This window comes from Mesorhizobium sp. M0968, assembly GCF_040319065.1.
GTDB lineage: Bacteria > Pseudomonadota > Alphaproteobacteria > Rhizobiales > Rhizobiaceae > Mesorhizobium.
In genome coordinates, this window is record NZ_JAMYNL010000034.1 from 1 (window position 1) to 42,280 (window position 42,280).

The following is a 42,280-nucleotide window of genomic DNA, read 5'->3' on the forward strand; positions in this document are numbered from 1 at the left end:
GCGGGATCTGCGCGTAAAGGAGACCGCCGAGCAGGCCCAGCAACGCATAGAGCACGAACATCGCCTTGATGCCGGTGAGTTGGTCGAGGCCGGCTGGAGCCAGAAGATCAGGGGTTGCCGAAGCGAGCGCGCCAACCGCGGCTGCGAGCGCACCCACAAGGCTGTAGCGCGCGAACATCTTGGTCCGCGCGGCGTCGGTGACTTCGCGTGTGAGGACGGCATGCTCCAAGGGCACGAACACGCTGACGCTGCCGGCCGACGGGTTGATGGTGCCTGCGAAGGCGATCACCAAAAGCAGCGCGTAGTCGTGGACCACAGCAAAGGCCACACCCGTGGCCACCATCAGACTGGCGGCGGCAAGCAGGAGTTGGCGGTGATCGTGTCGGGCACCAAGGAGTCCGACGGCGATGGTCAAGAGCGCTGAACCGAGCAGCGATCCGGTTGCAATGATGCCGACCTGCAGAGGCGCGAAGCCTAATGCGAGGAGATAGACCGGCAACAGAACGGCCACGAAGCCATCGCCCATGTCGCGCAGGGCTCGGGCCGCAAAAAGAAAAGTCGCCGGGCGGATCTGCTGCACTGGTCTAGCCTGCCCTCATCACCTGCGTTGGCGTCAACGGCTTTGGCAGCGTCGCTCGACAGGGCTGGGACATCATGACGGAGTCGCGTTAGACATTCCAGCGAGACGAAGGCCATGAAGTTCGGGACGTGGGTCAGAATTCCCCGTGGTCTTGCTTTGGTAATGTCCAGGAAGGGGCGCATTGCCGCCCGCCAGCCTTGGGGCCGCTGACGACCCGCGACGAGACCTGGCATAAGCAGCGCCTGCCCATGGTCGAGGATCGCATCCGTGGCCGGCTCGGCGAACTTTCCGATCGCCTGGGCAATGCCGACTGGCTCGATGGTGCGTTCAGGGCCGGTGACCTTCTGATGGTGGCGGTGCTGCGCAGGTTGAACGGATCGGGTATACTGGACGAATATCCGAACCTCTCCGCTTATGTAGCCCGCGGCGAAGTGCGGCCAGCCGTCAAGCGTGCTTTCGATGCTTAATTGGCGGTTTTCACGCCGAATCGACCGGCTGATGACATTCTGGTTACTTGACCCTCTAGCTTTGGTTGCGGTCTACTTTCTCTTCATTGGCCAGATACTGGTGGACGAAGGCGATGGCCATGCTGCCCTCGCCGACCGCCGAGGCAACGCGTTTGACCGGGCTCAGGCGTACGTCGCCGCAGGCGAAGATGCCGGGCGCGCTGGTCTCGAGCAGGTAGGGGTCGCGGCCATGCGACCAGAGCCCGGCCTTCTTCACGTCGTCGCCGGTCAGCACATAACCGCGTGCATCGCGCGCTACGTCGGCCGGCAGCCACTCGGTCTCGGCGTTGGCGCCGATGAACACGAACAGCCCGCCGCATTGGTGCCGGCTCACCTCGTTGCCGGTCTTGTCGAGAATGTCGATCGCCGTCAGGTGCGTCTCGCCGTGCACCGCCTGGACTTCGGAGTGAAGCTGGACCTTTACGTTGCATTTCGCCCTGAGCTGCTCGATCAGATAGTGAGACATGCTGTCGGCAAGCGAGGGGCCGCGCACCAGCAGCGTCACGCTGCGCGCATGGCCGGAAAAATGCATCGCCGCCTAGCCGGCCGAATTGCCGGCGCCGATCAGGTAGACATCCTGCCCATGCGTGCTGCTCGCCTCGCTGCGCGCGGCGCCATAATAAACGCCTTTGCCGATCAACCGGTCGAACCCGTCGATGGCAAGACGGCGCCAGGCGACGCCGGTTGCCAGGATGAGGCTGCGGGCGCGCACGACATCGGTGCCGTCGAGCACCACCTCGTGCGTCGTCGGGTCGATGCCGGCGACCGAACGGGTGACCAGGATTTCGGCGCCGAGCCGCTTTGCCTGCTGCAGCGCGCGGCTGGCAAGCTCGTCGCCGGAAATGCCGCTTGGAAAGCCGAGATAGTTCTCGATGCGCGAGGATGTTCCCGCCTGCCCGCCGGGCGCCTCGCGTTCGACGACGATGGTGCGCAGCCCCTCGGAGGCGCCATAGACCGCAGCCGCAAGACCGGCCGGTCCGCCGCCGATGATCGCGACGTCGTACTCGGCGCCGCGCGGGCGCGTCTGCAGCCCGAGGCGGATGGCAAGATCGCGCACGGCGGGTGCTTCGATAATCTCCCCGTCCGCCAGCCGGGCAACGGGACCATCGAGAGCCGGCCTGCTGAGGGCAGACCAGAAAGCCTCGGCATCCGACGTGTCGGGCAACAGCCAGGTGAACGAAATCTGGTTGCGGGCCAGAAACCGGCGCAGTTCGCCGCACGCCGTGTCCCAGCGATGGCCGACCAATGTGACGCGCGGCCTCTGCGGCTCGGCAGTGACGCTTTGCAGCCCGCCCATCCGCTCGCGGGCAAGCGCGCTGACCTTTTGGGCCACGTCCTTTGACACCGCGGCGATGGAATAATACTGCTGAACGTCGATGCGCATGACGCGGGAAAATTCGGCGGCGCGATAGCCACCGGGAAAACCCGAGCCAAGCGCAATCGGCACCTCGCCGAAGATCGTTCCCGGCAGACGCCAACCCAGCGTTCGCTCGATGCCGTCGAAGGTCTTTACGACTTCGATCTTGCCGGCGAGAACCGCAAACAGCGCGGCCTCTCCACCCTCGTGAATCGCGAACTCTCCGGGGCTGAGGTGAAGATCGGCCGCTGTCCGCGCCAGCCGCTCCAGCTCTGCCGCCGGCAAACCCGAAAACAACGGGATTGCTCCCACTTCATCACTTGTCAGCATGGCCCCTCGCGGGAGCCAGTTAGCGTTGTTTTTTTGCCGTGATCAATAAAAAAGCGAGGCGGAGCCGCGTTTTGGGAGAGAGCGCAACTTCCCCGTTGTTGTACCGTTGTTGTGGGGGAGATCGGCAGCCTCGACGCCATGTCACGCATGCTCGTAGCTCGCTCAATCCGGACGGCAGGTGGATGATCGTCGAGCCGTTCGCGCACGATCATCTGGCTGTCAACCCCGTCGGGCGCGCCTATTATGCCGCCTCCGCCTCCCCGGCCATAGCGCCAATGCCAAGCATGCACTAACATTCCAGCTTGCCCCTTTGGGGCTGGCGAGTGATCTGTTCAAAGGGAAGTACCCATGACCAATCATTGCTGTGGACCGGGCTATGCTTCTCCAGCCGAGGCGATGACGGCACCTCGCGAAAAGCTGCTCTATACGATTGCCATCTACACCGGCACGGGCATTCAGAAGCCGGACTATCTGTGCACGATTGATGTCGACCCGGAGAGTTCGACCTACAGCCAGGTGATTTCGCGTTTGCAAATGCCGGGTATTGGCGATGAGCTTCATCACTCGGGCTGGAATGCCTGTTCGTCGTGCCATGGCGATGCGAGCATGGAGCGGAAATATCTGATCGTGCCGGGTGTGCGCTCGTCAAATCTGCATATTGTCGATTGCGGTACCGATCCGCGCAGCCCGACACTGTTCAAGGTGATAGACGGCGCTGAAATCAAAGCCAGGACTAACCTGTCGGCGCCACACACGGTGCATTGCCTGGGCTCGGACATCATCGTTTCCATGCTTGGTGACGCCCAGGGCAATGCCCCCGGCGGCTATTTGCAACTCAGCAAGGAGTTCGAGATTGTCGGCCGCTGGGAAAATTCCATGGGCAGGATCAAGTTTGGTTATGATTTCTGGTACCAGCCGCGACACAACGTAATGGTCAGCTCGGAATGGGCCGCGCCCAATACCTTCATGCCTGGCTTTGACCTGGAAGAGGTTGGTCATCTGAAATATGGCCGAGAGATCCATTTCTGGGATTTTGAAAAGAAGGAGCCAAAGCAAACATTCTATCTCGGTGAAGATGGCTTGATCCCACTGGAAGTGCGATTCCATCATAACCCCGACAGCAGTCACGGCTTTGTTGGCGCGGCCCTTTCTGCAAATATCATCCATTGGTGGAAGAACGCGGCGGGTGACTGGCAATGGGAAAAAATTGTCGATGTCGGCAATGAGCCGCATCCCGCATGGCCGATACCAATACCGGGCGTGATCTCGGTCATTCTGCTCAGCATGGACGATAGATACCTCTATCTTTGCAACTGGTTGCATGGCGACATTCGTCAGTACGACATCTCGGACCCTCACAACGCCAAGCTTACCGGACAAGTGTGGATGGGCGGACTTCTCGGCCGTGCGCCTGAGGTCAATGGCGTGAAAGTGACTGGCGGGCCTCAGATGATACAGCTCAGCCTCGACGGCAAGCGCCTTTATGTGACGACCTCACTCTTCTCGACGTGGGATAATCAGTTCTATCCGGAAATCCGCACCAATGGCGGATGCATGCTGATGGTCAATTGCGATACGGAAAACGGCGGCATGGAAATCGATCCGCTATTCGTTGTTGATTTTGGTAAGGAACCAAATGGACCAAGCCGCTGCCACGAAACCCGTTATCCCGGGGGTGATTGCACGAGTGACATCTGGGTATGACCTGCTTCACCATCATTCTCGCCAATCAAGGCGGTGCGGCCTTTGACGTCGATCACCGCAAGCCCCTCTTGCAAAGCTTGCGCGAGCAGGGCGTGGATCTGCCGTATGGGTGCAAGTATGGCGGCTGCATAACCTGTGCGGCCAAAATAATCAGCGGCAAAGTCGATCAAAAAGCGCAGCGGGCGCTGAACAACCGCCAGATCAACAATGGCTATATAATCCTCTGCGTCGCCCGCCCTTTGAGCGACTGCACGCTGGAGGTCGGCGTTGAGAGCCACGACAAGCTCTATCGCAACCCCTTCCTTGACCCGCTGGCCGCTCATGAATTGAAAGCCGATATTGCGACCCCGTTGGAAGCAAAGAAATGACCCATATGAATCATGATGAGCCCTATTCGGAGGCTTATCTGCAAGACATTCTGAATTCGGTCAAAACCATCGCGATGGTTGGGGCCAGCCCCGATAAAACTAAATTTTCCTATGGGGTACTCAGGGTGCTGCACGAAATCGGCTACGACATGATCCCGGTCAACCCCAGTCCCGGTCTGGATGAGATTCGAGGGCTTAAGGTGTACGCGTCACTAGCGGCCATCGACCGGCCTGTGGATATGGTTGAGGTTTTTCGCCGCTCCGAAGATCTGTTGGAAGTTGCACAGGAGGCCATCGCAATTAATGCCAAGGTTCTGTGGGGTCAGATTGGGGTGCGCGATGACGCTGCCGCCCAGTTGGCGGAGGAAGCGGGCTTGAAAGTGGTGATGAACCGCTGTCCAAAGATTGAGTTGTTCCGCCCCTTCTGGAAGCCAAAGCTGCATTTGGGAATATGACTGCAGGGGCGCAGAATTCGGGGGTGTCGCGGCAACCAACCTGTTCCCTCTGGAGTCTCAGACGTTGATTCTGCTATCAGATTGAATTTTGCCCGAGGTACGATGCCAGATGATCGCTGAGATCCCGCGCGTCGTCGCCAGCGCCGTCGATCAGAGCAGACTTGCGGCGGCGCAGAAACTGCGTCCCCATCAGGTACAGGCCCGGATGTTCCGCTACACCGCCGTCGTGACGGACGTGGCCCTTGCGGTCGAGGACCGGCAGTTCCAGCCAGGAGTAGTCCGGCCGGTAGCCGGTGGCCCAGATGATCGTCCTGATAGCGTCTCCGGCAAGATCGAGACCGAGCGGCGGGTTGTCCTCGACACGGGTCGGCGGCGGGCGATCCGGCGGCCCGACCGTAGCGTCCAGGCCGTTGGCGCGCGCCCATTCGTCGATGAGGTCGAGCAGCCGGGCCATCTTGAGATCGGAAAGCGCGCACATGTTGCGCAACGACCCCGCAAACTGGGCCTTGCCGTCTTCGGTGATGCCGGCAAGACGACCGATGAGCCGGACGCCGAGGTCGTCGAGCGCATTGAGGTCGAGGGTGATGCGGTCGGGCGTGCCGGCAAGCTGTAGCGAAGGAACCCGTCGCGCCCGCCTGATGTCGTCCACCTCGTCGTAACGCTCGTCGAGCACGCCGGCGGCGTCCATCCACCATTCCAGGTCCTTGCCGCGATAGACGCGGGGCGCCCGGATGTGCTCGCCCACCGACAGGGTCACTTGACGCCCCGAACGCTGCAGCTCCTGTGCGATCTGGGTGCCGCTCGACGACGCACCCACCACCATCACGCCACCGTCGGCGACCTGACCCGGATTGCGGTAGGACTGTGCCGTCAGCATGGCGACCGACGGCGGCACGCGGCTGGCGACGTCGGGCAGGCGCGCGATGTTGCACGCGCCCGACGCCAGCACGACGGTCCGACACCGCCACTCGCCGCGGTCCGTGCGCACAAGATATCCCGCCCCGTCGCTGCGAACCGAGGTAACGGTCGTGTGGGTTCTGACCGGAGCCGAGATCGCCTTGGCATAGTTCCCGAGGAAGTCGATCACCTCAGGCATCGTCCGGTAGCCGTCGGGATCGTCGCCGTCATAGCGAAAGCCCGGCAGCCGGCTCTGCCAGTTCGGGGTGAGCAGCCGCAGTGAATCCCATCGCTCGGTGCGCCAGGTATGGGCGATCTCGCCGCGCTCCAGCAGCACATGGTCGATAGAGCGCTCCGCGAGGCAGCGGCTCATCGCGAGCCCCGCGTGCCCCGCGCCGACGATCGCTGTGGTGACGGAACTAATCGCACCCTCTCATCAGGAGAGTCTACGGTTCGAAGCGCCTTTCAATTCACCACGACCGTGACGTTCGTCGGATTGGTGACAATGTCATAGACCGCCGACCGCTTCTGCGACTGAGCGACGATAGCCTCGATGTCCTCGCGCTTGGCGTCGGCGTCGATGTTGTATTTCACCGTGATGCCGCTGAAGCCGTTGCGCACGTCGCTGTCGATGCCGAGAATTCCGGCGAGATCCATGTCGCCTTCGATGGTCGCCTTCACCGACTTCAACTGGATGTTCCGGTTCTGGGCAACCGCGGCGATGCCGGCGGTCAGGCAACTCGCCAGTCCGACCAGCACGTATTCGACGGGCGTGGCGCCCTTGTCCTGGGAAGCGAAGACCTCCGGATGGTCTGCGTCGAATGTGAAGGTGGTCTTGCGATGCTGATCCTCGCCGAGACCGTAGAAGCTCTCGACCGACGAGTGGCTGTGGGTGCCATCCTTCCATTCGCAGGCCGCGCGCCACTTGAACTGCGCTGCCTCCGGGGCGTTGGTGAGCGCTTCGCGTGCGCCGAGCAGCGCCTCTACGTTAACACCGTTGTTTGCCTGTACTTCGGAAGCCATAATTATTATCCTCCCTACCTTGCACTGGCTCAAAAACCCGACCGATCTCACTGACCTCAGATTTCACCATGGCGCGGCATGCTATGGGTCGCGAAGCGTTTCTTCAAGTTGTTTCCGCAGCGGAATGTTCGCCCTCGTGTGCCGAGTTGTGCCTTTGCAGGCTCTGGCGCGATCACGACCTTCAGCGCGGTCAATTGCAGTGTCTGCTTCCGGGGGAGGCAAAGTTCGCCTCTATGGCCGACATTGCGGCGCAAAGCAGCCATACCGCCGTCGCGTGCGAGACTCTGCTTCGGGTCACAAGCAGAACAGCAGCCCCCTACGGCTCGTCCCTCTCATCGCGCAAATTAGACACAACGCGGCGGTTCTGCGACCTGCAGGCGGTGTCGGGGCACTCGCGGACGAGCCTGTCCTTGCCGTAGCCCTTGGCCCACATGCGGTTGCGGTCTATGCCGCCGGCGGCGAGGTAGTCCATCACCGCATCGGCGCGCTGCTGCGATAGCGCCATTTCCTTTGCGCCGGGATCGTCGGCGAAACCCTGCAGCTTGAGCAGCCAGCGCGGATGCTTTGCCAACCAGGCGATCTGGGTGTCGAGGGTGGCCTTGGCGACGGAATCGAGCGCGGCCGAACCTTGCGTGAAATAGGTGCGGCGGCCGACATTGAGGATAAAATCCTCCTCGCTGCCCGGCTGCACGTTCTGGAAGCCGGCAACCTCGGTGTTGGTGACGTCGGGCGTGGAAGGGGCCAGCGTGTTGCTGGTCGAGCAGGATACGGCCAGCACCAGCAGGCCGGCGGCGAGCAGCCGGCGCGTGTTTTCAATCATGCGGTTCATGAGCGCCAATCATTCGACAGTGGTGGAAGCGGGCGCCTGGTCGGCGATGTGCGGCAGGACCTGCACCGCGGTGCCGATCGGGCAGCGCTGGTAGAGGTCGATGATGTCTTCCGGGAACATGCGGATGCAGCCGCTGGAAGCGTCGGTGCCGATGCTCCATGGCTCCAGCGTGCCATGCAGGCGGTAGCCGGTGTCGGCGCCGTCGCGGTGCAGATAGAGCGCGCGCGGCCCGAGCGGATTGTTGGACGCGCCGCCTGCGACCATGTCCGGTAGCTCCGGCCTGCGCTTGCGCATTTCGGGAGGCGGGACCCAGTCCGGCCACAGCGCGCGGCGGTCGATCGTCGCGCGGCCGTACCATTTGAAGCCGTCCTTGCCCACGCCGACGCCGTAGCGGATGGCGGTCTTGTTTTCCATGATGACGTAGAGGAAATGGTGGCGGGTATCGACCACGACGGTGCCGACCGGCTCGCTACTGAAATACTTGACGATCTGGCGATGCCATCTCTTGTCGATCTTGGCGAAGTTGGTCTTGCGATAGACAAAATTGTTGTCGCTGGCGGTACCGGCGAAAAAGGATTTTGCAGTCGCGGCTTGAACAATATTGCTGGTTGCACCCACCGCGACCAGCGCCAGGCCGCCGCGCACGACACCCCTGCGTGATAAAACCATCGGCAATCCCCCGTGCCTTAAGCCTGGCGGACCATAGTTGAGAATTACTTCGCCTCAAAGTGGAAAATGCTGCGTTGCTTCAGTCCGCCGTGTCCGGGCATTCGTCATTGCCGGGTTCGGGCGGGTAGACCGGGTGATCGGCAGATTGCTCGACGAGCGTGGATACAGGTGGGTTGCAGTCGACCTCGACGCAAAAAAATGTAGAGCGGTCCCGGAAAGAACGTCTACCGGTCCTTTTCGGCAACGCTTCGCAGGAGGAGATGGTGGCCGCCGCGAAAATGGACAGCGCAAAGGCCCTGGTGATCACTCTGGACGACCCCGAGGCAGCCAGATCGGGCCTTGCGGCGCTGAGACGCAAACTGCCCGACCTCCCGTCAGATGCGATGGCGGAGCGCCTCAACGATCACCGCCATCGCAGGCGAGAGCTGTCGCCTGCTCGGGTAGTAGAGGTGATAGCCCGCAAACGGCGGACTCCAGTCGTCAAGCACGAGCCTAAGGCATCCCTTGGCGATGTGGTGGCTGACGAGGTTTTCCGGGATATAGGCGATCCCGAAACCGCTTATCGCAGCCTCGATCATGGGAATGGACGAATTGAAGGTGAGTTGGCCTTCCACCCGCACACGAAGGTCGCGGCCATCCCTGGCGAATTCCCAGGCATATAATCCGCCGAACGTCGCCTGCCGCATATTAATGCAGTCATGATCGACCAGATCCTGGGGTGCGGTCGGAACCGGATGGCGGGAAAAGTACTCGGGCGAAGCCACGGCGACGAGCCGCCAATCCGGCCCGATGCGCACTGCGATCATATCCCTGTCGATGCTCTCACCAAGCCGCACGCCTGCGTCGAAGCGCTCCTCCACAATGTTCTTCATGCCGTTGTCGCTGTAGAGCTCGACGCACACGTCAGGATAGTCGCCGAGCAAGGGCTGCAGCTTCGGCCAGACGGTCGTCTGGAGCGCATGGTCGGACAGCGTGATACGGACCGTTCCGGAGGGTTTGTCGCGAAAGGCCACCAGGCTTGCGAGGTCGGCTTCGATTTCCTCGAAGCGGGGAACAAGAGATTGGAAAAGTCGCTCGCCGGCCTCGGTCGGTGCGACGCTCCGCGTCGTACGTGTCAGCAGGCGGACGCCAAGACGAGCTTCAAGCTCCTTGATTGTCGAACTCAGGGTCGACTGCGAGGTTCCGAGCTTGGCCGCCGCCTTGGTGAAGCTGCGCTCCCGCGCGACCGCCACGAACCAGAGCAGATCCTTCATGCCATCGCGCTGCATAGGGCACCTCCGATCGGACATTTATATCATGAGCAGATAAGTCCATGCGAATTACTCAGTCTAATAGAATGGGTTCCTCTGCAATATCTTCCGGCATGGCGACGGGACGGGCGGCTGATCCGCCCCAGTCGCCTTGCAAGGATGCCAATCATGGAAACGACCTACGACACAAGGCTTGTCGAAGACCGCGCCGCATGGGGCGCGGTGTTGTCGATGGCGCTGTGTGTTTTCGTGCTCATCGCGTCGGAATTCATGCCGGTCAGCCTGCTGTCGCCGCTAGCGGCCGATCTCGGCATCACCGAGGGCCGCACGGGACAGGCGATCTCGATTTCGGGCGCTTTCGCCGTCGTGACCAGCCTGCTGGCCGCGGGCCTCACGCGCCGGATCGACCGCCGACTGGTCGTGACCGGCTTCACCCTTCTCCTGATCGTGTCCGGGCTCGCTGTCACCTTCGCGCCGAACTACGCGTTCCTCATGGTCGGCCGGGCGCTGCTCGGAATCGCGATCGGCGGGTTCTGGTCGATGTCGACCGCGATCGTCATGCGCCTCGTGCCGCAAGACATGGTTCCGAAGGGTCTCGCCATGCTAAACGCTGGCAATGCCATTGCGGCCACCATCGCCGCGCCGCTGGGCAGTTTTCTTGGCGCCTATGTCGGCTGGCGCGGCGCTTTCTTCCTCGTCGTGCCGCTTGGGGTCCTGGCGCTGGTCTGGCAGTGGACAAGCCTGCCGGCGCTGCTCCCGCGCCGGAGGAAGCGTCCAGGCAATCCGCTGGCGCTCCTCGGCCGTCTTCCTGTCGCCACCGGCATGGCGTCGATCATGATGCTGTTCATGGGTCAGTTCGCGCTCTTCACCTATCTGCGGCCCTTCCTCGAGAGCGTCACCCGGCTCGACATCGCCGAGCTTTCGGCGATCCTGCTGGCGATGGGGCTGGCCGGGGTGCTCGGCACCCTCTGCATAGGCCGGCTTTTGCGCACGCGCCTGTTCAGCGTCCTCATCGTCATCCCGCTGGTCATGGCAGGGCTGGCCGCTGCGCTCATCGCCCTCGGTGCCTTCCCGGTTCCCACGGCGCTGCTGCTCGTTGCCTGGGGCTTCTTCGGCACGGCCGCGCCCGTTGGCTGGGGCACGTGGCTCAGCCGAACGTTGCCGGACGACGCAGAGGCCGGCGGCGGGTTGCAGGTAGCCGTCATCCAGCTCGCCATTACAGGCGGTGCCGCGATCGGCGGCACGCTCTTCGATACGGTCGGCTGGTGGGGAGCGTTCACTCTAGGCGCGGTGCTGCTCTGCGGATCGGCGCTCGCCGCCTTTGCCGCATCGCATATGGCCCGGAGGTCTTTGCCATGACCATCGAGCGTGCGCCGCTCAGCCGCCGGACATTGCTCGGCGCCGCGCTCGCGGTGGCGGCCCTGCCTCGCGCAGCCGCCGGCCAAGAACGCGAAGCCTCAGTCAGCCAGGAGCCCACCGACATGAAGATCAGGATGGTTTTCAACGGCCGCACCATGACCGCCACGCTCTACGACAATCCGTCGGCGTGGGATTTCTTTTCCATGCTGCCGCTCGATCTCAAGATCGAGGACTACGCGCATAACGAGAAGATCGCCTATTTGCCGCGCAAGCTGACGGAGAAGGGAAGTGGTCCGTTCGCCAACGAGCAGCCCTATGACCTCTGCTATTTCATGCCCTGGGGCAACCTGGCCATGTTCTACGCGGAGTATCGCCATACCGGGCTGATCAGGCTCGGCCGCTTCGACGAGGGCGAGCAGGCCCTGCACATTCGCGGCGCGTTCCCGCTTCGCGTCGAACGTAGTTGAGGACCCAACGGAGATCACCATGGACATTCTTCGCGCTGGCACGAGGCCTTCCGGCAAGGGGCCACCTGACTGGTTCACCGGCACGGTTCGGATCGATCCGCTCTTCAATCCCTTCGATGCCGGGCGGGTCCAAGGCGCACAGGTGACCTTCGAGCCCGGCGCCCGCACCGCCTGGCACACGCATCCGCTCGGCCAGACGCTGATCGTCGTCTCTGGCCTTGGCCGCGTGCAGCGCGAGGGTGGCCCGGTCGAAGAAATCCGTCCGGGGGACGTCGTCTGGTTCGCGCCCGGCGAAAAGCACTGGCACGGCGCGTCGCCTCAGACCGCCATGACCCACATTGCCCTCCAGGAGGTCAAAGACGGCGAGGTCGTGGACTGGCTGGAACATGTCAGCGACGCCGACTACGGCGCCTGATCTTCTCCACTCGAAAGGAACCAAAATGCTCGCAACTGTTCTTCACAAACCGGGCGACATCCGCTGCGAGGAAATCGCCGATCCGAAAATCATGCGGCCAACGGACGCCATCATCAAGCTTTCGGCAAGCTGCATCTGCGGCTCGGACCTGTGGCCCTATCGCGGGCTGCAGCCGGTCGACGGCCCAATGCATATGGGCCACGAATATTGTGGCATCGTCATCGAGGTCGGCGCAGAGGTGCGCACGGTCCGTCCCGGCCAGTTCGTCGTCGGCTCGTTCTGTCTCTCCGACAATACCTGCCCGCACTGCCGCTTCGGCTTCCAGTCGTCCTGCGTGCAACGCGAATTCATGTCGGGCGCGCAGGCACCTTATGCCCGCGTGCCGTTGGCGGATGGCACACTGGTCGCCACCGCCGAGGTGCCGCCGGACGAACTCATCCCCGACCTGCTGGCTGTGTCCGATGTGCTCGGCACCGGCTGGTATGCGGCCGACGCAGCCGAGGTCCGAGAAGGATCGACGGTGGTGGTGGTCGGCGACGGTGCGGTCGGCCTGATGGGCGTGCTTGCGGCCAAGGAGATGGGCGCCGAGCGCATCGTCGCCATGAGCCGGCACGTCAGCCGCCAAAAACTCGCCCGCGAGTTTGGCGCCACCGACATTGTGGCCGAGCGTGGCGAGGAAGGCGTCGCGCGCGTCCAGGAGCTCACTAAGGACGTCGGCGCGGACTCCGTGCTGGAATGCGTCGGCACGGCGGAATCCTTCGACCAGGCGCTGGCCTGCTCTCGCCCCGGCGGCACTATCGGCTATGTCGGCGTGCCGCATGGCGTGAGCTTCGATGGCCCGAATCTCTTCTTCGGCCAGAAGCGCATGCTGGGCGGCCCCGCGCCGGTGCGCCGCTTCCTGCCCGACCTTATGGACCGTGTGCTCAAGGGCAGGATCAAGCCCGGCAAGGTCTTCGACCTCAAGATGCCGTTGGTCGAGGTCGCTGAAGGCTACCGCGCCATGGACGAGCGGCGCGCCATCAAGGTCATGCTTTCGGTGTGAGCGAAGATTGGGCGGACGGCCTGTCCGCACCCGCAAATCAGAAAAGGAACAACGACATATGACGATGAGATTGAAGATCGCCGCCCTTGCGCTTTCAGTTATCACGCCGGCTTTCTCGCAAGAGTCCCCGATCATCGGCGCATGGCGCATGAGGTCGCTCGAGGCCGGTGCCGATGGAAACCTCAAGCCCGTGCCATATTCCGGCCAGGTCATCTTCACCGAGGCCGGCACCCTCTCGGTGCAGGCCCAGAACCCCGACGCCAAGGCGCCGGACACGCCTTATACGGCAAGTGGCTACGAAGCCTATTACGGGCCGGTCGCCATCAACGACCAGGACAAGACCTTCGTCATCACGATCGAGTCCTCCCTGGTCCGCAACCTTGTCGGGAAGAGCATGAAACGCAAATTCGAAGTCTTGGGCAACAAACTGGTCCTCACCCCGGACAATCCGGCCGAAGGCTGGCGCGTAACCTACGAACGTTACTGATCGGAACAGCCCGACTGTCAACCTGTCATCGATGGCCACAATGGCGCGGACTTCAGACCGAAATGGCGCGACAGCGGAACTGGCGCCAATCATGGCGGCTGTCTTCGCCGGCTTCCTCCTGATCGGCTTGGCGCTACCCGTCCTGCCGCTGCATCTTCACCAGCAGCTCGGCTTCGGCCCCTTCGCAGTCGGGCTGGTGACGGGCAGCCAGTTCGTCGCCTCGATGCTGTCGCGCATTGGGGCTGGAAACTATGCCGATGGGCGCGGCGGCAAGCGGGCCGTCGTCGTCGGCCTCATTGCCGCTGCCCTGGCGGGGTTCATTTACGTCGGCTCGCTGGCATTGCTCGACCGGCCCGTAGCGTCCGCATCGGCGCTCTTCGCCGGCCGGGCGGTACTGGGCGCGTCTGAGAGCTTCATCATCACCGGCGGCGTCGCCTGGGGCCTTTCCCTTGCGGGCGGACAGAACTCCGGAAAGGTCATAGCCCGGGTGGGCACGGCGATGTTCGCGGCGCTCGCGCTAGGCGCGCCGATCGGATCTGCGCTTTATGCGGCGAGCGGCTTCGCCGCGATCGCACTCGCGACGGTCGGCCTGCCGCTTGCGACGCTGCTTGCCATCCTGCCTATGCGTGGCACCAGCCTCGCCGCGAGCGCCGCGCGACAGTCATGGACGAGCGTGGCGCAAGCGGTCTGGCTTCCCGGCGTCGGAGCTGCTTTCAGCAGCCTTGGCTATGGCGCGATCCTGTCCTTTGGCGCGCTGCTCTTTGCCGAACGCGGCTGGCAGCCGGTCTGGCTTCCCTTCACCGCTTATGCCGCGTCGCTGATCGCGGCAAGGCTGTGCTTCGGCCACCTGCCTGACAGGTTGGGGGGCGCGCGCGTCGCTGTGATCTTCGTGGCGGTCGAGGCGGCAGGGCTGATGCTGACCTGGCTTGCGCCCGGGCCTGTTCTCGCCGCCATCGGAGCGGGCCTGACTGGCCTTGGCTACTCGCTGGTGTATCCCGGTTTCGGTGCCGAGGCCGTAGGCCGTCTTCCGCAACGCAGCCGCGGCCTGGCCATGGGACTCTACACCGTCTTCCTCGACGTGGCGCTCGGCTTCGGCAGCCCGGCGCTCGGCTTGGTCGCCGCGTCGGCCGGCCTGCAATTCGTCTTCCTCGTCGTCGCGACGGCGACGCTTCCGGCGTTGGGCATCGCTCTGCTGCTGGGTCGCCGTAACGCTCCACTATAGCTAGTCTGTGCTCGAGATGTCGCGCAACCACGATCGCTCCCGCTTTGGGCGACGTCTGCTTCCGGGCAATGACAAGACCGACGTCTACGGCCGACATTGGCGCAGAGCAAACGGTCGGGTTTCCAACGCGGAGCGACAAGAGCTGACCGTTGGTCGGCGCAAGTGTCGTCCTGACGTGACCCAATGCGGTCTTCCGTTGCGAGCGTCGGTTGCTGGAGCTGCGTTAAGTCGGTCGGAGGCCAATGGTATTTTCAATGGAACGCTAATATACATGGAAGCCCCAACGAGCAGCGCCTGCCAGATACTTGAGGAATGCCATGCGAAGGCTCATCTTCACGGCGATGTGTATCGCCGCCGCAACAGCCGCTAACGCCCATGATTGGTACGAAGACAAGATTGACCCCCAGACCAAATTCAAGTGCTGCGGCGGTTCAGATTGCCGCGCCATACCCCGGTCTTCGGTGCGGTCCAGGGTGGACGGCGGGTACACTTATTTGCCGCATAATTTCACCATCCCACGGGACCGGGTACAGGAATCCCCGGACGGGCAATACCATATCTGCGAAAATAAATATGTTGTAACCAACCAGCTGTATTGGCGTTGCTTCTTCGCACCTCGTGTCGATGTGTCTATACTTCTAAAGCATTAACCGCGCGTCACTTCCGCAACTTACATAAGCAAGGTGCTAGTCCATTAATTCTGTTGGACTTTCTTCAAAATTGCCGAAGCTTAAGCGGTGCGCGACTGCCCCAGGGATTTCATTGGATACATCGCGGCTATCGAGAGCCTACGCCCCTGGGCGTAACTCCATGGGGCGCTGCCGCGGGTGACTTCTGGGCGCGCTCCGCAATTCGGTGACAGATCGTGTCGGCGCGGCCGTGGTTGTGTAGATTGGCTGCGTGGCCCGCCTTGCCCGCATTGCCGTTCCAAGTCCACTCGCCACATAACGCAAACGCGGTAACGGCTGGCGATTTCGACCACGATGGACAGCCAAGCGATAGGGGATAACTGGCGCGGGATCATCAGCACGGTTCATGCGGGAGCGGCATTCGCCGGATGAGGCAGCTACGGCTGCAGTCTCGAATTTGACGCATCAGCACTTGCAAATCGTCAGCCGAGGTCTTTTGCTCGCGCGATAGTTGCCCTTGACCGTTGAATGGTTGGCGAACAGATGAACAAAATCGATCGACGGCGGCCAGAATCAGAAACGGACGCCACCGTAAATGCCGCAAGACTTGGAACTCGGCTGCGCCTCGCCCGCCAGACACGCGGCATGACGCTGAAGACGCTGGCCGCGGCTGCGAATTGCTCGGAAAGCCTGCTGTCCAAGATCGAGAACGGCAAGGCTTCGCCGTCCCTGCCCATGCTTCACCGTCTGGTCGAGGTTCTCGACACCAACATCGGCTGGATGTTCGAGCAAGTCGACGACGACGAGGCGATCGTATTCCGGGCGGGCGCAAGGCCTTTGATCGCGCTCGACGCGCTACGGCGTGGGGAAGGAATTTCGCTCGAACGTATCATCCCGTATTCGCCTGGCCACCTCTTGCAATGCAACATCCATCACATCGAGGCAGAGGGCTCGAGCGAAGGTCCGATCCAGCATGCCGGCGAGGAAGTCGGCTACGTGCTCGCCGGGCGGGTCGAACTGATCGTCGACGGCAAGCGCCATGCTCTCGCCACGGGTGATGCCTTCGTGTTCAGGTCGGAGCTGCCGCATCATTACCGCAACATCGGCGAGGAACGCGCTAGCATTTTCTGGGTCAACACGCCGGCGACTTTCTGAGCAACGCTGTGCGTTCATTTGGATTGACAAATATTCAAGTCTCTTGAATGCTTGCCTCGTGCCTGTAGCACCAACGGGACCAGCCGAGGTCTGGTCCGCAAGCAAGGGGAACCGAAATGCGTCTGTTCAAACTTCTCGCCGGCTGTGCCGCCGCCATTGCCATGGGCTCGGCAGCCATGGGATCGGCGCTTGCCGATACGTTCGCTCTCGTCAACATCAACCAGCAGGCCCTGTTCTTCAACCAGATCAACGAGGGCGCGCAAAAGGCTGCCGACGCCGCTGGCGCCAAGCTGGTCATTTTCAACGCCAACAATGTGCCGAGCGCGCAGAACGACGCGATCGAGAACTACATCACGCAGAAAGTCGACGGCATCATTCTGGTCGCCATCGACGTCAACGGCGTCAAGCCTGCGATTACTGCAGCCAAGGCGGCCGGCATTCCCGTCATAGCCATCGACGCGCAGATCCCCGACGGCGACAATATTTCGTTCATCGGCGTCGACAACACCAAAGCCGGCGAGGACATCGGCAAATTCTACGCCGACTATGTGAAGACCGATATGGCCGGCAAGGCCAAGATCGGCATCGTCGGCGCACTCAATTCATTCATCCAGAACCAGCGCCTCGACGGCTTCAAGAAGGCGGTGACCGAAAGCGGCCAAGCCGTCACCTTCCTCGACACAGTCGACGGCCAGAACGTTCAGGAGACCGCGTTGAGCGCTTCGGAAAACCTGATGACGGCCAATCCGGACATGAACTCGCTCTATGCGACCGGAGAGCCGGCCTTGCTCGGCGCCGTTTCGGCGGTGACCAGCCAGGGCCGCACCGGCGACGTCAAGGTGTTCGGCTGGGACCTGACCAAGCAGGCCGTTCAGGGCATCGATGACGGCTGGGTGGTGGCGGTCGTGCAGCAGGATCCGGCCGGCGAAGGCAAGGCCGCGGTCGAAGCGCTGGGCAAGATCAAGAAGGGCGAGAAAATCGACCCGATCATCAATATCCCGGTGACGATCGTGACCAAGAAGAATGTCGACCAATATCGCGCGATGTTCAAGTAAACTGCGTCGGCGACCGAGCCGCGGCGCCGCCCGAGGCTGCGCCGCGGATCCCTTGCAATCGCGTGGAATTCCAGATGAGCAGTGGCCAGACCTATCGGGTGCGGATGAGCGGCATCTCAAAGCGCTACAACGCCATCCAGACGCTCGATGACGTGTCGCTGACGCTGAAGCCGGGCGAGGTGCTGGGGCTGGTCGGCGACAATGGCGCCGGCAAGTCGACATTGAGCAAGGTGCTGTCGGGGGCAGTGGTTCCCGACGCCGGCACCATCGAGATCGACGGCAAGCCGATGATCTTCAGCTCCCCGGCGGACGCACGTGCGGCGCGCGTCGAGATGGTCTACCAGGACCTGTCGCTGTGCGACACGGTCGATGTTGCCGGCAATCTGTTTCTTGGCCGCGAGCCGCGGCGCCGCATCGCAGGCATTTCCTTTCTCGACAAGAAGCGCATGCATGACGAGACGCGCCAGATGCTCGATCGGCTTGGCATCGTCATTGCCGACACGCGGCTCAAGGTCGAAAACCTCTCCGGCGGGCAGCGCCAGTCGATCGCGATCGGCCGCGCCGCCTCGTTCGAGCCGGCCGTGCTGATCATGGACGAGCCGACGGCAGCGCTTGCCGTGGCCGAAGTCGAGGCGGTGCTCGAACTGATCCGCGCGGTCAGTGCGCGCGGTGTCAGCGTCATCCTGATCACCCACCGGCTGCAGGATCTGTTCCTCGTCTGCGATCGCATCCAGGTCATGTATGAAGGGCGCAATGTCGCCGAGCGGCTGATCGGCGAGACCAATATCGAAGACGTGGTCAATCTGATCGTCGGCCGCAAGTTCAGTGCGCGTTCCGCCACCAATGGCTATCGCGGTGGAGCGCCGGCATGAGCGACGCGATCCACACCGCCCAGCCCTCACGAGTACGCAGGGGCACCTGGCGCGATGCGCTGCTCGCCAATGGCAGCGTCGTCTCAATCGCGCTGTTCTTTCTGGTCGTCTGCATCATCTTCTCGGTTGCGACCGACGCGTTTCTGACATCGCCCAATCTGTTGAACATCCTTCGGCAGTCGGCGCCGCTGCTGATCGTCGCCGCGGCAATGACTTTCGTCATCACCACTGGCGGCATCGATCTTTCGGTCGGCTCCGTGCTGGCGCTGGTGGCGACGCTGTCGGCGACGGTTTTGCAGTTTGGCCTGCCGTGGCCAGTCGTTATCCTCGCCATGTTAGCGCTCGGCGCCCTACTTGGGGCGGTACAGGGCTATTTCATTGCCTATGAGGGCATCCCGTCCTTCATCGTCACGCTTGCCGGGCTTTCGGTGATCCGTGGCGTGGCGCTGCTGATCACCGGCGGCTATTCCATCCCCATCGAGCCCGGAAGCGCTTTCACCGTGCTGGGCCGCGCCTGGTTTCTTGGCGTGCCGGTGCCGGCGCTGATCGCGCTGGCGATCCTGGCCATCGCCTATCTCGCCTTCAACGAGACGCCATTCGGCCGCTATGTCACCGGCATTGGCGCCAACGCCGAGGCGGTGCGGCGCGCCGGCGTCAACACGCGGCAGACGACGCTCTTCGTCTATGTGATTTCCGCCACCGCGGCAGCCCTTGCCGGGATCATCATTGCTGCCCGGCTTGGATCGGGATCTTCGAATGCCGGCCAGGGTTTCGAGCTGGAAGTCATCGCCGCCGTCGTGCTCGGCGGCACCAGCCTGTTCGGCGGCCGCGGAACGATCATCGGCACGGTGCTCGGCGCGCTGACCGTGGCCGTCATCGGCAACGGCCTGATCCTGGCGCATCTGTCGCCTTTCCTGACGCCGATAGTCACCGGAACGATCATCCTGATCGCCATCTGGCTGAACTTCCGCCTGTTTCGCGGCGCCGTGCGGAGCCGTTGAGCCGATGAGCGGTCTGTTCGATGACGCAGTGCCGGGCCAGCGGCTGGCGATCGGGGTCGAAACAGGCCATGTGATGACCGTGCTCGGCCCAGTTCCGGTCGACGACATGGGCATCACGCTGATGCACGAGCACATCTTGCTCGATGGCGCGCGCAGCTGGAAATGCCCCTGCCATCCCGACGACATGGCGATCGCCGAGCAGCCGGTGAACATCGAGATCATCGGCGAGTTGCGCATGAACCCATACGTCAACCGCGACAACGTCTCGCTCGACGACGCCGACCTGGCGCTGTCTGAGCTGCAGCGCTATCGCGCGCTGGGCGGCCACACCGTCGTCGATGCCACCAATATCGGCATCGGCCGCGCCCCCGAAAAGCTCGCTCGCATCAGCCGCATGTCCGGCCTGAAGATCGTCATGGGCACCGGCTTCTATCTCGAGCACACCCATCCCGAATGGCTGAAGGCGATGGATGTGGACGCCGTGACCGAGTTCATCGTCAACGATGTCGGCGGCGGCGAGACGCAGCCGCCGATCATGGCCGGGCTGATCGGCGAGGTCGGCGTCAGCAAGGATTTCACCGCCGAGGAACGAAAGTCGCTGCGAGCTTCGGCACGCGCCTCGCGCATAACCGGCGTGCCGCTGTCGATCCATCTGCCCGGCTGGGAGCGGCTTGCGCACGAGGTGCTCGATATCGTCGAGGCCGAAGGCGCCGATCTTCGCCACACCGTGCTCTGCCACATGAACCCGAGCCACGACGATCCCGACTACCAGAAAAGCCTCGCCCGGCGCGGCGCGTTCCTCGAATACGACATGATCGGCATGGACTATTATTATGCCGACCAGGACGCGCAATCGCCCTCCGACGAAGAGAACGCACGCGCCGTCGCCGCCCTTGTCGAGGCGGGCTTCGGCGACCGCCTGCTGTTGTCGCAGGATGTGTTCCTCAAGATCATGCTGACGCGCTTCGGCGGCTTCGGCTATGGCTACATCCTGAAGCATTTCATACCGCGCCTGAAACGCCATGGCGTCGAGCAGCCGGCCATCGACCGCATGCTGATCGCCAATCCGAAAAGCGTATTCGCGCGGCTCTAAGCGGCCTGGAATTACACTGGAGTTCAAATGTCGAAGAAGAAGATCCTGCTTGCCGGCGAATCCTGGGTGTCGACCGCGACCCATATCAAGGGTTTCGACCAGTTTCCGACCGTTACCTACCACACCGGCGCAGACGAGTTGCTGGGCGCGCTGAAGGCGACCGACTTCGACGTCACGTTCATGCCGGCGCATGAGGCGCAGCGCGGCTTTCCACAGACCATGGAGGCGCTGTCGGCCTATGACGCGGTCGTGCTCTCCGACATCGGCGCCAACACGCTGCTGCTGCATCCCGACACCTGGGTCCACTCCAAACCGACGCCGAACCGCCTGCGCCTGCTCCGCGATTACGTCAGCGGCGGCGGCGGTCTATTGATGTTCGGCGGTTACTACAGCTTCCAGGGCATCAATGGCGGCGCGCGCTACCACAAGACCCCGGTCGAGGACGTGCTGCCGGTGAACTGCCTGGCCTACGACGACCGCGTCGAGGTTCCCGAAGGTTTTGCGCCGGTGCCAAAACCAGGGTCGAGCCATCCCATCCTCAGGGGCCTCGGCTCGGACTGGCCGATCCTGCTCGGTTTTAACGAGGTGACGCTGAAGGACGGGGCCGAGGTCCTGGCCAGCGTGTCGTCGGATTATGGCTCGCTGCCGCTGCTTGTCACCGGCCGTTACGGCAAGGGCCGCACCGTGGCCTGGACATCCGATGTCGGGCCGCATTGGCTGCCGCCGCAATTCATCGCCTGGCCAGGCTACAAGACCCTGTTCGAACAGATGCTGGGCTGGGCGACCGGTGAGAGCTGAGCCATGCATGTCCACGTCGTCGGCAATGCCTGCGTCGATACCGTGTTTCGCGTCGGCCGCTTCCCTGCCGCGGGCGAGACTTTGAATGCCGTGAGCTATGCCGACGGGCTCGGCGGCAAGGGCGCCAACCAGGCGGTCGCGGCGGCGCGCACGGGTGCAGAGGTGACGTTCTGGACGGCGCTCGGCAAGGACCCCGCTGGCGCGTGGATCAGGAGCCGCCTCGACGGCGAGTTGTCAGACCTTGAGGTGATCGAATTCGAGCTGCCGAGCGACCGCTCGACCATCGTCGTCGATAAAGGCGGAGAGAATTTCATTGTCAGCGGCGTCGCTTGCAGCGAAGCCTTCGATCCGGTGACGCAAACAGCACTTGTCCGCTGGATCGCTCCCGGCGACATCCTCGTCTGCCAGGGAAATTTGCGGACTGCCGTGACCAATGCCTGCCTCAGAGCAGCAAAGAAAAACGGTGCGCGCACAGTTCTCAACGCCAGCCCGATCGACACGGCCTCGCTGCCCGATCTCGGCCTGGCGGAGGTTCTGGTGGTCAACCAATCTGAGGCGAAAACCCTGACCGGCCGGGATGACATCGCGGCGGCGGCCGATGCGCTGGTGGCCAAAAGCGCAGGCACCGTCGTCATCACTCTCGGCGCCGCAGGCTGTCTCCTGCTTGGCCCGGGCCATGAAGAGCCGCTTCGTTTGCCGGCGCCGCAGGTCGAAGCGCTCGACACCAGCGGCGCGGGCGATGTGTTCTGCGGCTGTCTGGCCGGTGGGCTTGCCCGGGGCATGCCGGTCATCTCGGCGCTGAAGCTGGCGCTCGCCGCCGCCGCAATCGCCGTGACACGGCCGGGCACGCTGGCATCCTGTCCTTCCGCCTCCGAGATGGCGGCGCTCATCGATCAAATGGAGCTCTCATGACCCAGCTCGGCCAATCCGGCGGCGACGCGCTCGTGGACCTTTTCGGCCGCACAAAGGTGGTGATTGGCGTCGTTCATCTGGCGCCGCTGCCCGGCGCGCCGCGCTATGACGGCGAGGCTATCGAGGCGATCTACCAGCGCGGGCTTGACGACGCCAAGGCCTATCTCGACGGCGGCTGCGACGGCGTCATCGTCGAGAACCATGGCGACATCCCGTTCGCCAAGCCTGATGATATCGGCCCGGAGACGGCGGCCTACATGGCGGTGGTTTCCGACCGCATCCGCCGCGAACTCGGCAGGCCGATCGGCATCAATGTGCTGGCCAATGCCGCGATCCCGGCCCTGGCGATCGCCAGCGCGGCCGGCGCCGGCTTCGTCCGCGTCAATCAATGGGCAAATGCCTACGTCGCCAATGAGGGTTTTGTCGAAGGCGAGTCCGGCCGCGCGGCGCGCTACCGCGCCAGGCTGCGCGCCAACGGCATCCGCATTTTCGCCGATGCGCATGTCAAGCACGGCGCACACGCCATCGTCGCCGACCGCCCGGTGGAGGAACTGGTCAAGGACTTGGTCTTCTTCGACGCCGACGCCATCATCGCCACTGGCCAGCGCACCGGCCACGCCGCAGATTTGGGCTACATAAGCATGATCAAGCAGGCCGCCGGCCTGCCGACGCTCGTCGGCAGCGGTGTCACGCCGGACAATGCCAAGGATATCCTCGCCATTGTCGACGGGGTCATCATCGCCAGCGCGCTGAAGCACGACGGCGTCTGGTGGAACCAAGTCGACTCTGCTCGAGTAAAGGCTTTCATGGGTGGTCTGAAGCGATAACTGGACTACCCTACCGCTTGGGGTCCGCTTGATCAGAGACGACGGACGGGCGCAGGATACTGCGCGACCAGATCGTCGACGGTCAGCAAAGTAATGCCTTCCACAATCGATTGAGCAATCAGGATCCGATCGAAGGGGTCTTGTGGATGGGTGGAAGCCCCTCCACCGCAACGGCATGCTCGCCGGTGATTGGCAGCTCATGATAGCCATTGTCGATCAGGCCCCGACGAAAAGACGCGCATCGACCCTGAAGTCAGGGCGGCCCAGACCGCGTTTAATGGCAATCTCCCAGGGAGTTGCGGCGCTGAACGTCAAGTGGTTATCGGCATTCTCGATCTCAGCGAGGGCTGGCGGGAGCTTTTCGGGCTCGCCCGCCGCCCAGAGCAGAAGGTGGGTATCGAGAAGAAGTTTCATGCATCGCCGCCAAACAGCTTCTCGATTTCGTCATCGGCCATGCGATCAAAATCGTCCGGAACTGAAAACCGCCCGGCGATAAACCCCACCCGACGCATTTCGCCGGCCGCAGGTGCGTCTATGGCAACGACCTTGACCATCGGCTTGCCGGATTTGGCGATAATGAAGGATTCGCCTTTGGCCGCCCTGTCGACAAGACGAGACAGATGCGTCTTGGCCTCGTGGACATTGACGGTGCGCATTGCGGGCCTCATGACTTAGTCCATGCAACTTAGTCTACATGGGGCCCCGATTTTCAAGCGTATTTCAGTCAGTGAAGGATGCTGGAGGTGGCCGACCCTCTCGGATCGGCCGCATGGCACGACTTCAACAAAGACGCGTAATCGATTGTCTGAACTGCATGTTTGTTGGGACTACGTCTCACCTGATGTTGGCCGAACCTGTTGGTCCGCCATACGAGGTCGGAGTTCACAGGAGCGATTTTTGCCGAGCAGATGCTCTACGTTGCGCTAGGGGCCGAAAGCGAAACGTCCGCTTTTAGGCGCTGCACCACGGCGGCGACGAGCCCGACCGAAGGCGATCGACGCGACGGGCGCCAAGGGCCTTACCGGACTCTATGTTCCCTTCACGATTCTCGGTTTAGTCGGTCGGCGGGATTGAGCCGCGCTCTCGAGGGCCAGGGCCAACCGCTTCTCGTCTTCGATGGCGCGATCGACTGCCTCAATTTCCTCTTGGAGCACCTTCAGCTCGGCTCCGTAGCTGGATCCGTCGCTGTCCCCGATCTGAAAGCCACTTGCCCGCATTGCGTCGCGAGTATGGTGCACGTTACGGACTCCTTCGCGCCGCGTCGCGACCAAGATTTCCCTAAACTCTCCAAGACGTTCAACGTGATTGCGAGCCATTGCGTTCTCCTATTTCGTCGTCATCATCGCCGACGGCGATTCAGAACGGCTAAAACTTACGGAGATACTCTCGACAAAGCATGAGTGCGGAAGCTCAAATTTGAATGTCTTGCAATAGCGTGAAGCGCAGCAGGCGGAAATTGGCTTCGACCCGATCGATCTCAGACCAAATGCCAGACACCTTCGGCCGAGCGCGTCTGCGGCTCCCCCAACGGGGCCATCCGCTCATGTAATCAGTAAAAAGTCGAGTGCGAGAATGACCCGGGCCATGGACGTCCCGCCATTCCTGGTCGAGTTTGACCGGCGGCGGAGGCAAGGCAGGCTTCGGCGCGTTAGTTGTGTAAAGCATCTCAAGCAACCGCTCTCCGTCGATCAGCTCCAGGTGCAGCTTTAACTTCGTCTCTCGGGCCTTCCTCGGTAGCGCTCGCGCTACTTTCGAGAACGAGAGGCGGTGGTGACAAATATCCCCTGCCCGGCACTCGCGAAGACCTTGCTCCTACGAAGTTTCGCACCTCTTTGACGGATTCCGCATCGGTCGTGATGTGGCGCTTTACTTGCACTGCCCGCTGGATGACGCAGTTGTCACGCAAAGGCAGGAAGCGGCGTAACGAAGCGAACGCGAAATTTCAAACTGAGACACACTACCGGGATAGAACCGGGTAGACAGCATGCCGAAACGGAACGCAAGAACGGGTGCATAAGATGACGCGTCAGCACCTTTTTGTTAGCTAATGCTAATAACAGGCGTATAGTTGCATTAACATGTGGCCGAAGCGGCAATCGGAAAAGGGAATGGCGCGGCGCCAAGCCCCTGCCGCGGTCGTCCTTGCGGCCCTTTCGTTGTCAGGATTCTTGGTTCCCTCGAGCGCACATGATGCCCGTCCGGATGGAGCTATCCGCCGGCCTGCTGTCACGGCGACGCCGAACATGGCGAGTGTCAGCGAATCCCAAACGGCGCGGTTCATGTTCGTCCCGGTGGCTGGGTTGTGATCCTGAGGCCCGGGGGTCATCGGAAGATCACGCGGCAACAGCGATATTTCATCCCATATAGTGACGAGATTCCGTCGCAGGACGGCGACTATCATATATGCCTCCATCCGACCCAAGAGCATGAGAACTGTTTTCTTGTCCCGCCGGACTCGATATGATCCGGGAGCCAGCGCGAGCTGCGGCTGAGATGCGGATAGCGCCGCGCCCAGTGCCGCCCGACGGCTTCGATGATGCGTGTAAGCGAAAATCCAAATTTCCCGAATCTTGCGGATCTTCGCTGGGGTGCCGCCTCAGTTCGTACCAAACATGCGCGCCACCCCGCGAAACGTCGCCTCAATCGACGCTGGCCGGCGACGAGAACGGCCGATTGGCGTCCACCACGAAGATGGCCAGCTCATCAAGAGCGGTTGTGCCGGCGCTGAACACCTCCATCGGCCGTGTCCGACCATGGTCGTGCCGGCTTCGGCATAGCTCACTCCGGGGGGCGTTCTTTGGCCGAGCTTGCCGCCCAGCACATAGAAGGCCTCCGGTCCCGGATGTGTATGGATCGGCATCTTGGCACCGGGCGCTCCACCGGCACGGTTGACGCGCAGCAAATATTCGCTCGCACAGATCGGCGGAACAGGCCCGATCTCGACACCTTGGTCCCGGCAGGAGTGGTGCCATCCTTCGGCCGAGCGTGAACAGCCAGGCCTTGCAAAATCATGGTTCTGATGCGTTGTCGCAGTAATGGAAGGTGGCGAGATAGCCGGGGAGTACACGCATGAACTCCTGTTGATGGGTCCAAGCTCTGCACTCCGCCATGGAGGTCATGGGTTTCACGTCGGGGAGCCTGATTAGCTCCCCCTGGTTGGTCAGAAGGATTGTGACAGCGATGGCGGTGAACATGGCCCGGTTATCCATCGACTTAAGGCTGGCGACACAATAACCGCCGGGGTTGGGACGGACGTCGTCTGAGGCAACCTTGTTGACATGGTCAGGACCACAGAATCTCGCGATGCGGGGATCCGGTTTTGCAGCCGTTTGCGTTGCCAAAAGAAGAGCTAGAGCGATGATGAGCTTGGTGCGATTCAATGTCGTCCTCCGTTTCATCCGGTGCTGCTGGGATCGCTTGGAGGCGAAGGCCGAATGGGCTAAACTAGGAAGCGCGCCAGGAAGGTGAAATGTCCCGAACGGCCCCTGAAATTGACCTGAAATCTGCTGAAACGATCACGTTTCGCGGTTTTGCCTTCCTGACGAAAAGCAAAGAACTCCGAACCGTCGAAGGCAAAGCGGTCAATCTTCGCAGCCAGTCCGCCGAGGTGCTCTCGGTGCTCGCGGCGCGACCGGGCGAAATCGTGTCCAAGGATGCGCTGATGCAGGCGGTTTGGCCCGAGACCTTCGTGACCGACGACAGCCTCACTCAATGCATTGCCGATATTCGCCGCGCATTGAGGGACGACGCGCACGTGATCGTGGAAACCCTCCCCAAGCGAGGCTACCGGCTGAATGCCAATCCGTCGGACGCGGCGGACGCAAACGCCGCAGCCGACACGGAACGTGCCAAGACACGATTCTCGCAGCGCGGCTTCATTCTTGCTGCAATCGTTCTCGCTCCGGCAGCGATCGGCGCATACTACGGCGCGGAAATATGGCGAGCCGCTCCAGTTCCTTCGAGCGACATGCCGAAGATTGCGATCCTTCCCTTCGACGACTTCAGTACCGGCGCGGATGAGGGATATCTCAGCGATGCCGTCGCCGAGGGGATCATCACCGAGCTTTCGCGGAGCAAGACTTATGCCGTCATCGCCCGAAACTCGAGCTTCAGGTACCGCGACCAGCCGGTCGACACCAGGAAGATCGGAGATGAACTCGGCGTCGACTACCTGCTCGAAGGCAGCCAGCAGAAGGTCGGAGACCGGCTGAAAGTGACCGCCCAGTTGCTGAATGCGCATGACGGATCGCATGTCTGGGCCAACACCTACAACCGGGAGATTGGCAATTTTTTCGTCGTCCAGGAGGAAATCATCCGCACGCTTGCGGATCGGGTCGGGCAGAGAATCCAGCGCCCGCTGCCAAGGAGTGACGCCGCGCAGGTCAGCGCGCTCCGCTACTACCTGATGGGAAGGGCCGAGTTGATGGGAAGGGCCGAGATCAATTTCTCTGCCGGGGGGAACGATCTGCTAAGGCAGTTCAGCCTCAAGGCGATCGAAGCGGATCCGAACGCCCAGTTCGGCTATATCGGGATGGCCTGGTCCTATCGCAATGACGCGGTATTCTGGCACAAGCAGGAAAATAACCCCGACGAGGCGTTGAAGCGGGCCGCCGAATACGCCGACAAGGCTATTCTACTCGCTCCCGACGATTCCGAGGCGCATAACATCCGCGCCAGCATCCACACCGAAGCCGGCGAGATGGAGCAGGCCCTTGCCCGGTACGATCAGGCGATCGCCCTGAACGCCAGCGACTCGAATATCCTCGTCATGAGTGCAGGCGTGCTGCTGAACGTTGGCCGCACGGACGAAGCGATTGATCGGATCGAGCAGGCCAAGGGCATCGATCCCTTCCACCCTGACTGGTTCCACTGGCAGATGGGCTGGGCGCTCTACGAAAAGAACGATTGCGGGGCTGCGCTGACGGCGATGCGGAAAATGTCTAGAATCCCGAGCGGCGCACAGCGCATGCTTGCCGGGATCCACGCTTGTCTGGGAAACAAGCGGGAAGCAAAGGAAGCACTTGCGGTTTTCCTCAAAGACTCGCCCGGCGACTCCATCAGCAAACAACGCAGGCAATGGGAGAAAAACTACCTCGCCCCCGGGGCCCTCGATCGCTGGATCGGACACATGCGGTTCGCGGGGTTGCCGGAGTGAACGGCTGTCCGGTTGTGGCCCGGCAGAAGTCCGATTGGCCGCATAAAAACCGTTGAAGCCTTTGTGTTGTGGACGGTGGTTGCCCTCAAAGCAAGATCATCCTTCATAGGAATATTGGGTGCGGGAAGTCGGCAATGGGGCCGACTTGCGCCATAGTGCGCTCGCACCCCAACTTCTGCGACGGGCCCGATGGCTGCCGTTCATCGGCGATGCCTCGAACTTCCGCAGATGGCGCATTTGGTCCTTATCGGCTGCCGCAGAGCCAATCGCTCTCGAGTGCAGGCACTCCAGTGGAGTCCAGACGTTGGATTGGCCCCTCGACCTCTACAAAAGCACACTGAGCTTCCAGTCGGGCTACGAAGCGATCGCTTCGGCGAGAAGTCGTCGTTCTCAATCGGGCGACGGGGGGATACATCGGCGAAGACGGCATAAGGGAGGATGCGCCAGACCGAGCCGACGGAATGGTCGTAGCCAAGGCCTTGGAGCGCATAGCGCCTGGCCGGGAGGCCGCCGCCAGTCAGACTTACGCAGCGCGTCGTTGAGCGAGGTGGAGACCCGAACGGGCTCGACGAGGGTCCACGGCGGTCACAATGTTGTGGTGGTGATCGCAGTAGACGCGATCCGGCGAAGTTGGCCCAGCACAAAAACGGTAACCACCGGGTACTGACGGGTCTTCGCTCACCGGGAAGCGGCATTGATAGAGGCCTAGCTGAATGAGGGGGACATCTCTCGAAGTTAGTCTGATATTTTCAGGCATGATGGTTTCCTAGTTCACAGCAATTGCCGGGTGACGGCCGCAGTGCGACCCGTCAGGGGCGAGCTTCTCTCGTTTGGGAGGCTATGGATCACCATATGGTGTTGGCAGCACCGTCAATGAAGCCCGACGCCCTGCTTCTGAAGCCAATAGTTTGCGACTTAAGGCCACACCCGCAAACGCATTGGCAATCTACCATCTTGTCCCCGAGGCACCCGCCCGCCGCGGTTTGCCGGCTAATTCGTGCCGTGTTCGCTGGAGGTATCACTCCTCTCTGAATCCTGCAGTGAGGCGTGGCGAAATCCGAACTCGCCCCGTAGATGCTTGACGTGGGCTTTCAGCCCGGCCTGACCCATGGTCGCCGGCCGTTTTTGCCCTTCGGCGGTGGCCCGGCGTGCTCTTGGACACGCTTCCACAGCCGTGCGCGCATCTCCTGGTTCAAGGTGATGAAAGCCGAACCGGCATATTTTCCGGTACCGGGCTTCGCCAGGAAGGCGAATGCCGCCTTGCCCGGCTCGCGCTCGACGCCCAATAGTTCGTATTCCTGGACTGTGAAGCTCTTCGTCTTCAGCCAATTCGTCGTCGGGCCGCTTCGATACGGGCTGTCGGCGCGCTTCGAGACGATGCCCTCAAGGCCCGCTTGGTCGGCAACATACGCGGCGGTAAGTGCAAAGAGGCTCGCAATCCAAACACCACGCATCACACGCTCGGGCGGTCTGCGCATTGTAAACACCGAGAACGCGTTGGCTTAAGCGCAAATCCTAGGGAACATGCTAGAATGTGCGGCTTCGCTCAACTTGAGCAAATGTCCCCAACGACATCTAGGACGCGCTGATTTCCGCTTCTTGAAAGCTTGTTATCATGATAATTTTCAGTCTCCTCGCTTAAGAATATATAGACATTTCAGTCAAACCGGCGGGGGATGGGGAGGATAGGATGAAACTGTTATCGCTTGTTGTCGTAGCTACGTTTTCACTTGCTATGTCCGCTTGGGCCGAGGATCTACCAAGTAGCGCGAAGAAAGCATCGATGGAAGAATTTAAGACTTTTGCTAATGGGAAAAAGGTAAATGTAATTATATACGACGCTGGAGCTGCCATAACTGCCACTCTTGTCTGGAACTGGAAGAAAAAACAGATCATTGGCGAAGCTTTGGTGAACAACAAAGCTAAGATAAAGGTCAAAGTTCCATTGACTTTCGACGGCGACAAGGCCTGTTCACAAGACCAAGGTAAACCAGTTTGTCATCTTATCTACATTGACAACGACAAATTTTACGAGGTGCGCGACGACGGCAAAGTCCACGCGACTTCAACGTTGGTTCAATGAGACGGACCACGTCCGAATGGTTTGGTCGGCGTTTGCACGGACCCGCAAATGCCGGCCCTATTCAGTACGCTTGTCAAGTCTTACGACACCTGCACACTCGCCTCCGACTCGAGAAAACTCACCGCTGCCTTTCGCACCTTGAAGCCTGCCGATGATATGGTTTTGCCTTGGCGCACCATCGTCATCGACGAAACTTAAATAGATGTCGAATGCCCCGTCGGCGGTGATTGTTCCGGCCAAAGGCACCATCGCGGAAATTTCCGTTCCATCGATAAAGATTGTCGTTGACTGTTCAGTGTAATCGCAGGCGGAATTACCTGCGCGCCGCGTCAGTGCCCACGCGCCATCAAAAGCCTTTACCTTGACCGGAGCGCAGACACGTTCTGGGATATTCTTGATTGCGCGCAACACCTCTTTCGTCGGCTCCAGGCTGGCAAGCTTCAATCCCCGCTGCTCGGCAAAGGCTTGAAGAGCTTTCCGACTTCCCGGTCCCCATTTGCCGTCTGCCTGTCCGACAAGGCAGCCGACTCGCGTTAGCTCTGTTTGCGTTGCCTTTGTCAACGCGCGCGGATCAGCCAAAGCTTGCGTCACATCTAAATCAGGATGAGCTTCTGCAACCGCCACGCCCGCGATGGAAATCGAGGGGGCTTTGCCACGATCTGTTGCTGCCTGTTCGATCTCGTCGATCTTCAAGCTGGCTAACGCCGCAAAGGCGCCGCTTGGATACTGTCTGAGATAGGCCTCAAAGAAGCGCTTGTCCGTTTTTTCCTTGATGGTCTCCCAATAGGCGACTTCTACGTCCCCTCCTTTCGCACCCGCCGTGACAGCGGTGTTTCCGGACAACGGTTGCAAAATGACGTCGCCCGTCAGCGAGGAGTTGTCCCATGGCACTTGCTTGCCGTCGGTTGCTTCAAGCACATCCCTACGGACGTTGATGAGGTCGCGGGAGATGTCCTGGCCAGGCGTACCAAGATTCTTCAGCAGCGCAGATGTGAACGGCGAGTTCCTTCCCTCGCCGTCCAGCGCAACGTTCCCGGGCTGCGTTGCAAAGGCTATGAGCGATCCAACGCCCGTGCCTAGCTTTGCCAAGCCCCGACCGACCGACCCTGATCGCGTACCCATCGAGCGCCCAAGGTTCTGTGAGAAAGGACTGTCCCGGCAAGCATCCAAAAATACCAGGTTGACCTTCGTGGTTCGCTCCATGGCCGACAAGACGAGGTCCATGGGCACGGCTTCGAAGTCGAGGTCGTTATATGTGGATAGCCGCGCATCAACGGGAGCCATGTAGTTGGTGCCGTTCACCTGGACGCCATGGCCGGCATAGAAGAGAAGCGCCATGTCGGCACCATCCAGCTTGCCGATGAAATCTCGAACCGTGCCGCGCATCCCGCTCAGATCGAGGTCCTCGCCTGCAACCACCTCAAAGCCCAACGCCTGCAGTTTTGCGGTCATATCCACCGCATCATTTTTTGGATTGGAAAGTGGAACCGCGTATCTATAGGCAGAATTACCGATGACCAGCGCGACGCGCCGTTCTGCCCACGCTTGGGCGCTCAGCGAAACTAGAAGAAGCGCAATGGCGAAGCGAAGCGCCATCATGGCTGTATATCCTTAGTCTCGGCTCATTCAGCGGGTTCACCAGTCGATAGACTGGACAAAACCGGAGCAATCTTGCGAGACTGAGCCCGGTGCTTCGCAGTGTCAAGTCCAACGGATAGTCGGTAGTGGATCAGTTTGAAATCTGACGCTGCGCTTTTTACCGGGCGCCGTTCTTCCTCAGCTCTGGGCATATTTGTCAGTTCTTCGGCATTTGGGGTGGCACAAGTTGAACATATGGCGTCGTCGGTTCCTTATCAGGGCGAATGCGGCTGGGGGCCGGCTTCCCGTGTTTGCCGAGCGACCTAATGTATTGATAGAGCGATTGCATATCGCTCTCCTCCATCGCTCGAAGATTGTACCAAGGGATCGGTGGAGACGTTCTAATGCGCTTCAGCATCCCTACGAATCCACGCTCGCTCATTACCGAAGCATCTATCCGAAGATTGGTCGCATAGGTCGTGCCCCAAGGACCGCGCCAACCGACCGAGTTGCCCATTAAAGCCTTTCAGGATCAATCTTGCCTTCTGTTTCGCTGTAGCCTTCGGTATGGCAATCGTGACACCCGCCGATGATTGATACCTGCAACCCTCGTTCGACCGATACTTCGCCTTGAGCGAAGGCTGCAATTGGCATCGTGAGACCGGTTAATAGGAAAAACAGGCTTGTGACACGCATCCTTCCCTCCCATGCGTTCCGCTAAGCATATATGAGCCAACGTCCGAAGGCGACGGCCGCGTCGAGGCCCTCAAATTTCAAACTGACCCACTACCGGACAGTCCAACGGACTTAGCGAAGGGCCTACCGCTAGCCCTCACTTCGCCGGCGGTCTATGCTGTGTAAACTCACGCCGATAGACCGAAACGGATTGCACGCAGCTTGGCCGTCTTCACGCCGATCGGAAAGGTTCAAAAAGGGCGCCTTCTCGCATCGCTCGGATTCTTTTTCATTCTGGGAGCCTGCATTGCCACATTCTCTCCCTCGGGCGAGAAACTGCTGCGCGACGTCTTGATGACGACCATCTCGCCCTTCGTTGCGCCCCCGACAGACATCGTGATCGTGACGATCACAGAGCAGACCTTGGAAAGATTTCCCTATAGATCGCCGCTGGATCGGGGTGCCTTGGCCGACCTCGTGCAGAGAATCGATAAAGCTCATCCGAGAACAATAGGCATTGACTTGCTTTTCGATCAGCCAACCGAGGCGGAGAAGGATCGGCGCCTGGCTGAGGTTATCGAGGCGGCCGAAAGTCCCGTAATTGTCGCATCTGCATCACACGAGGACGACCTTACCGACAAGCAACTGTCGTACCTTAGTCGCTTCGCGCCAAGCGCCATCCGCGGACTGGCGGCCCTGTCTCATGATAGGGTCGACGGGGTTGTGCGGGAAGAATTTCCAGGGCGCCTGGTGAATGGCAACTGGCAACCTAGCTTTGCATCAGCGCTCGCGCAGACCGCCGGCATATCGGCATCGCAGGCTGCGGAGAAGATGGTCTACTATCGGGCTACAGGCATTCATCCGGCACGATTTACAATATATCCGGCGCACGCCGCCGCTTTCGCGCCCCCGGCCTGGTTCGCCGGGAAGTTCGTTTTGATCGGCGTTGACCTCCCGCTGCAGGATCGTCATGCAACCCCCTTTGCCGTGCTGAACGGCTCTGTTGCCGGAGCGCTGCCGGGTGTCGTTATTCATGCCAATGCGCTGGCGAGATTGATCAAGGGCGACAAAATCATTACGCCAGAGGCGGTGGCGGCGTTTGCGCCCTTCGTTCTCGCGACGGCGCTCTGCATCTGGGTCGCTTGGCTCCGCATATCAGTGTTGGTGAAACCTGTGGTCATCATCGGCGCAGTCGTTTCGGTTTTGATCTTAGAAGCAACCGCGTTTGCCAAGGCCGGAATTCTGTTACCTATGGTCGCGCCGTCGATGCTGCTGCTAGGGCTCTCCGGATTCGTCGCAATTCTGGCATGGCACCGGGACTCGAAAGAAAGGCGTTTCGTCCAGAACGCGTTCTCTCAGTATCTCAGCCCGGCAGTCGTGGCAGAGCTAGTCAGCAAGCCGGCGTCACTGCGCCTCGGCGGATCCGAACGCTTGATAACGTGCGTGTTCACCGACCTTGAGGGATTCACCAGTTTGGGCGAACGGACGGAACCAGAGGTATTTGCTACGGTTCTGAATGAATACCTCGAGGCGGTTTGTGGTCTCTTCATTGAACATGGCGCCACGATAGACAAACTAATAGGCGATGCAGTCATTGGTTTTTTTGGCGCACCGGGTGTGCAGGAGGACCAAGCCGAAAGGGCCCTAAAACTAACGCTTGCTACCGTCGCGATGTCTCGAAGATTTCGGACAGATCTAAAGTCTAGAGGCCATGACGTTGGCGTCACTCGTATCGGCGTCCATCGAGGACCTGCAGTTGTCGGAAATTTTGGGGGCAATCGATTCTTCAACTACACGGCCATGGGCGATACGGTGAACACCGCTGCCAGGCTCGAAGGCGCGAACAAGTTTCTAGGTACCGTGAACTGCATCAGCGAGGAGGTGGCGAACTCTTCCGATGACTACCTGCTTCGGCCGTCCGGTGTGTTGTGTCTGAAAGGCAAGACTGAGTGGATCTCAGCCTTCGAGTTGCTGGAAGACGGGCGTATGAATCGCGAGATGGTGGAGGCTTACTCGCAAGCTTACTTGCTGATGTCCGCGCGCGACAAGACTGCCGCTGCTGCCTTTGCATCGCTGGCCATTCAATATCCCAACGATGGCCTCGTTGCTTATCACCTTGGGAGACTGAAGCAGGGTGAGGCTGGCGATAGGATCTATCTTGAAGGCAAGTAAAACAAGCGTATGGTTGAACGTGCGTCATGTATCGGCAACCCAAAATCATTTTCCTACTGGCTGCGGCCATCGCAGCAGTTGGTTCCTGCTCGAGCGCTCTTGCGGCCAGCGAGTATGTCGTTGTCGCTGTCGATCCTCCCGCGGACAGCCCTCAGCTCGGCAAACTGTTCAGACTGGGCGACCTCGTGCATATCGAGGGTGGATCGACTGTCACTTTGATGGGTGACGATGGCTCGGTCACTGCGTTGCCGGGACCCGCGGATATTGTGGTGACCGACGACGCATCGGATTCTGGATCAACGTCTAACGGGGCGGCAGGCGCTTCTTCGAGTTTGACTGCGATTTCGGATCTATTGGGGAATGCCACTGGTCAGCTCCAAACCATAGGTGGATCTCGTGGCGTTTCCGACACGACGGCCGCCACCTTGGAACCTTGGATGGTGCCGGTCGAAAATGGTCTGACAGGCTGCGTTTATGACCTCAAACTGGAGCTTTGGCGCCCACCGGGGCACAGGGCGGATGTTTCGGTTGCCTATAATGAAGAGTCGCTGGCGACAAGCTTGGTCTGGGACAAGGATACCCCAATTTTGGCAATTCCCGGAAACGTGCCACCGGATCTTCGATCCGTTGGGTTGGTGATCGACGATAAGTCATTTCGAATGCCTATCGTGCATTTGCCCACCGGCTTCAGCCCGTCGGATCATGTGGGACTGTATGCCTGGATGATAGGAAGCGGTTGTCTTCTTCAGGCATCCGCCCTGATCCGGAACTTGGCTAACCGATAGACCACCAGGGGTGGTCACTTCACGGCACACTGGAAGCGGTAGAGGCGCGCCTTCGCGTCAACCACCGCCATATCGAGCCAACTTCTCGATGGCGCGCTAAGGAAAGCGATCGCCTTGTGCCCAGCGGGTACGCCGACTGAAAGTTTGCGGCGCACGAATTTAACGCTTTCGTTGACGTAGGCTTGGACGGTTGCCGAATAGCGGCTGAAGTAGATATGCAGGTGGCAAAACGTCGTGCTCTGTTGCGAGGCTATGCTGGATCAGGGGGTCCGTCCAGAAGAGTTCTTCCTGCAGAACCGGCGATCTCGAGATGCCACCGACCCTCCGCATGCCCCCTCGGAACGCTGGAAGAGGGATGGTGCGTCGCACAAAAATATTGCAATGCACTATAAATGCCGTAACGTCAGTTTCGTAAATGAACGAGACGGCTTTTGTGAAAGGCCGTCCACCGGAAAGGATGGAAACTATGGCCAAGACTGCTGACACCGTTGAAAATACCGCATTCCCCACCTTCGACGCGTCGAAGGCTGCCGACCAGGTCCGCGCTGTCGCCGAAAAGGGCGTCGAGCAGTCGAAAGAAGCCTATGCGAAATTTGCGTCAGGCACCGAGACGACCCAGAAGGCTCTGCAGTCGAGCTTCGAAACCGCCAAGACCGTCGGCAACGAGTTGTCGCTGAAGACAATTGCTGCTCTGCGCGCCAATGCCGAAGCCGGCTTCTCGCACCTCGAAGCCCTGGTTGCCGTGAAGTCGCCGTCCGAGTTCATCGAACTGCAGACTGCCTTCTTGCGCACGCAGCTCGAAAAGACCGTCGAGCAGGCCAAGGAATTTCAGGCCGTGACGACCAGGGCTGCCGAAGATGTATCAAGGCCGATCAAGGATGTCGTTGAAAAGGCGATGAAAGATCTCAAAGTCGCCTAATTGAGTCTAAGCGATCGGAAATAACCGCGAAACAACACCTTCTCCAGCCGGTCTTTTTCCTTTTGGCTGGATGCTCTTTGGTGCCTGCGTTGCCATGGCGGTGCGGGCATGGCTCTCTCGGCTGCGATCATCCGCACAATCTGACGGCGGCGAGCGACGAGCCCGGCCAGGGCCTCGGCTTCGGTGCCGCGCAACGGGCACTTGCCGCTTGCTCGACCCAACGAAGGCAGCGTTACGGCAGCATCGGTGGTGTCGGTCCTGGCCCGCTTGCCGAGCGCATTGGCGTAGGCTGTCACCTGCCCCGGATTGACCACGACAACCGCCAGGCTAGACTAGCACCCTGTCCAAAGCGGCAACGGCTAAGCGCGATATCCTGCCCCATTCTTGGCACGTCGAGCCTTGACATTCGCCTGCGGCAAATTCAGCTGGGCCTTCGTTGCACGGATGGCGGTGCGACGCGGCCTTTCATCTGTGAGCGGCAGCGCGGACGCCGTCAAACGGCAGAAACTTCAAATCCATCATGTTGGCTCATTGCCAAAGCACCGCTTCAAGACAACAATGACCTCGACGCCGGCGCGCCAGACGCGCACAAAAAGAGCGTTGGAGGAAATGGAGGAGGAAGCCGCTGGCCAAGTCACGGACGCGCTATGCATGCGGCGTTTCGGTGCTCACGACCGACGAATCTGACGCGGATGCGTTCGCCCGGGCGGTGGCAGCGGAAGCAGCGGCCATTGACGCCGGGTTTGCCCTCCTGTTTTTCTCGCAGAGCCTCATAGAGGCCGTCACCCTGTCGGAAGCGCTGAAGACCCACGCGCCGGCGCTCCACTATGCCGGCTGCTCGACAGCCGGTGAGATAACGCCCAAGGGGCTGGAGGAAGGCCAGATCCTGGCTATGCTGCTTCCCTCCGTATCGTTTTCGGCAGCCAGCACCATGATCGAAAATCTGTCCTCATCGGGCATGGACGGGATTACCGGCGAAGTCGAGGCGCTGAGGCGTTCATTACACGAGCGCCTCGGGCACGAGCGGGCCGACACCACTTTCGCGCTCTGCTTGATCGACGGCCTGTCTTATGCCGAAGAAGCGGTGACCTCCGCCATCCATTGGGGGCTCGACGACATCCCACTGATCGGTGGGTCGGCTGGCGATGATTTGAAATTTGAGACAACACGGCTGATCTCGAACGGCAAAGTGACCTCCGACAGCGCCATCATCGTGCTGGTCACCACGGAAATTCCTTTCCACGTGTTCAAGACCGACAATTTCGTTCCCACCGACGAGAAGCTGGTGGTGACGGCATCCGATCCCGACCACCGCATCGTGCGCGAATTCAACGCCACCATTGCCGCCGAGGAATATGCCGCCTCGGTCGGCGTCGTCGCGCAGATGCTGACGCCACTGAGTTTTGCCTCGCACCCGGTGGTGGTGAAAGTCGGCGGCGAATTTTACTGCCGTTCAATCCAGAAGATGCACGCGGACGGCTCGCTGTCGTTCTTCTGCGCCATCGACGATGGTGTCGTGCTTGCCGTCGCCCAGCCTAAGGACATGGTCGAGGCGACCCGCGCCGCGCTCAGCGACGTCAGCGAAAGGCTTGGCGGCATTGACCTGATCCTCGGTTTCGACTGCGTGCTGCGCCGGCTCGACGCGCGCAATCGGCAGGTCTATCGCGAGATTTCGGAACTCTACAAGGTCAACAACGTCCTCGGCTTCGGCACCTATGGCGAACAGTACCGTTCGATGCATCTGAACCAGACCTTCACCGGCATCGCCTTCGGTGAACGCAATGCGGCCGAAGCGGCGGAGTAGGAAATCCGGGATGCCGCTCAGGAACATCGACGACCTGGAAAGGCTGAAGAAGATCAACGCCGCGCTGATCAGCCGCGTCGAGCGTTCCATGGACCAGCAAGGCAATGCCTTTTCGCTGTTCCAGACCGCCATTTCGCTTGAGAGCCGGGTGCGCAGCCGCACCGAAGAGCTGCATTCGACCTTGCGCCGGCTGGAGCAGTCGAACATCGACTTGAACGCAGCCAAGGAAAACGCCGAGCTGGCGAACCTGTCCAAGACCAGGTTCCTGGCGGCCGCCAGCCATGACGTGCTGCAGCCGCTGAACGCCGCGCATCTGTCGGTCTCGGCGCTTGCTGAAGTACAGACCAGCGAGGAAGGCAGAAAGCTGGTCCGCCAGGTCGAGCGATCGCTGGAGACGATGGAGGACCTGCTCCGCACCTTGCTCGACATTTCCAAGCTCGATGCCGGCGTCGTGCAGCCCGACATCACCGATGTCAGCCTGGAGACGCTGTTTTCGTCTCTGCGCTCGGATTTTCAGCCGGTCGCGGAGATGAAGGGGCTGACGCTGAAGTTCCGGCCGGTCGATGCGCTCGTTCGTTCGGACCGAACCTTGCTGCGCCGCATCCTGCAGAACATCCTGTCCAATGCACTGCGCTATACCCGCTCGGGCGGCGTGTTGGTCGGCACCAGGCATCGCGGCGACACGATCCGCATCGACGTCGCCGATACCGGCTGCGGCATCCCCGACGACCAGCGCGAGGCGGTATTCGAGGAATTCCATCGCGGCGTGATCCCGACGGATGCCGGGCTTGCCGCCGGCGGGCTGGGGTTGGGGCTGGCCATCGTGCGCCGCATCGCCGCGGCACTCGGCCATCCCGTCACGTTTTCGTCGAAGGTCGGACATGGCACGATTTTCCATATCGACGTTCCGGTCGGGATCGGCGACACGGCCGATCCAATCGCCAGCACCGTCGACATGGAGCGGCCGCGCGGCTACGGTCTGTTCGGCACAAGGGTGCTGCTGGTCGAGAACGACATCGACGTGCTGCAGGCGATGACCTCCCTGCTCGAGCGCTGGCAATGCCTGGTGCGCCCCGCCACCTCGACCGGTGACGCGCTCGACATGCTTGGCGACACCGACTGGTTGCCAGATATTGTCATAGCCGACCAGCATCTCGACGGCGGCGACCTCGGCACCACCACAATCGCCAAAGTCCGTGATTGTCTCGGCCGCGCCGTGCCGGCGCTGATCGTCACCGCCGACGGCTCGGAAAGTGTCGCCAAGGCCGCCCGCGCCGCCGGCATCGAGCTGATGCGCAAGCCGCTGAAGCCAGCGCAACTAAGGGCGTTGCTGGCGCATCTGCTGGCTTAGAGAATGGCTAACGCGATCCTCGATTACTTGGGAAAACCGGCGTCATCTCTTTTGACGTCACCGCCTTTTGAATCCTGGAAATTCAAACGAACTGTAGATCATGATCTTCCGGAAATCCGCATAGATTACGTTTCTGCGCGTCACAAATTTTCCTTCATCTGCGATCGCGATGAAAAAATAGACACCATATTCATAGAAGCTGACAATTTGGATCGAGACCTCCTTGATATCCCCTTTTCATCCAGTCGCAACGACGTGCTGAATATCTTTGGCGTGCCCTCAAAAAGCGGCGCGGCACGGAGAGATCCTTTTTTGGGTGAATACGGCCCTTGGGACCGCTTCGACGAGGCGCATCATTCAATACATATCTCATATCACGCTCATGCAAACCGGATAACAAGGGTGACGCTTATGCGCGCCGACGCGGTGCGGTGACTATGCCGGGCATGCCCATGCGCGACTGAGGGGGCCCCGGGAAACCCACAATGACAGTGCAGTTCTACGGCACCTTTGACTTGCCCGTCGGATGGGAAGACATAACTGACAACCTCCCCGAGGGATCGCCGCCTACCTTAGTTTAAAGAATCAGATGCCGGCGGCACCCTTCAATTCTCTATTGCGAAATATCGAAGCGGGAAAAGCCAAATGCAGATTTCGATGTTCTTAGAACGTTTATGGTCGAGTTTTGTCGAAACAATTTCATAGATGTCGAGCGGATTTTTGAGAGAAAATTTGGCGACGTAATGTGTGTTGGCGTTTCGTCGCGGACTACAGATCAACCCTTATTGGCCTGGTATTTGTCGAATGGAAACGATTTTGCGTTCGTGACCTACCTCGCGCAAGGCGAGGAATACGATCTCATCGATGAGGTAGGCGAAACGAGAGAAATCATTTCGTCTATATCATTCGGATAGGGAGCAGCAGATCAAACGCCTTTGAGACATTCACCTGATCGCAGCGCCTTGCTGCTTCGTTTGCAGGGGCATCGGCACCGACCCCTCAAAACCCCGCCGGATCGCGAAACAGCTCGGCATTGTCGAGCTTTGAGACCTCGATCACCGCCTGTGTGCGGCTGTAGACGTTGAGCTTGCGCAGGATTTCGGAGACATGCGCCTTGACGGTGGTCTCGCCGACCTGCAGCTCGTAGGCGATCTGCTTGTTGAGCAGGCCCTGGCGCAGCATCTGCAGCACTTTGAGCTGCTGCGGCGTCAGCGTGGCCAGGCGCTGCACCATCTCGGCGCGGTCGGTGCTGTCGGCGTCGCGCGGCCGGCCTTCATAAGTGTCGGGAACATAGATCGCGCCTTCCATCACCGAGCGGATGGCGGCGGCAAGGTCGCTCTTGCGCGCCGATTTCGGGATGAAACCGGCCGCACCGTAGGACAGCGCCTCGGAAATGATCTTCGGTTCCTCATAGCCGGAGACGATGACCACCGGCAGGCGCGGATAACGCGTCCTGAGCTGCAGCAGCCCGTCAAACCCATGCACGTCGGGCATGCTGAGATCGAGCAGCGCCAGGTCGAACGGCTTGGCATCCGTCAGAAGCTCGAGCGCCTCGGCAATCGAGCGTGCCTCGACCGTGTCGACTTCCGGATAGGCCATCTGCACGGCACTATGCAGCGCCTCGCGAAACAGCGGATGGTCGTCAATGATCAGGAACCTGGCGCGATCGGTCATCAGCTTCATTTCGGTTTGGTCTGGCCTAGAATAGTCCTGCAACCATGGCCAGCTTATTGGCAAATAGTACATTGCCATCTTGGCCGGCTAAAGCAGAATGTGCCCATGATTTCCGCGGCGCCACGCGGCAGATGTGGCCGTTCTGAAATGCATTGCCTTGCCCGGTGGCTTCGCGTGACAGCCAGTGACCGCCGGCTTTCGCACTGTTGCCGGCCGCCACACGACGCTTCCCCGACGCCCGCCTTATTCGCGGCCGCACCGATGGTATCGGCTGGTCTGGGGTCGCGCTGGTATACGGGCTGGTTTCCTGGACAAAACGCAGCAAGCTGATGGTGCCGCCGTTCACGCCAGGCGCTCGATAATCGTGCTGGTAAGGAGCACCACCTTGCCGCCATCGCGCTTTGGGCGCGACTTTGCCCGCGATATCCAAGCTAGTCGACGATCTGGGCCGCGCCAAGCCAGAACCAACTGATCGCAGTCGCTGATCTTGAAGAGCCATACGATCCGGTTGGACCAATTTCAGCGTATTCCCGTTGAGCCCAGCGCCCCCCGAGGCTGACAGCACGTCAGCAATGACTTACGAAGCGTGTCCGTCTACGCGCTCGCCTGCGTTCGTTCCAACGCCTGGGACCGGGCGATTCGTCCGGCCCCAAAGATAGTGTCTGATCAGTCGTTAGGCCGGCAACGCGCCGGATCTCTTGGCCGTCCAGGTGGCGATATAGTCCATCAGTCCTGGATTGAGGCAATCATAAGGTTCGAGCCCGATCGACTTCAGCTGTGAC

Annotated in this window: 39 protein-coding genes and 5 pseudogenes; 27 read left to right on the top strand and 17 right to left on the bottom strand. The window is 60.9% G+C overall.

The genetic code is table 11. The features are described from left to right. On the bottom strand, positions 1-526 hold a 526-nt coding region (locus NKH67_RS30160; RefSeq protein WP_353032522.1), incomplete at its 3' end, for an MFS transporter. A gap of 272 nt (positions 527-798) precedes the next feature. Here NKH67_RS30160 and NKH67_RS30165 point away from each other — a divergent pair. Further along, positions 799-1,047: pseudogene (locus NKH67_RS30165) on the top strand (glutathione S-transferase family protein); the annotation flags it as partial. Between the two features lie 55 nt (positions 1,048-1,102). Here the strand turns inward: NKH67_RS30165 and NKH67_RS30170 are convergent. Then, positions 1,103-2,773 (bottom strand): annotated as a pseudogene (locus NKH67_RS30170) (FAD-dependent oxidoreductase). Positions 2,774-3,121: 348 nt separating this feature from the next. Between NKH67_RS30170 and NKH67_RS30180 the strand changes: the two are divergent. From NKH67_RS30180 to NKH67_RS30190, 3 genes are read left to right on the top strand one after another with little or no spacing between them, the layout of a single operon-like run. Continuing rightward, on the top strand, positions 3,122-4,477 hold the full coding sequence (locus NKH67_RS30180) for a selenium-binding family protein (protein ID WP_352542634.1): 1,356 nt from the start codon (positions 3,122-3,124) through the stop codon (positions 4,475-4,477). After that, complete coding sequence (locus NKH67_RS30185) at positions 4,474-4,845, top strand: 2Fe-2S iron-sulfur cluster-binding protein (protein WP_352474288.1); 372 nt, start codon at positions 4,474-4,476, stop codon at positions 4,843-4,845. The genes NKH67_RS30180 and NKH67_RS30185 overlap by 4 nt, the downstream gene beginning before the upstream one ends. A 5-nt stretch (positions 4,846-4,850) precedes the next feature. Continuing rightward, positions 4,851-5,300 carry a CoA-binding protein gene (locus NKH67_RS30190; RefSeq protein WP_352542637.1) on the top strand — a complete coding sequence of 150 codons (450 nt, stop codon included), beginning with the start codon at positions 4,851-4,853 and terminating at the stop codon, positions 5,298-5,300. Positions 5,301-5,376: 76 nt separating this feature from the next. Here NKH67_RS30190 and NKH67_RS30195 read toward each other — a convergent pair whose 3' ends face one another. The 4 genes from NKH67_RS30195 to NKH67_RS30210 form a co-directional block, all read right to left on the bottom strand. Beyond that, a complete protein-coding gene (locus tag NKH67_RS30195) occupies positions 5,377-6,621 on the bottom strand; it encodes an NAD(P)-binding domain-containing protein (RefSeq protein ID WP_352686769.1) in 1,245 nt (414 codons plus the stop codon). Between the two features lie 41 nt (positions 6,622-6,662). After that, positions 6,663-7,220 (bottom strand): OsmC family protein, encoded by a 558-nt coding sequence (locus NKH67_RS30200; protein WP_023679231.1) that lies wholly within the window; start codon positions 7,218-7,220, stop codon positions 6,663-6,665. Between the two features lie 316 nt (positions 7,221-7,536). Further along, the gene (locus tag NKH67_RS30205; RefSeq protein ID WP_353032497.1) at positions 7,537-8,049 is read right to left on the bottom strand and encodes an OmpA family protein; all 513 of its coding nucleotides are present in this window, start codon (positions 8,047-8,049) and stop codon (positions 7,537-7,539) included. A 9-nt stretch (positions 8,050-8,058) separates the two neighbouring features. Next, positions 8,059-8,718, bottom strand: coding sequence for a L,D-transpeptidase (locus NKH67_RS30210; protein WP_353032499.1), 660 nt, complete (start codon positions 8,716-8,718; stop codon positions 8,059-8,061). A gap of 158 nt (positions 8,719-8,876) precedes the next feature. Here NKH67_RS30210 and NKH67_RS30215 point away from each other — a divergent pair. Beyond that, positions 8,877-9,080 (top strand): annotated as a pseudogene (locus NKH67_RS30215) (NAD-binding protein); the annotation flags it as partial. Between the two features lie 12 nt (positions 9,081-9,092). Here NKH67_RS30215 and NKH67_RS30220 read toward each other — a convergent pair. Beyond that, the gene (locus NKH67_RS30220; RefSeq protein WP_353032501.1) at positions 9,093-9,986 is read right to left on the bottom strand and encodes a LysR family transcriptional regulator; all 894 of its coding nucleotides are present in this window, start codon (positions 9,984-9,986) and stop codon (positions 9,093-9,095) included. A gap of 150 nt (positions 9,987-10,136) precedes the next feature. Here NKH67_RS30220 and NKH67_RS30225 point away from each other — a divergent pair, with 150 nt between their 5' ends. The 14 genes from NKH67_RS30225 (at position 10,137) to NKH67_RS30290 (ending at position 23,302) form a co-directional block, all read left to right on the top strand. Further along, on the top strand, positions 10,137-11,327 hold the full coding sequence (locus NKH67_RS30225) for an MFS transporter (protein ID WP_353032503.1): 1,191 nt from the start codon (positions 10,137-10,139) through the stop codon (positions 11,325-11,327). Further along, entirely contained in the window at positions 11,324-11,794 is a 471-nt protein-coding gene (locus NKH67_RS30230) for a cyclophilin-like fold protein (protein ID WP_353032505.1), read from the top strand. Before NKH67_RS30225 ends, NKH67_RS30230 begins: the two co-directional genes overlap by 4 nt. Positions 11,795-11,813: 19 nt before the next feature. Then, positions 11,814-12,209 (top strand): (R)-mandelonitrile lyase, encoded by a 396-nt coding sequence (locus NKH67_RS30235; RefSeq protein WP_352616226.1) that lies wholly within the window; start codon positions 11,814-11,816, stop codon positions 12,207-12,209. A 25-nt stretch (positions 12,210-12,234) separates the two neighbouring features. Next, positions 12,235-13,251, top strand: coding sequence for a zinc-dependent alcohol dehydrogenase family protein (locus NKH67_RS30240; protein WP_353032507.1), 1,017 nt, complete (start codon positions 12,235-12,237; stop codon positions 13,249-13,251). Positions 13,252-13,309: 58 nt separating this feature from the next. Beyond that, positions 13,310-13,738: a lipocalin-like domain-containing protein gene (locus NKH67_RS30245; protein WP_353032509.1), complete on the top strand. Its 429-nt coding sequence runs from the start codon at positions 13,310-13,312 to the stop codon at positions 13,736-13,738. A gap of 40 nt (positions 13,739-13,778) precedes the next feature. Further along, positions 13,779-14,960, top strand: a complete 1,182-nt coding sequence (locus NKH67_RS30250; protein WP_353032511.1) for an arabinose transporter — start codon at positions 13,779-13,781, stop codon at positions 14,958-14,960. A gap of 1,172 nt (positions 14,961-16,132) precedes the next feature. Then, the gene (locus NKH67_RS30255; RefSeq protein ID WP_352685658.1) at positions 16,133-16,744 is read left to right on the top strand and encodes a cupin domain-containing protein; all 612 of its coding nucleotides are present in this window, start codon (positions 16,133-16,135) and stop codon (positions 16,742-16,744) included. A gap of 116 nt (positions 16,745-16,860) precedes the next feature. Then, on the top strand, positions 16,861-17,799 hold the full coding sequence (locus NKH67_RS30260) for an ABC transporter substrate-binding protein (RefSeq protein ID WP_352449198.1): 939 nt from the start codon (positions 16,861-16,863) through the stop codon (positions 17,797-17,799). A gap of 74 nt (positions 17,800-17,873) precedes the next feature. Continuing rightward, positions 17,874-18,671: an ATP-binding cassette domain-containing protein gene (locus tag NKH67_RS30265; protein WP_352775819.1), complete on the top strand. Its 798-nt coding sequence runs from the start codon at positions 17,874-17,876 to the stop codon at positions 18,669-18,671. After that, on the top strand, positions 18,668-19,672 hold the full coding sequence (locus NKH67_RS30270) for an ABC transporter permease (RefSeq protein ID WP_352503424.1): 1,005 nt from the start codon (positions 18,668-18,670) through the stop codon (positions 19,670-19,672). Before NKH67_RS30265 ends, NKH67_RS30270 begins: the two co-directional genes overlap by 4 nt. A 4-nt stretch (positions 19,673-19,676) precedes the next feature. Then, a complete protein-coding gene (locus NKH67_RS30275; RefSeq protein ID WP_352780207.1) occupies positions 19,677-20,765 on the top strand; it encodes a phosphotriesterase family protein in 1,089 nt (362 codons plus the stop codon). A 27-nt stretch (positions 20,766-20,792) separates the two neighbouring features. Then, complete coding sequence (locus NKH67_RS30280; RefSeq protein WP_352775811.1) at positions 20,793-21,563, top strand: glutamine amidotransferase; 771 nt, start codon at positions 20,793-20,795, stop codon at positions 21,561-21,563. Between the two features lie 3 nt (positions 21,564-21,566). Further along, positions 21,567-22,475, top strand: a complete 909-nt coding sequence (locus NKH67_RS30285; RefSeq protein WP_353032513.1) for a ribokinase — start codon at positions 21,567-21,569, stop codon at positions 22,473-22,475. Beyond that, entirely contained in the window at positions 22,472-23,302 is an 831-nt protein-coding gene (locus NKH67_RS30290; protein ID WP_352474307.1) for a BtpA/SgcQ family protein, read from the top strand. Before NKH67_RS30285 ends, NKH67_RS30290 begins: the two co-directional genes overlap by 4 nt. 32 nt (positions 23,303-23,334) lie before the next feature. On the opposite strand, the pseudogene NKH67_RS30295 reads toward NKH67_RS30290, so the two are convergent. The 4 genes and pseudogenes from NKH67_RS30295 to NKH67_RS30310 form a co-directional block, all read right to left on the bottom strand. Continuing rightward, positions 23,335-23,716: pseudogene (locus tag NKH67_RS30295) on the bottom strand (type II toxin-antitoxin system VapC family toxin). After that, on the bottom strand, positions 23,713-23,958 hold the full coding sequence (locus NKH67_RS30300; protein ID WP_353032515.1) for a type II toxin-antitoxin system Phd/YefM family antitoxin: 246 nt from the start codon (positions 23,956-23,958) through the stop codon (positions 23,713-23,715). The pseudogene NKH67_RS30295 and the gene NKH67_RS30300 overlap by 4 nt, the downstream one beginning before the upstream one ends. A 372-nt stretch (positions 23,959-24,330) precedes the next feature. Beyond that, entirely contained in the window at positions 24,331-24,618 is a 288-nt protein-coding gene (locus NKH67_RS30305) for a hypothetical protein (protein ID WP_023679221.1), read from the bottom strand. Between the two features lie 1,692 nt (positions 24,619-26,310). Continuing rightward, entirely contained in the window at positions 26,311-26,682 is a 372-nt protein-coding gene (locus NKH67_RS30310) for a hypothetical protein (RefSeq protein WP_352685644.1), read from the bottom strand. A gap of 89 nt (positions 26,683-26,771) precedes the next feature. On the opposite strand from NKH67_RS30310, the gene NKH67_RS30315 reads away from it, so the two are divergent. Next, entirely contained in the window at positions 26,772-28,457 is a 1,686-nt protein-coding gene (locus NKH67_RS30315; RefSeq protein ID WP_353032517.1) for a winged helix-turn-helix domain-containing tetratricopeptide repeat protein, read from the top strand. 1,091 nt (positions 28,458-29,548) lie between these two features. Here the strand turns inward: NKH67_RS30315 and NKH67_RS30325 are convergent. Continuing rightward, positions 29,549-29,935 carry a hypothetical protein gene (locus NKH67_RS30325; protein ID WP_352997648.1) on the bottom strand — a complete coding sequence of 129 codons (387 nt, stop codon included), beginning with the start codon at positions 29,933-29,935 and terminating at the stop codon, positions 29,549-29,551. A 212-nt stretch (positions 29,936-30,147) separates the two neighbouring features. Here NKH67_RS30325 and NKH67_RS30330 point away from each other — a divergent pair, with 212 nt between their 5' ends. Continuing rightward, complete coding sequence (locus NKH67_RS30330) at positions 30,148-30,540, top strand: hypothetical protein (protein ID WP_353032519.1); 393 nt, start codon at positions 30,148-30,150, stop codon at positions 30,538-30,540. 57 nt (positions 30,541-30,597) lie between these two features. Here NKH67_RS30330 and NKH67_RS30335 read toward each other — a convergent pair whose 3' ends face one another. Together NKH67_RS30335 and NKH67_RS30340 are read right to left on the bottom strand one after the other, a co-directional pair. Beyond that, positions 30,598-32,139: a caspase family protein gene (locus tag NKH67_RS30335; RefSeq protein WP_352541905.1), complete on the bottom strand. Its 1,542-nt coding sequence runs from the start codon at positions 32,137-32,139 to the stop codon at positions 30,598-30,600. 495 nt (positions 32,140-32,634) lie between these two features. After that, the gene (locus NKH67_RS30340; RefSeq protein ID WP_352541904.1) at positions 32,635-32,814 is read right to left on the bottom strand and encodes a hypothetical protein; all 180 of its coding nucleotides are present in this window, start codon (positions 32,812-32,814) and stop codon (positions 32,635-32,637) included. 201 nt (positions 32,815-33,015) lie between these two features. Between NKH67_RS30340 and NKH67_RS30345 the strand changes: the two genes are divergently transcribed. From NKH67_RS30345 to NKH67_RS30355, 3 genes are all read left to right on the top strand, one after another. Then, a complete protein-coding gene (locus NKH67_RS30345) occupies positions 33,016-34,965 on the top strand; it encodes a CHASE2 domain-containing protein (RefSeq protein ID WP_352921296.1) in 1,950 nt (649 codons plus the stop codon). A gap of 26 nt (positions 34,966-34,991) precedes the next feature. Further along, the gene (locus NKH67_RS30350) at positions 34,992-35,750 is read left to right on the top strand and encodes a hypothetical protein (protein ID WP_352503410.1); all 759 of its coding nucleotides are present in this window, start codon (positions 34,992-34,994) and stop codon (positions 35,748-35,750) included. Between the two features lie 457 nt (positions 35,751-36,207). After that, complete coding sequence (locus NKH67_RS30355) at positions 36,208-36,669, top strand: phasin (protein ID WP_352503409.1); 462 nt, start codon at positions 36,208-36,210, stop codon at positions 36,667-36,669. Here the strand turns inward: NKH67_RS30355 and NKH67_RS30360 are convergent. Continuing rightward, the gene (locus tag NKH67_RS30360) at positions 36,666-36,983 is read right to left on the bottom strand and encodes a hypothetical protein (protein WP_023679214.1); all 318 of its coding nucleotides are present in this window, start codon (positions 36,981-36,983) and stop codon (positions 36,666-36,668) included. The genes NKH67_RS30355 and NKH67_RS30360 overlap by 4 nt on opposite strands. Before the next feature lie 350 nt (positions 36,984-37,333). Between NKH67_RS30360 and NKH67_RS30365 the strand changes: the two genes are divergently transcribed. The 3 genes from NKH67_RS30365 to NKH67_RS30375 are packed head-to-tail and all read left to right on the top strand — an operon-like array spanning position 37,334 to position 40,259. Next, the gene (locus NKH67_RS30365) at positions 37,334-38,473 is read left to right on the top strand and encodes an FIST N-terminal domain-containing protein (RefSeq protein WP_352997650.1); all 1,140 of its coding nucleotides are present in this window, start codon (positions 37,334-37,336) and stop codon (positions 38,471-38,473) included. A 10-nt stretch (positions 38,474-38,483) separates the two neighbouring features. Continuing rightward, positions 38,484-39,824: an ATP-binding response regulator gene (locus tag NKH67_RS30370; protein WP_352503406.1), complete on the top strand. Its 1,341-nt coding sequence runs from the start codon at positions 38,484-38,486 to the stop codon at positions 39,822-39,824. A gap of 3 nt (positions 39,825-39,827) precedes the next feature. After that, positions 39,828-40,259, top strand: a complete 432-nt coding sequence (locus NKH67_RS30375; RefSeq protein WP_352503405.1) for a DUF6392 family protein — start codon at positions 39,828-39,830, stop codon at positions 40,257-40,259. 564 nt (positions 40,260-40,823) lie between these two features. Here NKH67_RS30375 and NKH67_RS30380 read toward each other — a convergent pair. Continuing rightward, complete coding sequence (locus NKH67_RS30380; protein ID WP_352831973.1) at positions 40,824-41,507, bottom strand: response regulator; 684 nt, start codon at positions 41,505-41,507, stop codon at positions 40,824-40,826. A gap of 664 nt (positions 41,508-42,171) precedes the next feature. Beyond that, a pseudogene (locus tag NKH67_RS30385) lies at positions 42,172-42,280 on the bottom strand (S-(hydroxymethyl)glutathione synthase); the annotation flags it as partial.

Coding starts and splice junctions, on each gene's coding strand:
- NKH67_RS30180 (WP_352542634.1), top strand. CDS start 3,122: ATGACCAATCATTGCTGTGGACCGGGCTATGCTTCTCCAGCCGAGGCG.
- NKH67_RS30185 (WP_352474288.1), top strand. CDS start 4,474: ATGACCTGCTTCACCATCATTCTCGCCAATCAAGGCGGTGCGGCCTTT.
- NKH67_RS30190 (WP_352542637.1), top strand. CDS start 4,851: ATGAATCATGATGAGCCCTATTCGGAGGCTTATCTGCAAGACATTCTG.
- NKH67_RS30200 (WP_023679231.1), bottom strand. CDS start 7,220: ATGGCTTCCGAAGTACAGGCAAACAACGGTGTTAACGTAGAGGCGCTG.
- NKH67_RS30205 (WP_353032497.1), bottom strand. CDS start 8,049: ATGAACCGCATGATTGAAAACACGCGCCGGCTGCTCGCCGCCGGCCTG.
- NKH67_RS30210 (WP_353032499.1), bottom strand. CDS start 8,718: ATGGTTTTATCACGCAGGGGTGTCGTGCGCGGCGGCCTGGCGCTGGTC.
- NKH67_RS30220 (WP_353032501.1), bottom strand. CDS start 9,986: ATGCAGCGCGATGGCATGAAGGATCTGCTCTGGTTCGTGGCGGTCGCG.
- NKH67_RS30225 (WP_353032503.1), top strand. CDS start 10,137: ATGGAAACGACCTACGACACAAGGCTTGTCGAAGACCGCGCCGCATGG.
- NKH67_RS30230 (WP_353032505.1), top strand. CDS start 11,324: ATGACCATCGAGCGTGCGCCGCTCAGCCGCCGGACATTGCTCGGCGCC.
- NKH67_RS30235 (WP_352616226.1), top strand. CDS start 11,814: ATGGACATTCTTCGCGCTGGCACGAGGCCTTCCGGCAAGGGGCCACCT.
- NKH67_RS30240 (WP_353032507.1), top strand. CDS start 12,235: ATGCTCGCAACTGTTCTTCACAAACCGGGCGACATCCGCTGCGAGGAA.
- NKH67_RS30245 (WP_353032509.1), top strand. CDS start 13,310: ATGACGATGAGATTGAAGATCGCCGCCCTTGCGCTTTCAGTTATCACG.
- NKH67_RS30250 (WP_353032511.1), top strand. CDS start 13,779: ATGGCGCGGACTTCAGACCGAAATGGCGCGACAGCGGAACTGGCGCCA.
- NKH67_RS30255 (WP_352685658.1), top strand. CDS start 16,133: ATGAACAAAATCGATCGACGGCGGCCAGAATCAGAAACGGACGCCACC.
- NKH67_RS30260 (WP_352449198.1), top strand. CDS start 16,861: ATGCGTCTGTTCAAACTTCTCGCCGGCTGTGCCGCCGCCATTGCCATG.
- NKH67_RS30265 (WP_352775819.1), top strand. CDS start 17,874: ATGAGCAGTGGCCAGACCTATCGGGTGCGGATGAGCGGCATCTCAAAG.
- NKH67_RS30270 (WP_352503424.1), top strand. CDS start 18,668: ATGAGCGACGCGATCCACACCGCCCAGCCCTCACGAGTACGCAGGGGC.
- NKH67_RS30275 (WP_352780207.1), top strand. CDS start 19,677: ATGAGCGGTCTGTTCGATGACGCAGTGCCGGGCCAGCGGCTGGCGATC.
- NKH67_RS30280 (WP_352775811.1), top strand. CDS start 20,793: ATGTCGAAGAAGAAGATCCTGCTTGCCGGCGAATCCTGGGTGTCGACC.
- NKH67_RS30285 (WP_353032513.1), top strand. CDS start 21,567: ATGCATGTCCACGTCGTCGGCAATGCCTGCGTCGATACCGTGTTTCGC.
- NKH67_RS30290 (WP_352474307.1), top strand. CDS start 22,472: ATGACCCAGCTCGGCCAATCCGGCGGCGACGCGCTCGTGGACCTTTTC.
- NKH67_RS30300 (WP_353032515.1), bottom strand. CDS start 23,958: ATGCGCACCGTCAATGTCCACGAGGCCAAGACGCATCTGTCTCGTCTT.
- NKH67_RS30305 (WP_023679221.1), bottom strand. CDS start 24,618: ATGGCTCGCAATCACGTTGAACGTCTTGGAGAGTTTAGGGAAATCTTG.
- NKH67_RS30315 (WP_353032517.1), top strand. CDS start 26,772: ATGTCCCGAACGGCCCCTGAAATTGACCTGAAATCTGCTGAAACGATC.
- NKH67_RS30325 (WP_352997648.1), bottom strand. CDS start 29,935: ATGCGCAGACCGCCCGAGCGTGTGATGCGTGGTGTTTGGATTGCGAGC.
- NKH67_RS30330 (WP_353032519.1), top strand. CDS start 30,148: ATGAAACTGTTATCGCTTGTTGTCGTAGCTACGTTTTCACTTGCTATG.
- NKH67_RS30335 (WP_352541905.1), bottom strand. CDS start 32,139: ATGATGGCGCTTCGCTTCGCCATTGCGCTTCTTCTAGTTTCGCTGAGC.
- NKH67_RS30340 (WP_352541904.1), bottom strand. CDS start 32,814: ATGCGTGTCACAAGCCTGTTTTTCCTATTAACCGGTCTCACGATGCCA.
- NKH67_RS30350 (WP_352503410.1), top strand. CDS start 34,992: ATGTATCGGCAACCCAAAATCATTTTCCTACTGGCTGCGGCCATCGCA.
- NKH67_RS30355 (WP_352503409.1), top strand. CDS start 36,208: ATGGAAACTATGGCCAAGACTGCTGACACCGTTGAAAATACCGCATTC.
- NKH67_RS30370 (WP_352503406.1), top strand. CDS start 38,484: ATGCCGCTCAGGAACATCGACGACCTGGAAAGGCTGAAGAAGATCAAC.
- NKH67_RS30375 (WP_352503405.1), top strand. CDS start 39,828: ATGGCTAACGCGATCCTCGATTACTTGGGAAAACCGGCGTCATCTCTT.
- NKH67_RS30380 (WP_352831973.1), bottom strand. CDS start 41,507: ATGAAGCTGATGACCGATCGCGCCAGGTTCCTGATCATTGACGACCAT.